Consider the following 56478-nt stretch of genomic DNA (forward strand, 5'->3'; position numbering starts at 1 on the left):
TTCACATCCCCGCCCGCCGCGCCTGTTGCCGAATTGCTCGCGGCGTGGCAGGCAGGCGCGCCGGACCTGCCGTTCGCGGCGGCAATGACGGCGCAGGCGCATGTGTGCGACCTGCACCTCGCGCCGCGTCAGCGCGCGATGCCCGACTATCAGGGCGCGGCGAATTACGCCTATCATCTCGATGCCGGAAAATTTGCGGCGCTGCTCGCGGCGCATGCGGTGCAGCGGCTTGGCGTGCGGCACATATCGGACCATGTCGTCGATGTGGCGCGCGACGATGATGGCGGCATCGCTTCGGTCGCGACGCGTCAGAACGGCGATATCGCTGGCGACCTGTTTATCGATTGCAGCGGGCATGCTGCGCTGCTGATCGGGGGGCATCTGGGCGTCGAGTGGATCGACCGCGGCGACACATTGTTCAACGATCGCGCGCTCGCGGCGCAGGTCCCGGTGGCCGCCGGCAGTCCGATCGCGTCGCAGACGGTTTCGACCGCCCATGCTGCAGGTTGGATCTGGGACATCGGTCTGCCGGGACGCCGCGGCGTAGGCTGCGTCTATTCCAGTCGCTTTATGACTGACGATGCGGCGGAGGCGACGTTGCGCGCCTATATCGCCCGCGTCCTGCCGGATGCGCCTGCGGTGCCGGCGCGGAGGCTAAGCTTTCCGACCGGGCATCGGGCGCGGTTCTGGGAGGGAAATTGCATTGCCGTCGGCCTGTCGGCGGGCTTTATCGAACCGCTCGAGGCATCCGCGATCGTGATGATCGAATTGTCGCTGAACGCGCTGATCGACAATTTCCCGGTACGCCGCGGCGCCATGCCGATTCACGCCGAACGCTTCAATGAATTATTCTGCTATCGCTGGGATCGCATCGTTGAATTCCTCAAGCTTCATTATGCGCTGAGCCGGCGCGAAGAACCCTATTGGCTCGCGCAGCGCGACCCGGCCCATATGCCGCCGAGCCTTTCCGCGATGCTGGAGCTGTGGCGCGACCAGCCACCGTCGCTATGGGATTTTCCGCGCGTTGACGAGATTTTCTCGGCCGAAAGTCACCAATATATTCTCTACGGCATGGGCTATCCGGTGCCGCCCGGTGTGCCCATGAGTGAGCGGGCGGTCGCCTTGCTTGCCGAAAATCGGCAGCGCGCGCGCGCGCTCGTCGCGGCGTTGCCCGCCAATCGCGATTATCTCGATGCCCTCGCGACGAGCGCACATAATGCCGCCGTGCGATAGGAAAGGAATTTGATGACCCGCCACGCCGTCCTCGACAACAAGACCCACCGCGACCTGCGCATCCGGACCGATGCGGGGGCGGAACTGGGCGACGACATCATGGCGACGCTGACGGTGCCGAGCGAATTCCGGCGCGTGCAGGCGCATTTCCCGATCCTGTTTCGCCGTGAAACCGGGCGCGAGGATTTCTCGGCGCTGGCGATGTTCGGCTTCCAGAATGGCGAAAATCTGTTCCTCGACGGCAAAGGGTGGGATGCGCGTTATCGCCCGCTGTCGGTCGCAATCCAGCCCTTTCTCATCGGGCGTCCAGCCAACGGCGACGGTCCGGCACAGGTGCATATAGACATGGGCCACCCGCGTATCGCTGCGGCGAGCGAGGGGGTTCGGCTGTTCGACGTCGATGGCAACGCGACGCCCTATCTCGACGAGGTCGTCGAGCGGCTCGGCGACCTCGACGAAGGCTATCGCGAGAGTGGCGCCTTCTATGACGCGCTGCTGGCGTATGACCTGCTCGAACCCTTCAGCCTTGAGGTGACCCTCGACGACGGATCGATCCATTCGCTCGTCGGCTTCCACATCATCGACGAGGCAAAGCTGCGCGCGCTCGATGGCGAGGCGCTCGGCAAGCTCCATGAGGCGGGGCACCTGATGCCGATGTTCATGGCGCTCGCGTCGCTGTCGCAGCTTTCGGAGCTCGTCGGACGCAAGAACCGCAGGCTGGCCGGTGGCTGAGCGCGACCGCGCCATTTACGACCGCCTCGCGCCCGTGCCCGAGCGCGAATGGAATAAGGGGGCGGGGCTCGACGCGTTGCTGGAAGGCGCGCGCGAGCCCTTTGTCCTTCGCGGGCTGGCGGTCGACTGGCCGCTGGTCGAAGCAGGCAAAAGGTCCGGTCGCGATGCCCGGCGCTATTTGCTGGAGCACGCGCGCGACCGTCCGTTCAAGGTGTCGATCGGCGCACCGGGGCACGACGGGCGGCTGTTCTACGACGCTGGGATGGAGATGAATTTCCGGATCGGGACGGGCAAGCTTGCCGACATCTTCGGCGGAATCGATACGGCCGAAGAGCGTGGCGAAAACCGCACAGTCTATCTCGCGTCCATCGACATACTCTCGCATTTCGACGGGCTCGATGAAGCGAATTCGGTCGATCTGGGTACGCGTGACCCGCTGAAGAGCATCTGGATCGGCACGCGCACCAAGATCGCCGCGCACAATGATTTTCCTGACAATCTTGCCTGCTGCGCGGTGGGCCGCCGCCGCTTTACGCTGTTCCCGCCGAGCGCCTTTCGCAACCTTTATCTGGGTCCCATCGACAATACGCCTGCGGGCCGCGTCGTCAGCATGGTCGATTTCGACGCCCCGGACCTGGCCGCGCACCCGCGCTTCGTCGATGCGATGGCCGAAGCGCAGACCGTCGAACTGGAACCCGGCGATGCGATCTTCATTCCATCGATGTGGTGGCACCATGTCGAGGGGCTCGCGGACTTCAACATCCTGGTCAATTATTGGTGGCGGCGTACGCCGGCCTGGCTCGGTCAACCGCAGGCCGCGCTCAATCACGCGATCCTCGCGATCCGCGACTTGCCGCCAGAGGACAAGGCGATCTGGCGCGAACAGTTCAACCATTATGTCTTCGACAATGACGCCAGCGTCACCGACCATATTCCCGAAACCGCGCGCAGCATCCTAGCCCCGCTCACGTCCGAGACGGCGGGCCGGCTGCGCGCCTTTTTGCTGAGGGCTTTGAGTAAATGAGCGACAAGAAACCTGTCCGCGTCGTCATCGCTGGCGGCGGCACCGCCGGCTGGATGATGGCGGCCGCGATCGCGCGCACGATGGGACAAACGGTCGACCTGACGCTCGTAGAATCCGAACAGATCGGGACGATCGGCGTGGGCGAGTCCACCATCCCGCCGCTCGTCAATTTCAACCGCATCCTTGGCATTCCCGAAACCGAATTCATGCGCGCGACGCAGGCGACCTTCAAACTGGGCATATTGTTCGACAATTGGAAGCATGACGGCGATAGTTATTTTCACAGCTTTGGTCTGTCGGGAAAGGATCATTGGTCGGCGGGCTTCCAGCATTTCTGGCTCAACGCGCGCGAGCGCGGGCATGAACAGCCCTACAGCGATTATTGCCTCGAACTCGTCGCAGGGATGGAAGGCAAGTTCGCACATCTGCCCGAAGAGCGGATGAACTATGCCTATCATGTCGACGCGACGCTTTACGGCCGCTTCCTGCGCAAGTTGGCCGAGACCGACGGTTGCAAGCGCGTCGAGGGCAAGATCGCGCGCGTCGAACTCGACGGCGAGAGCGGTGATATCGCGGCGCTGCATCTTGACGGCGACCGGCGCATCGAAGGCGACATGTTCGTCGATTGCACCGGCTTTCGCGGGCTGCTGATCGACGGCGCGCTGCATGCGGGGTTCGAGGATTGGAGCCACTGGCTGCCGAATGACAGCGCGATCGCCGTGCAGTCGAAGCATCTCGGCCCGCCGCAGCCCTATACGCAGGCGATCGCGCACGACGCCGGTTGGCAATGGCGCATTCCGCTGCAGCATCGCATGGGCGCGGGCATCGTTTATTCGAGCGGCTATCTGTCGCGTGACGAAGCCTATGACCGGCTGATGGGCAGCGTCGGCGAGCCGTTGATCGAACCGTTCGATATCAAGTTCAAGGGCGGCGTGCGGCGCAAGCAATGGTTCCGCAACTGCGTCGCCGTCGGGCTCGCGGGTGGCTTTGTCGAACCGCTGGAGGCGACGACGGTGCATCTGATCCAGCGCGCGGTGCTGCGCTTTATCCGCTTGATGCCGAACGGGCGCGTCAGCGAGCGCGACGCGCAGGAGTTCAACGATCAGCAGCGGCTCGATATCGAGCAGATCCGCGACTTCGTCGTGCTGCACTATAAGGCGACCAACCGTCGCGACAGCCCTTTCTGGCGCCACGTCGCGAATATGCCGATCCCGGATTCGCTGCAGCAAAAGATCGAGCTGTTCCGTGAAACCGGCCGCGTCTTCCGAAAATATGAGGAATTGTTCGCGGAGAATAGCTGGGTGCAGGTGATGATGGGGCAGGGGATCGAACCGCAAAGCTATCACCCGATCGCCGATAAGCTGCGTGACGATGAGGTCGAACGCCTGTTCCAGTCGATACGCGACAATATCGCCCAGACGGTGGCGACGCTGCCCGAGCATCACGCCTATGTCGCGCGCTATTGCGGCGCCGAGGAACCGAAGGCGGCATGAACGTCGCTCGCCGGGAATATCGGCAAATTATGGAAGCAGAATGGCTTCGCGGCTGGCATTGTGATGACGATGCGGTTAGCGGTTGCGACACGATAGGGGGCCGGGAAATATAATGGGGCGTCGGCGGCAGTCGGTTACGATCAAGCATGTTGCAGCCGATGCAGGGGTGTCGCTGCAGACGGTGAGCCGTGTTATCAACAACGAGCCCAACGTCCGGCCCGAGATGAAGGAACGCGTTCAGGCGTCGATCGACAAGCTTGGTTACGTCCCGTCGATCGCGGCGCAGCGGATGAGCGGGTCGCGGTCTTATCTGATCCTTGCGATCAACGATCGTGAACGCACGATCGCCGACTGGCAGGGGCGGCAGGGGGTCGACTGGGTCGACCAAATGCTGCTCGGCGGGATGCTGAAATGCGCCGAATATGGCTACCGCATGATCTTCGAGCTCGTCGACACGCACAATGATCATGTCGAACGCGAATTGCGCGCGGCAATCGCTGCGCTGCAGCCCGATGGAGTGATCCTGACCCCGCCGCATTCGGACAATCCGCTGATCGTCGGCCTGCTCGACCAGCAGAAAATCCCGTTCGCGCGCATCGGATCGCGCGGCGGCGTGGCGGGGATCGCGCTGACGATGGACGATGAAGGGTCAGCACGACGCGCGACGCGGCATCTGATCGATCTTGGTCATGAACGGATCGGCTTTATCGCTGGGTCGTCCGAATATAGCCTCAGCCGCTGGCGCATCGACGGCTGGCAGGGCGAAATGGCGGCCGCCGGCCTTGCTACCGACGGCCTGCTCGTCGAGGGCGACTTCACCTTTGCGTCGGGAAGCGTTGCAGCGCGGCAATTGCTTGGCGCGGCAAATCCGCCGACGGCAATCATCGCGAGCAGTGACCAGATGGCACTTGCGACGCTGGAGGTGGCGCGTGATCTGGGGTTCGATGTTCCCGGACAATTGTCGATCGTCAGTTTCGACAATACGCCGGTCGTGCGCTTTACCCAGCCCGCGCTGACCGCGGTAGACCAGCCGGTCGCCGAAACCGCGTCGCGCGCGGTCGAGCTGATTATCGCGGCGCAGCGAGGCGCTCCGCGCCCCACCGAACCGACGCGCGTGCAAGGCGGGCTTGTCCAGCGCGGGTCCACCGCAGCGCCGCCTGTCGTCGTCCATGGCTGACGCCGGGACCCCGCGCCGCCAGTCTCTCGTTTTCCTTCTGCTTTATGCGCTCGCGTCGGCGGGGGGCGCGATAGCCTATGTTCCCTTTCTGACCATCTGGCTGCCGGGGCGCATGACGCAATTGGCCGGGGCGGCCGATGTCCAGATGCTTGGATATGTCACCTTTTCTGGCGCGATCGCGGCGAGTGTGGGTGGTATCGGTTTTGGCTGGCTCAGTGACCGGACGGGCAATCGGCGCGGCTGGATTTTGACCGGGCTGGTGCTGACGATCGCCCTGCTGCTGGCCGTTCCACTGTCGCACGATATCTGGTCGCTGGTGGCGATGATCATTGCCTGGCAACTGACGCTCAACATGATGCTCGGGCCGCTTGCAGCGTGGGCAGGCGACTGTGTTCCCGACGAACAGAAGGGCCTGCTCGGCGGGCTGCTCGCCTTTTCGCCGGCGCTGGGCGGTTGGTCGGGATGGCTCGTCACCTGGCCGGGACTGGTGTCGGCGGAACAGCGGCTCATGGTCATTGCGTTGCTGGTGGCAGCCGCTGTCCTGCCGGTGCTGCTGCTCGGTCGTCCGCGTTCCTTCCCCGATCTTGTCGCGCCGCCGGTACGCGTTGCGCGCGAGAAGCGGCGGCGACTGAATGGCCCCGCGGTGCGGATGTGGCTTGCGCGCTTGCTCGTCCAGATCGCCGAGGCGGCGCTGTTCGCCTATCTTTATTTCTGGTTCCGTTCGATCGATCCCGGCATGCACGACAATGAAAAGGCGCGGCTGTTCGGCATGGCGCTGACGATCGCGATTCCGATCGCCTTGGCGAGCGGCCGATGGGCGGACCGTAATGATCGGCCGTTCGTGCCGCTGGTCGTTGCCGCAGCGGTGTCGAGCCTTGGCATGGTCGGTATGGCGCTGGCGACGGGGCTCGACGCGGCAAAGGCGAGCTATCTTGTCTTCGGCATCGCTACGACGGTGTTCCTGTCGCTCCATAGCAGCCAGACGCTGCGTATCCTGCCGCGTTCTGACCGGCGCGGCCGCGACCTTGGCATCTTCAATCTGACCAACACAGTACCGTCGCTGATCATGCCCTGGCTGACGATCTCGCTCGTCCCCGGTTTTGGTTTCGACGCGCTGTTCCTGTTGCTTGCGGCGCTCTCCGCGATCGCGGTGCTGCTGCTCGCGACGATGCCGCGTCTGCGCTGACAACTCCGAAAACAGAGCTCTTGCTTTCGTTCATCCACTATGCGAAGTGAACGTTGATAACGTTCACATACGAAGAATGGGAGAGACGATGCGCCGACAGGCAATGGTCATGGCGACCGCGCTGCTTCTGGCAGGAACGGCAGCCGCAACCGCACAAACCACGGACAAGGAAGCGGCCAAGGTCCATCCCGAACTATGGCCCGCCGCGAAAAGCCCTGCCGCGATCTCCGACGCCAAGACGGAAGCGCGGATCGACGCACTGATCAAAAAGATGACGGTCGAGCAGAAGGTCGGCCAATTGGTGCAGGCCGATATCAGCACGATCACACCCAAGGATCTTGAAACTTATCCCCTGGGCTCCATCCTTGCTGGCGGTAACAGCGGTCCTAATGGCAATGAACGTTCGACCGCGGCTGACTGGGCGAAGCTGGTCGGCGATTTTCGCGCGGTGTCGATGCGCCCGCAGGCGAATGGCGTCGCGATTCCGATCATCTTTGGCGTGGATGCGGTGCACGGGCACAACAATGTCCCCGGCGCGACGCTGTTTCCGCACAATATCGGCCTCGGCGCCGCGCGCGATCCCGAACTGATCCAGCGTATCGGCGCGGTCACCGCCGCCGAAATTGCGGGCAGCGGTATCGAATGGACCTTTGCTCCGACGCTTGCCGTGCCGCAGGATCTGCGCTGGGGCCGCAGCTATGAAGGCTATGCCTCCGACCCGAAGCTGATCGCCGAATATGCGAAGGCGATGGTGATTGGTCTGCAAGGACCACTGGTCGCGGGCAGGACGGTCGGTCCGCAACATGTTGCCGCGACCGCCAAACATTTCCTCGCCGACGGCGGGACGTTCGAGGGCAAGGATCAGGGCGACGCCAAGGTCGACGAAAAGGAACTGATCGCGAAACATGCGATGGGTTATCCTGCCGCGATCGATGCTGGCGCGCTGACCGTGATGGCCAGCTTCTCAAGCTGGCAGGGTGTCAAGCACCACGGCAACAAGGGGCTGCTCACTGACGCGCTAAAGGACAAGATGGGCTTTGCCGGTTTCGTCGTCGGCGACTGGAACGGGCATGGGCAGGTGGCCGGGTGCAGTGTCACCGATTGCGCGCAGTCGATCAACGCCGGGCTCGACATGTTCATGGCGCCGGACAGTTGGAAGGGGCTGTACGAAAGCACGCTGAAACATGCGAAGGATGGCACGATATCGGCGGCGCGGCTCGACGATGCGGTGCGCCGCATCCTGCGCGTCAAATATAAGCTTGGGCTGTTCCCCGAAGGCCATGTCGATCGCAGCGTAGTGAAAGCTGTCGGCACGCCGGAGCATCTGGCGGTCGCGCGCGAAGCGGTCGCCAAATCCCTCGTTTTGCTAAAGAATAATGGTAGCGTGCTGCCGATCAAGCCGGGCGCGCGCGTGCTCGTCACTGGTCCCGCGGCGGACAGCATGGCCATCCAGTCCGGCGGCTGGACCATCAGTTGGCAGGGGACCGATGTCACCCACGCCGACTTCCCCAATGGTCAGACGATCTGGGAAGCGCTGAACAAGTCGGTTCGTGATGCGGGCGGTGTCGCGACATTGTCCGAAGGTGGCGTGTACAAGGAAAAGCCCGACGTCGCGATCGTCGTGTTTGGCGAGGCGCCCTATGCCGAATTCCAGGGCGATGTCGCGACGCTCGACTATCAGCCGTCGGAAGCGACCGATCTCGCGACGCTCAAGAAGCTGAAGGCGGCGGGCATTCCAGTGGTCGCGCTGTTCCTGTCGGGACGGCCGATGTTCACCAACCCGGAAATCAACGCCGCCGATGCGTTCGTCGCAGGTTGGTTACCGGGATCGCAGGGCGCGGGCGTCGCCGACGTGCTTGTCGCCGGCAAAGACGGGAAGACGCCGCGCGCCTTCACCGGAACGCTGCCCTTTGCCTGGCCCGCCGATGCGCGATCGCCCGTCGAAAAGCCGCAATTCGCGGTTGGTTATGGTCTGAAATATGGCGCAAACACGACGGTTCCGCAGCTATCCGAAGAGTTGGGAGTGGACATCGCCGCGGCGCTTAACGTCGAGAATTTCTTCTCCGGCGGCCGCGCGCGCGCGCCTTGGGTGTTGACGGTCACCGACGCGGGCGGCGCTCGGCCGGTCGAGTCCGGGCCGGTTTCTAGCCCCGGCGGCCTGATCGCCGCGCGTTCGGTTGACGTTCGCGCGCAAGAGGATGGCAAATCCTTCGTCTGGACCGGCCCTGCCGCACTGCATCTCAGCGGACCATATGCCGACCTGTCGCGCCAGCTCAACAACAGCTTCGCGCTGCGCGTCGAATGGCGGATCGACGCAATCGGCAGTGCGCCGGTAAGTCTCGCGCTGGGTGGCAAAGCGTTCGACATTTCGGCCCTGGTCAAGGCAGCGCCCAAGGGGCAGGTGTCGACGATCAAGGTGCCGCTCCGCTGTTTCGCCGATGCGGGCGCCAATCTGCGGCAAGTCGATTATGCCGTGTCGATCCAGAGCGACAAGGGCTTCGCCGCGACGCTGCTGAATACGAATGTCGAGTCGGTTGGCGAGAATCTGCCTTGCCCGCCAGCGGTAAAGTGACAAGACCTGTAGCTGGGTTAGCCTGAGATAAGGTCGGGGAGAGAGAAATGGCACTAGCGCCAGATTTAACGCCGGGCGGTGATACGCGCGCCGGCGATGGGCAGGGCGCGCATGTCGATGCGCCCGAACTACGGCTGTTCGTCATGGGGCTGTTCTTCATTTTCGGTGGCATCACCAGCTTGAACGATGTGATCATTCCCAAACTCAAGGAACTGTTCACGCTCAATTACACGCAGGCGATGCTGGTGCAGTTCTGCTTCTTCACCGCCTATTTGGTGATCGGTATTCCGGGCGCGAAGCTGGTCAAGAAGATTGGCTATATGCGCGGCGCGGTGGCGGGCTTGCTGACGATGATGGTCGGCTGCCTGCTGTTCATTCCGGCGTCGCAAAATGCCGTTTACGGCCTATTCCTGTTTGCACTGTTCGTCCTCGCGAGCGGGGTGGTGATCGTGCAGGTCGTTGCCAATCCGCTGATTTCGCTGCTCGGAAAACCCGAGACTGCGCACAGCCGGCTGACTTTCGCACAGGCGTTCAACTCGCTCGGCACGACGATCTTTCCGATCGCGGGTTCGGTCCTGATCCTCGGCAGCCTTGCGACGATGAAGGCCGAAGATCTGTCGGGCGCCGAGCTCGACGCCTATCGCACCGCCGAGAGCCAGGCGATCGTCCACGGCTATCTCGGCATCGCGGTTGCGCTGCTGGTGGTTGCTGGCGCGGTGTGGATGTTCCGCAACCGGCTGCAGGGTGAGAAACATGAGGCGAGTGCTGGCCTCGCCGGGTTCGACCTACTGAAACGTCCGCGCTTCGGTTTCGGCGCGCTGTGCATCTTCCTCTATGTCGGCGCCGAAGTGTCGATCGGTTCGCTGATCGTCAACTATCTGATGCAGCCGGGCGTGATGGGACTCGCCGAACAAGCTGCGGGCAAGCTGATCGGCCTGTATTGGGGCGGCGCGATGATCGGCCGCTTCATCGGCTCGGGCCTGATGCGAGTGGTCAGTCCTGGCAAGCTTCTGGCGTGCGTCGCGGTTGGCGCGATTGCGCTGATCCTGATCTCGACCAACACGAATGGCGTCGTCTCGGGCTATAGCCTGCTCGCGATCGGCCTGATGAACGCGATCATGTTCCCGACGATCTTCAGCCTCGCGTCCGAAAAACTCGGCAGCCGCGCGGCCGACGGGTCGGGGATCATCAATGTCGCGATCTTCGGCGGCGCGGTCGTGCCGCTTGCGACCGGCGCGCTGGCCGATGTTACGGGCAGCCTCGCGACGGCGCTGCTGCTGCCGGCGCTCTGTTATGCGGTTATCGCGGGTTTCGGCGTCTATGCGCGTCGCCCTGCGGCCTGACATATGAAACCGCGGGCGATCGCGCTCTGGTGCGCGATCGCCCGCGACCTCCCGCCCCCCGCGGGAATAGGAATTCAGGCCGAACCGGCGACTTCGATCCGGTTTCGTCCGTTGGCCTTCGCTTGATAGAGCGCCGCATCGGCGGCCTTGAGCGCGGCGCGTGTGTCGCCATAGCCAAAGACATCCGCCACGCCGCCGGAGAAGGTGATCTGGCCAAATGGCTCGTCGGTCTTGCGGTTGATCAGACGCCGGTCGGCGAGAGCTTCGCGCGCGTCGTCGAGCTTTTCGGCCGCCTGTGTCGGCGTCAGGCCGCGGAACAGCATGACGAATTCCTCGCCGCCATGGCGGGCGACGTGGCAATGATCGTTTGAAATCCGCGCCAGCGTGTCGGCAATCGCCTTGATGACGCGGTCGCCGGCCTCGTGGCCGTGGATATCATTGACCTTCTTGAACTCGTCGATGTCGCAAAAGGCGATGCTCAGCGGTTCGACCGCGGCGCGTGCTTCCTTGTAATGCCGGTCGAGCAAGGCCTCAAACGCGCGACGGTTGGGCAGGCCGGTCAGATAGTCGAGTTCGGCGTCGCGCTTGGCGCGGTCGAGACTGCGCCGCAGCGCCTTTGCTTCGTCCTCGCTCTTGCGCATGTCGTCCTCGGCCTTGCGCGTACGTTCGAGCATGACCTTGGCAAGGTCGGCGAGGCTCGAGACAATGCGGCCCGTCTTCTGAAGTTGTTCGAGATCGACGACATGCTGTTCGAGCTCGGTGCCATAGTCGGTGGTGGCGCTTCGGGCTTCCTTCGTATTTGCCTGGAACGCCTCGATATTATTTTCGAGCCGGGTCATCAACTGGTCGAGCTCGACGCGATCGGGCTGGCTGCTTTCCTGTTCGTCGAGTTCGTTGAGCCATTTCTGGCTGATCCCATCGGGCGTCTGTGCCTGCGCGACGATCTGCCGTGCCAGTCGCGGGTTGCGACCCGAAAAGGCAGCATGGGCAAGCAGCAGGTTCGCCGGCGAGACATCGAGATCATTGTCGACGAGGAACGAAGTGATCGAAGCCGCGAGTTCGTAACGCGCCTCGCGCGCAAGATCGCGGGCGCCGCCGCCGGGTGGCGCCTGGCCTCCGTCGGGGGTGTCGCCGCGTGCATTGCGGAGCCCCAGCCAACCCAGGAGCCGTCCTACCGGCTCGTTCGATGCTGTCGCTTTAGTGGTCATGCGAGCTTTAACGAGCGAAATAGTGCAGGTTTAAGGCTGATTCACCTTGCCGCGGCAGGATTTTCGGGTCGAATTGTTGCCGTCTGTTAAAGCGGGACGCAATCGACGTGTCAAAACAGCGGCTTAACGTACAGGCGCGCGGGAACGATTGCGCGAGCGGCACATTTTCTGGCACTGAGCAGAGCCAATATCGAGGAGCAACCTTTGCTGGGCTGGATTTTCTTCGCGCGCGATCTCGATCCCGCTTTGCCGGAGGTCCCCGAAATCCTGCGCTTTCAGGAAGCTGCGGCCGCGCGCGGGGTCGAACTGCACGTCCTGAAACCGCATAATTTCGATATCGTCGCGGCTCCGGTCGAGGGTTGGTCGGTGCATTATGAAGGCCATTCGCTCGAGCGGCCCGATTTCATCCTGTGCAGGACGGGTGCCGAGACCGATTATTTTACGCTCGCGGTGCTCCGCCATTTTGAGCGTCGTGGCGTGCGCCTGATCAACGGTCCCGAGGCGATCGACCTTGTTGCCGACAAGCTCCACACGATGCAGCGGCTTGCGCGTGCCGGGCTGCCGATTCCCGCGACCATTCTGGGTAAATTCCCGATCGGGGTCGATGTCGTCGAGGAGGAGCTGGGCTTTCCGCTGATCGTCAAGACGCTGCGCGGGACGCGCGGCACCGGCGTACTTAAATGCGAGGATCGCAGCCAGTTCGAGGATCTCGCCGGGCTGCTCGAAAGCGCGGATGCCAAGGCGGATTTCCTGTTCCAGCACTATGTGCGGTCCAGCCACGGGCGTGATGTTCGCGTGCTCGTGATCGGTGGTCGCGTGATCGCCGCGATGGAGCGGCGCTCCCCCGCGGGCCATTTTAAATCGAACGTGTCGCTTGGCGGTGTCGGCATCGCGTATACGCCGACCGGCGAGATGGCGGATCTGGCGGCGCGCGCCGCTGATACGTTGGGGCTGGAAGTTGCCGGGATCGACATATTGTTCGACGAAGAAGGTTACCGGATCTGTGAAGCGAATAGCGCGCCTGGTTTCCAAGGCCTGGAGCGCGCGTGCAGCATCGATGTTCCGAACGCGATCTTCGACTGGATCGAGGCGAGCCACGCTGTCGAAGCACGCCCGATCAAAGCATTGACGGGCGATGCGCTGATCGACCTTGTTTTCGGCGGCCGGCTCAGTCTGCGATCGATCGGCGATCGCCTTGAGGAGCCGCGTGCCTTCGCGCGCGCGGTGGGTGTGCGGTTGGTCGGGGCAGGGCTCGGGTCGGTCATCTCTTCGTTGACGCCGGGGAGCCGTGCCGCGCCGCACAGCCCCGTCGCGCGGCGCCTTGAAGCGCTGCGCGCCGACGCGCGGGGCGTGCCGCTCGGCGTCGACACCGATATCGATCAGGAACAGACGCTGCTGACCGTGCTTGGCGTGTCGATCTGGGCGGCGGTGTTGCCCTGGCTGGCTGGAGGAGAGCCGATTTTTGCGGGCGCATTGTCGCTGATTGCTCTGGGCTTCCCCGCCGTGTTCCTGCTGACGCGCCGCAAGCCCAGACCGACCCACGCACGGAAAGCCGCGCAATGACGATATTCGAGGGGCTGACGCTCTGGGCGTTACTGCCGTTCATCCTGATCGGCTTTGCCGCGCAACTGATCGACAGCGCTCTTGGCATGGCGTTCGGCGTCATCGGGACTGCGTTGCTGCTCGTGCTCGGATTGCCGCCGGTGTCCGCGTCGGCAGCGGTGCATGTTGCCGAAAGCTTTACCGGCGGCGTGTCGGGGCTCGCGCATGCGATGCAGCGCAATGTCGACTGGCGGCTGTTCCGCCGGCTCGTCGTCCCAGGTATCGTTGGCGGGCTGATCGGCGTGTGGATATTGACCAATATCGACAACAGCATCGCGCGACCGGTCGTGCTCGCCTATCTCGGCGCCGTCGGCATCTATTTGCTCTGGCGCGGGGCGCGGCGACCGCAAACCTATCGCAGCTTGAAACTTGTCGGGCCGCTCGGGCTTGTCGGCGGGATTGCCGACGGGTCGGGCGGAGGCGGCTGGGGCCCGATCGTCAGCGCGAACTTGCTCGCGCAGGGCGCCGAGCCGCGAACCGTGATCGGCACGGTCAACGCATCTGAATTTTTCGTCACTGTCACGATCGCAGCCGGCTTTATCGGTACGATGGGCTGGCAAAGCTTCAGCACGGCGGCGATCGGTCTGCTAATCGGGGGCGTGATTGCCGCGCCGATTGGCGCCTGGCTCGTTCGCCGGCTGCGCGCCGACTGGCTGGTCGGCGGCGCGGGTGTGCTGCTGCTGCTCGCGAGCGCCTATGGCTTTATCGCGTTGATGTTTGCGCCGGTGCCGTCTTTTCGGGGCTTTTAGACGCAGCGTATGGCGAAGGCCCAGAACAGCGCCTTCTGTCCATATTCGCTGGCAAGGTCGGCGCTGCCCTGATGCCCGCTATCCATATCGGTGTGAAGCAGCGCAGGATTTCCGCTCGTCGAACGTCGCCGGACCTCGGCGACGAGCTTGGCGGGCTCCCAATAGGCGACGCGATCGTCTTTCAGGCCCGCGGTGCAGAGCAGCGGCGGATAGGCGGCCGCCTGGACATTCTCATAGGGTGAGATCGAGGCGATATAGTCATAGGCCTTTGGGTCGGCGAGCGGGTCGCCCCAGTCGGGACGGAACAGCGGAACGAGCGGATGAGCGCCATCGCTCATCGTGTTGAGCATGTCGACGAACGGCACTTGTGCGATCACGCCGCCCCACAGGGTCGGCGCGATATTCATGCTGGCGCCAACAAGCAGCCCGCCCGCCGACAGGCCATAGGCGACGACTTTGCCCTTTGCGGTATAGTTCTCGGCGGCAAGATATTCGGCGCAGGCGATGAAGTCGGTGAAGCTGTTGCGCTTAGTGAACTTTCGCCCGCCGAGAAACCATTGGCGCCCTTTTTCGGATCCACCGCGCACATGCGCGATCGCATAGCGCCAGCCGCGATCGACAAGCGCGAGTGCGGGGATCGAAAATTCGGGATCGCTCGGCACGCCATAGGAGCCATAGCCATATTGCAGCAGCGGTGCCTTGCCGTCCTTTGGTGCGCCGCGGCGCGAAACCAGCGTGATCGGCACCATTTCGCCATCGTGGGCAGGGGCGAACAGGCGCTCGACCTCATAATCGCCGGGGTCGAAGTTTGCCACCTTCTGTTGCTGCACGATGGTCTGTTTGCCGCTCGCAAGGTCGACGCGAATCCAGCGCCGAGGCGATTTGGGTGATTGGTGGACGATCATCACCGATGAGGCGGCATAGCTTTGCTCGGGAGGGAGCTCGATCGCATAGGCGGGATCGTCGAAGCCGATCGCCTGTTCGGAGCCGTCGGGGCGAAGGATCACAAGCCGGTGGAGGCCGTCGACACGTTCGAGCCGCACCAGCGCACGCTTGAAAGGCTGGATCTGCAGAATCGGTGTTCCCGCGCGGTGTGGCACGAGCGTCGCCGCGGTTTGGAAATCCCTCGGGTCCAATCGCACCAGCGTCATGTCGAACGCGCCGTCGATGTCGGTCAGCGCGATCAGACCGCCGTTCCACTCGTCGATGTCATAGAGTATCCCGGTCTTGCGGGGCCAGACTATGATCGGAGCGGCGGTTTCGTCGGTGGCGGATACCAGCCGGACTTCGGCGGTCTCGGGACCGGCGAGGGTCAACGCGACGAAGCCGTCGGCCGCCGTGCGCTTCACCTGCATGAAGATCGCAGGATCCTTTTCCTCATAGACAAGGTCGGTCACCTTGCCGTCGACCGAAGTGCGGTAGAGGCGCGTTGGACGGTTACGCGCGTCGCGCCATATCCAGAACAGCCAGCGCGACGAAGGAGCGAAGGAGAGTCCTCCATAGCCATAGGCATCCTTGTCGACGATCGTGCGCACCTCGCCGGTCTGATTGTCGCGGATACAGATGCGGTGGCGGTCGTTGCCGATGACATCCTCGGCCCAGGCGAAATAGCGATGGTCGGGGCTCGGCTGGTGCCCCGTACTGCGGAAATAGGGTTGGCCTTTCGCGCGCGCTGCCTCGTCGATCAGTTGCTCCGGTTTTCCGCCCTTCCGGCTGCGCGTGTAGATCGCATGGGCCGCCCCGGCGGGGCGCACCGATCCATAATCCCAGCCGTCGCGTTCGAGCGCCGGGGCCGCCATGTCACCCGACGCGCGTGCGAGCATCGCGTCGAGCAGTTTTGCGCGTTCGCCGGTTAGCGGCGCAAGGATCGCATCGGCATAGTCGTTCTCGGCCTTCAACATCGTGCCGACCGCTTCGGGTAGATTTGCGCGCGTGCGCTCTCCCGCAGCGGGAATGAATTTCATCCAGCTATAGGCGTCGTCGCGCGTGCGGCCGAGTTGCTCGATCACATGCGAGATACGCGGCGATCGCGGTGGCGCGATCTTTGGCCAGCGTGGGGTAGTCCCATTATCTGTCGCCCAGCTCGCGCGATTTCCAAGCAGGAGTGCCGCCAGCGCGACGCTGCTCATGAACATTCTCCGGCTCTTGTTCTCGATGTCTTGCATGCGACCCTCTCTCGCCCGGTGGGGATGTCGCGTCCAGTGTATGTCGCGGCGATTGGCTTACTGCGCCGATCAGGCCGCCCAATCCACCGATCGGGCAATTTGGTCTCAACTTCCCGCTAAACGGCGGTTTCTTGCGCGAACGCGCTGGCCCGATCCAACTGGAATATGGCCCGACCATCGCCGACACGCCAGCTTCGCATGATAGCTTGAGCATCGGATTTTCCTACCAATAGGCAATATCAAAATAGGGAGGCAAAAATGGGCTTTGCATCGATCAGGCGGGTCGCCGCATGTGGCATCTCGATCCTGGCGTTGGGTCAGGCATCGGGCGCGTTGGCGCAGGAGGTCGACGACAATGAAATCGTCGTCACCGCGGCGAAGCGCGAACAGTCGGTTCGCGATGTCAGCGGTTCGGTGTCGGCGGTTAGCGAAGCGACGCTGCAAAAGCTCAACGCCCAAAGCCTCTCCGACTATATCACCCGCGTCCCGGGCGTCGTGTTCAACGACTATCAGCCAGGCAATTCAGAAGTCGTGATCCGCGGCATCGCCTCGACCACCTATCATGAAGCGAACCAGGCGACGACGGGCTATTATCTCAACGAACTGCCGCTTGGCGAACCGGGCTTCCCGCTCGTCATTCCCGACATCGACGCATTCGACATCAGCCGCGTCGAGGTGCTGCGCGGACCGCAGGGTACATTGTTCGGATCCTCGTCGCTCGGCGGCGCGATCAATTATGTCGTGAATGAGGCCGACCCGTCGAAATTCGACGCGGGTTTCGAAGGCATGGTGTCGACCACCAAGCGCGCGGGCGAGGCGAGCTATGCGGTGAAGGGAATGGTCAATGCCCCGCTGGTGACGGACAAGCTCGCGGTGCGCCTCGTCGCGCTCCAGCGCGTCGACGCCGGCTATCTGAACAGCCCCGGCATCGGCGACAAGGGCAGCAACGATTTGCGGGTTCGAGGCCTGCGCGGGTCGATCGTCTTCACTCCGACCGAGACGACGCGCATTTCAGCGCTCAGCATGTATCAGGAATATGATCTCGACGATCAGACCTATGTCTTCATCATCCCGGGCACCCGCAACTATACGCGGCCGAATACCGAGCGCGAGTATCAGGACAGCGATTTCCAGATGCACAGCCTGCGCGTTGAGCAGGATCTGGGGTTTGCGACGCTGACCGCGGTCGGCAGCTACACGAAGAAAAAGGCTAGCTCGCTGTTCGATTATGGTCTCGGCGCCTTTGATCCGCGTACCGGGACGCCGCTTGTTGGCATCGGCTTCGGCAATTCGAACACTCGCTATGCCGAGGTCCGTCTCGCCTCGCCCGATGGCGGCCGTTTCCGCTGGCTCCTTGGCGCCAATTACACGCGCCTGAAGGGCTATGGCAACGATCGGCTGCGGTTGGAAGGCATCGCCGATTATGTCGATGCGAACCCCGGCGAGTTCGGCGGCCAGCCGAGCAGCGTGATCACGCCCGACGATTTCACCAGCCGCTCGACCTATCGCAACCATGTTACCGAAAAGGCGATTTTCGGCGAAATCAGCTATGACATCATCGACCAGCTGACGCTGACCCTCGGTGGCCGCCTGTTCGAATATCGCACGCGGGCGGAGGCGACGCTGGCGCCGAATATCGATCTTGTTCCGGCGTTCGATTATGCGCCGGCGGCGGACAAGCAGTCCGACTTCATTCCCAAGGCGTCGCTGACGTACAAGCCGAACGACGACTTCATGGTCTATGCGCTCTATTCGGAAGGCTTCCGTATCGGCGGGCTCAATGTCTTTGCGTTGCCCTATCCCGACTTACCGCAGTCGTTCGGCAGCGACACGACCAAAAACTATGAAGTCGGCACGCGCTTCGACCTGATCGACGGCACGCTGTCAGTCGATCTCACCGCATATCACATCGATTGGGGCAATATCCAGGCACGCCTCTTCACGCCCGATATCCGCGCCTACACCGTGAATGGCGCCGGGGCGAATATCGACGGGGTCGAACTCAGCCTGACAATGCGCCCGACGCGCGGCCTGACCTTCACTTCGAACGTCTCGTACAATGATGCGCGGCTGTCGTCGCTGTTGCCCGACAGCTTCGCGCCCGGCGGCGGTTATGCCAAGGGATCGCGGTTGCCCGGTGCATCTGAATGGATCCTGTCGAACTCGATCGATCTGACCCTCCCAGATTCGCCGCTGAAGCCGCGGATCGGCCTGTCGCACCGTTATATGTCGAGCGCCCCGGTGGCGTTCGGCGCGACGCTGGAAAAGGGCGATTTCCACGTCATCGACCTCAACGCCTCGGTGACGGTGAGCGACCGGATAGAACTCGGCCTGTTCGCGAAAAATCTGTTTAACCAGTACGGCATCTTGAACGCGCCTTTCTCGTTCGCGGGATCGGTCGCCCGTCCGCGCACGATCGGTGCGAGCGTAAGGTTTAGCCTGAACTGAGAATGAGAAAGGGCCGCCCCGGTCGGTCGAGCGGGGCGGCCCTTTTTGTCTTCAGAAACCTGAGAGGAAAGCTGCGACGTTCTTGCCGAGATCGCCGACGGCATAGCCGCCTTCCATCACGATCAGCGTCGGGACGCCAAGCGCCGCGATGCGCCCCGCCAACTCGACATAATCCTCACGCTCGAGTGCGAAGCTCGAAATCGGATCGCTGCTGTGCGTATCGGCTCCGAACGACAAGACGAGGAATTTCGCCCCCCAATTCGAAATCGCCGCCAGCGCGGTGTCGAGCGCGGGCGCATAGCTTTGCCCGTCGGTTCCTTGGGGGAGGGGGTGGTTTTGGGTGGTGCCATGGCCTTCGTTGTCGCCTATTTCGTCGGCGTGGCCCCAATAGAAGGGGTAGTCGGTGCGGGGGTCGGCGTGGATCGAGGCGAAGAAGATGCTGGGATCTTCGTAGAAGATGTCCTGCGTGCCATTGCCGTGATGATAGTCGATGTCGAGGATCGCGACCGGCCCCAGCCCCCGATTATGCGCCTCGCGCGCGGCGATCGCCGCGTTGTTGAGGTAGCAATAGCCGCCCATATAGTCGCGCCCGGCGTGATGGCCCGGCGGGCGGCACAGCGCAAAGGCATGAGCATCGCCGCTGGTCGCGAGATGATCGAGCGCGGTGAGCGCGCCCTGCGCCGACCAATAGGCCGATTCCCACGTGCCCGCCGCAATCGGCGTTCCGGCGTCATAGCTGTAGGCGCCGAGATCGGCGTCGATGCGCCCGAAGCCCAGTGGACGCCGGCGCCGGATCGGGAAGGTGTAGCCGATGGCGTCGCCATTGCGTCCGGCGGCGAGCCAGTCGCGATGCGCGCGTTCGAGGAAGGCGAGATAATCGGCGTCATGCACCGCAAGCAGCGGCGCCATGCCGAAATCGCGAACCGGGTTCCAGTCGTCGAATTGTTCGACGATCGAGCGCGGCCGTTCGACATTCTCGGCATAGGGCACCCAGTCGCCGTTGTGCAGTTCGCGCAGCGGTGCGTGGGCGGTCTGACGATCATCGAAGAAAAGCTTCACGTCCGGGCCTGTCCTTCCATCCATTCCACCAGCGTCCGGTCGGCGTGACCTGCGACGATTTCACCAAAGCCCTGCGGGCTTTCATCCTGACCCAGCTTGAAGCTGTGCTCCGCCGAACGGACGTGAGCGCGAAAGGCGATGATCTGGTCGAGCATCGTCTCATAGCGCCCGCCAAGGCTCGCTGTCGACCAGGCGCCATCTTCCAGCTTTTCGACGAGCCGCTCGATTGCATCGCTCGTTTCGCCCTCGACGAACTCGATGTCGACGGTGAAGCGCAGCACCGCATAATTCCAGGTCGGGGCCCAGTCGGGTTTCGAAAGCAAATTCGTCGGCACGTAGCCGGCGGGCCCGTTGAAGAGGATCAGCCCGCGCGGATCGGCGGTAAAATCGGCGACGAGCGGATTGCGGCGCGAGCAATGGCCGAAGAGCGCGACGACCGCGCCGCTGTCGTCAGTCTCGGCAATCAGCGGCAGCGGGCTCGCGTGGAAATCGCGCGAGACGAGCCAGGCGAGCGGGTAGTCGGCGACCAACTGCGCGATGTCGGCGGCGCCGCGCGGGGAGTAGAGGCTTGTCATGCCCCGACGATATCACGGATCCAGACGGCCTGCTCGTCGAGCGCGCGGCCCGCGAGCGGGGCGATCGATGCGGCTTCCAGAAAGCTGTGCGTGGCGCCGCGATAGGTGACGGCGCGCGTCGGCACGCCGGCGGCTTTAAGTTTGCTTGCGAAGGCGTCGTTGCAGTCGGCGAGGATGTCGCAGTCGGCAATGGCGAGGAAGGACGGAGGCATGCCCGACAGATCGGCGCGCAGCGGGGCGACGAGCGGATCGGCGAGCTGGTCGGGCGTGTCGATGTAGTTGGCCCAGAATATGTCCATCTCGTCGGCTTCCAACGAATAGTCCCCTGCGCCGAAGCGCGCGTAGCTGGGGGTATGTTCGGGGGCGAAGGCGCCATAGTTGAGCAGCATGGCGATCGGGAGCGGGCGCCCGCGCTGGCGCTGCAAAAGGCAGGTCGCGGCCGACAGGTTGGCGCCGGCAGAGTCGCCGCCGATCAGGACGCGTCCGGCATCGAGGTTCAGCGCGTCCGCCTGGACCGCGATCCAGTCGAGCGCCGCCGCGCATTCTTCGAGCGCGACCGGGAACTTGCTCTCGGGTGACAGGCTGTAATCGATGCCGAGCACTGCGATGCCCGCGCGCGCGGCATATTCGCGCATCAGCCGGTCGTGCGTGTCGATGCTGAACAATGTCCAGCCGCCGCCATGAATATAAAGCATGACGGGCAACTTCACGTCGGCGACCGGCCGGTGAAGCCGCAGGCGGACGCCGCCCATGTCGATTTCGCGACTCTCCGCCATTATCGGGCCACCCTCACGCCATGGTTTGCGGACGCGTTCGGCGACGGCGCGCCGCGAGGCCATGCTCGCGCCTTCGGGCGCGCCATGCTCTGCATAAGCGGCGTTGATCGCGTCGACAAAGCGCCGGATATCGGGGTCGGCCATGTCGTTCTGCATGGCATCCAGGCCCTTTGACATATTTCGCAAATCCTTCTCGAAACGATCCTTGATCGCCTGATAGCTGCTACGCACGCGCATCTATCGCACGTTCGGGCCAATCACCGCGCCGGACAGGCCAGTGGACGCATCGCCGCTGGTCAGGGGCACGCGCGGCCTATATTGTACATTTGACTAGGGCTTGCGAGAATTGGGCCATGAAGCACAGTGTCGATGTTCTGACGAACGACCGTCCGGTCATTGCGCTGCAGGATGAATATCCTGCGGGCTTCGTCGATCCAATGCACAGCCACGACCATATTCAGATCCTCTATGCCTCGGCCGGAGTCATGTCGGTCCGTACGCCCGAAACCAGCTTTGTGATCCCGCCGCAGCGCGCGGTATGGCTGCCCGCGGGAACAAGGCACGAAGTCGCGTGCCGCGGCCCGGTGTCGCTTCGCACGCTTTACCTGCCGTGTAGCGGCGAGACTGGGCACGAGTGCCGCGTCTTTGAAGTGTCCAACCTGGTGAAGTCGTTGATCCTCGAGGTTGTCGATTTCCCTGCACTCTATGACGTCGATGGGCGCGAGGGGCGGATTATCGGCCTGCTGCTCGACGAAATCGGCCGCATGCCGAACGCGCCCTATCAGGTTTCGATGCCGTCGAACCCGCGCCTTCTTCGCGTTTGCAACGCGATCATCGCCGACCCGTCGGACCCGCGCGACATCGACGATTGGGCCGCGCTCGCGGCGATGGGGCGGCGCACTTTCACGCGCAGTTTCAAGCAGGAAACGGGAATGGGGCTTGCCGTCTGGCGGCAGCAGGTCCGCCTGATGGAGGCCTTGTCGATGCTCGCCGCGGGCGCGTCGATCACGCAGGTCACCTATGACGTCGGCTATGACAGCCCCAGCGGGTTCGCCGCGATGTTCCGCCGCGCCTTTGGCGTGCCGCCGAGCCAGTATCTGAAACACTGACGCCGCTCCGGCGTCAGGAGGACAGGGGGGCACGCTTCTCGGTCGTTCGCGCCCACTCGGCAAGGTGCCCATGCCGTTTGATCGTCTTGAGGCAGACGACCGTCTTTAACCGCTGGACACCGGGAAGCTTCGACAGATTGTGACGCAGCAATTCGTCGAGATGGTCCGCCGAGCGCGCGAATATCTTGAGCAGATAGTCGCTCTCGCCCGCAGTCGTGTGGCATTCGACGACGGCAGGGTGCGCGAGTACCGCCGCTTCGAACTCGATGTGCGCGTCGAAGCGGATCTGCACCTCGACGAAACTTTGCACCGCGAGTCCAATCGCGATCGGATCGACCCGCGCGGCATAGCCCTCGATCACGCCGCTCTCTTCGAGATTCTTGACCCGCGACCAGCAGGGCGATTTTGACAGGCCGATCTGCTCGCCCAGGTCGGCGTAGGATTGCCGACCGTCGCGTTCGAGTTCAGCAATAATCTTCCAGTCCAGCTTGTCCATGCGTTCCGCCCTGAATCGGTTTTTGACGATAATCAGGATAGACCATCCTAATGTGAAGAACAATTTCCTGATATTTTTATGTTTTGAAGAACGATTGCCAATTTTCCGTGATCTCTTCGCGTGAAATCCGCACAATGTTCGCGCGGCGCCGCGCTATCTCTTCGATCCGAAGGTTTGGAGAGAGACCGATGGCCGCGACACATATTTTCGATGCACCGCCCGAAGGTGTCGCGGCCGATTGGACGATGCCACAAAACTGGCGTGGCTTTACCGCCGGGCAGCATAAAACCTGGCGGACCCTGTTCGACCAACAGTCGGCGGCGCTGGATGGCTATGCATGTCGGTCGTTCCTCGAAGGCCTTGAGATTCTGCGCAAGCTGAAACCGGGAGTTCCCGATTTCGCCGAGCTCAATGCTTTGCTGAAACCCGCATCGGGATGGGAGGTGGTCGCGGTGCCCGGCTGGATCCCGAACGAACCCTTTTTCGAGCATCTTGCCAACAAACGCTTTCCCGCCGCCAATTTCGTCCGCCCGCCCGAGCAGATCGCGTACAGCGAAGAACCCGATATGTTTCATGACATATTCGGGCATATTCCAATGCTGACCGATCCGGCGTTTTCAGATTTTCTGGTCGCTTATGGCCAAGCGGGGCTACGTGCCGAGAAGCTGGGGGCGGCGGATTATCTTGGGCGCTTGTGGCTCTATACGGTCGAGTTCGGCCTGGTCGTCGAAGACGGCGAGCTCCGTGCTTTTGGCGGCGGCCTGATGTCGAGCCTTGCCGAGACGGTGTCGGCGCTGACGTCGCCCGAACCGCAACGCATCTGGCTGGATATCGAACGCGTGATGCGTACGCGGTATAATTTCGATGAATTCCAGCAGACCTATTTCGTCGTCGAGGGTTTCGAGGCGTTGCTGCGCGCGACCGAGGAAACCGACTTCGCCGGCATCTATCGGAAAATTGCCGGCGAACCGGCGCTTGACCCTGGGGATGCCTGGCGCAGCGATGTCGCCTATGAAGGGGATCGGCCGGCCGCGCCGGCAAGCGGAGAGGCATCCCTATGATCAGGCAGACGAGCGACGGCGGCACCGATATTTTCGAAACCGAGATCGACGGCGAGACGATCCAGTGGGACAATGGCCTGACCTATGCGCGGCACCTGCAGACCGCGCAATTGCTGTCGGCGCAAGTGCCGGTGTCGGACAAGCCCGACGAGATGCTGTTCATCATCATGCACCAGACGATGGAGCTGTGGCTAAAGCTGGTACTGCACGAGGGGCGGCTGGTTTATGATGCGATCAAGGCCGACCGGCTGGAGATTGCGGGCAAGGGGCTCGACCGGATCGCGACGATCCAGCGGCATATGATCCATAGCTGGGAAGTGCTCGCGACGCTGACCCCGCACGATTTTCTGACCTTTCGCGGTTTCCTGCGCCGCGCCTCCGGGTTCCAGTCGCAGCAATATCGCGAGCTTGAATATCTGCTCGGCAACAAGCGCGAGGATATGATGATCGTCCACAAGGACGATCCGCAAGCGACCGCGCGGTTGCGCGCCGCATTCGAGGCGCCGTCGCTCTATGACGAGTTGCTGAAGCTGCTCGCGCGGCGCGGGTTTGCCATTCCCGCCGATCATCTGGAGCGCGACTGGACCAAGCCCTACGAAGCCTCTGAAGCGGTCGAGAAGGCGTGGCTTGCGATCTATACCGATCCCGAGCGACATTGGGATCTCTACACGCTCGCCGAGAAGATCACGGCGCTCGAATATTATTTCCAGGAATGGCGCTTCAAGCACATGAAGACCGTCGCGCGTGTGATCGGGCACAAGCCGGGGACGGGTGGCTCATCGGGAGTCAATTATCTCGTCAAGGCGCTGAGCCTCAGCTTCTTTCCCGAGCTCTGGTCGATGCGGACGGAGATGACCGCGCCGCGTGAGGGCGGTGATTATGCCGAAGGGAAGGGCGCATGAGCCGGATCTGGGATATTTCACAGCCGCTGCACGCCGCGGTGCCGGTGTGGCCGGGCGAGCCGGCCTTTGCGCTCCACAATCATGCGGTGATCGGCGACGGCTGTCCGGTCAATGTCGGCGGCATTTTCACGCCGCTGCACGCGGGCACGCACGGCGATGCGCCGCTGCATTATGCCAATGACGGTGCTTCGTCGGCCGATTGCGATCTTGATGCCTATATCGGCCCATGCGTGCTGCTCGACATGCGTCATGCGCGCGGACGGGTCGAGATTGCCGACGTGAACTGGGGTGCGATCGAGAGCGCCGAGCGCGTGTTGCTGCGGACCTATGAGCAATTCCCGCACGACCAATGGGATTCGGATTTCACCGCCATCGCCAGCGACGTGATTGCGCGGCTGGGTTCGATGGGGGTGCGGCTGATCGGCACCGACGCCGCCTCGCTCGACCCCGAACAGTCGAAGACGCTCGATGCGCATCAGGCGGTGAAGGCGGCCGATATGCGGATATTGGAGGGACTGGTGCTCGATGACGTGCCGCCCGGCCGGTACGAGCTCGTCGCGCTGCCGCTCCGCATCGTCGGCGCCGACGCCAGTCCGGTGCGCGCCATCCTGAGGGAAATCGCATGACCGACACGATGTTTGCCGCCGATGTATCGGCGCTCGACGCGGCCGATCCGCTTGCGCCGTTCCGTGAGCGCTTCCATTTGCGCGAAGGGTTGATCTATCTCGACGGCAATTCGCTGGGTGCATTGCCCAAGGCGACGGGCGACCGGCTGGCCGAGGTTGTCGGCAGCGAATGGGGCGAGGGGCTGATCACCTCTTGGCTCGGGGCCGAATGGTCGACAGCGCCGCGGCGCATCGGGGACAAGATCGGGCGACTGATCGGCGCGAAGCCGGGTGAGATCGTCGCGACCGATTCGACTTCGGTGAATATCTTCAAGGCATTGACGGCCGCTCTTTCGTTGCGGCGTGAGCGGACGGTGATCCTGTCCGAAGCCACGAACTTCCCGACCGACGTCTATATGATGCAGGGCATCGAGGCCTTTTCGGGCGGGCGCGTGAAGGCGGTGACCGTCGCGCCCGACGATATCGTCGAGGCGCTGAACGCGGATGTCGCGGTGCTGCTGCTCACGCAGGTCCACTATAAGTCGGGGCGCGTGCGCGACATGGCGGCGATCACGCGCGCTGCGCATGATGCGGGCGCGCTCGTCGTCTGGGATTTGAGCCACAGCGCGGGCGCGATCCCGGTCGACCTCAATGGCGCGAATGCGGATTTCGCGATCGGGTGCGGATATAAGTTTTTGAACGGCGGCCCCGGTGCGCCCGCCTATCTGTTCGCGGCGGCGCGGCACCATGCCGCCACCCCGGTGCTCTCAGGCTGGTTCGGCCACGCGCGGCCGTTCGCTTTCGAGGAGGATTATGACCCCGCCGCCGGGATCGAACGCTTTCAGTGCGGTACGCCGCCGGTGCTCGGGCTGTCGGCGTTGGAAGTCGGCGTCGACCTGATACTCGAAGCCGATATGGCTGAAATCCGCCGCAAGTCGCTCGCGCTGGGCGATCTTTTCATCGAGCGGATGCAGCCGCTTTGCGACGCCTATGGCTTTGAACTGGTCAGCACGCAGGGGCATGCGGAGCGCGGCAGCCAGGTCGCTTATGCGCATCCGCAGGGGTACCAGATCGTGCAGGCGCTCAAGGAGTATGACGTGATCGCCGACTTCCGCGCGCCCGATATCCTGCGTTTCGGTTTGACGCCGCTTTACCTGCGGTATCAGGACATTGTCGAAACCGTCCGGCGGCTCGAAAAGGTCTGTGCGACGCGGGCGTGGGACAAGCCGCAATATCATCAGCGGGCGGCGGTCACATGAGCGACGTGTCGGCACCTTTCCTGCCCAAATCGCGGGTGGCCGCGGTGCAGGCCGCGCCGGTCTTCCTCGACACCGCGCGCACGGTCGACAAGGCGTGCGCGCTGATTGCCGAGGCGGCGGGGAATGGCGCGCAGCTTGTGGCGTTCCCTGAGGTGTTCGTGTCGGCCTATCCCTATTGGAACTGGCTGATGACGCCGATCGAGGGCGCCGAATGGCATGAGCGCTTGTATCGCGCTTCGGTGCTTGTCGAGGGCCCCGAGGTCGCCGCGCTGTGCGCTGCGGCGCGCGATCATGGCTGCACCGTCGTTATCGGGATCAACGAGCGCGATCCGGTGAGCGTCGGGACGCTCTATAACACCAACCTCATCATCGGCGCCGACGGCAGCCTGCTGGGGCGCCACCGCAAGCTGGTGCCGACCTGGGCGGAGAAGCTGACCTGGGCGGGCGGCGACGGCAGCTCGATCCGCGTCTATGACACGCCGGTCGGGCCGCTCGGGACGCTGGCGTGCGGCGAGAACACCAACACGCTCGCGCGCTTTGCGCTGCTCTCGCAGGGCGAGCTGGTGCATGTTGCCAATTATATCGCGCTGCCCGTCGCGCCCGCGTCATACAATATGGCCGAGGCGATCAAGATCCGCGCGACCGCGCACAGTTTTGAGGGCAAGGTTTTCACGATCGTCGCTTGTTCGGCGGTGAGCGCCGAAATCATCGACGCGATGAGCGCCGACCGGCCGCAGAACCGTGACCTGCTATCGCGGCCGAACAGCGCCTTTTCGGGCATCATCGACCCTCACGGCAATCTGGTCGGCGAGGCACTGATCGATGACGAGGGCATTGTTTATGCCGATATCGATCTTGGCGAGTGCATCCGGCCCAAGCTGATGCACGACATCATCGGCGGCTATAACCGCTTCGACATCTTCAACCTGACGGTCGACCGGACCCCGCGCGCGTCGGCCCTGTTCGTCGACGAGCCGCGGCCCGTCGATCCCGACGAGGAGACGTCATGATGACAGGAAACAGCACGATCATCGACCCGCGCGACGATGTTCTTGGGCGAGCACGCGTCACCGACACGCCCGAACTAGAAGCTTTTTATCAGGAGCTTGCGGGACGTAATGCAGGCGCCTTCTGGAAGCGTGCCAATGCGATCGAGCCGTGGGAGCCCGAGACGCGCTATCGCCCGACGCTGTGGCGCTATGCCGAGATGCGCGACATGTGCCTGCGCGCGCTCGACTTGGTGAAACCCGAGGAGGCCGGGCGCCGCGTCGTGACCCTGCTCAACGACAGCGATGCAGGGCGCGAGAATGTTGCGGTGTGCGGCTGGCTGTTCAGCGGGATGCAGGCGATGCGGCCCGGCGAAATCACGCCCGCGCACCGCCATACCGCGTCGGCGCATCGCTTCATCATGGAGGGGAAGGGCGCCTATACCGTCGTCGATGGGCACCACATCACCTTGGGCGCCAACGACTATGTGCTGACCCCGAACGGTGCCTGGCACGACCATGGCGTCGTTTCCGACGGCGAGGTGTCGATCTGGCAGGACGGGCTCGACATCCCGCTGATGAACAGCCTCGAGACCAATTTCTACGCGGTCTATGACCAGCCTGCACAGACCGCCGCCTTTCCCGCCGACGACCTGCCGCTGAGCTATGGTGGCGCAGGGCTGCGGCCCGAAGGCCTGCCGGCGTGGGAGAAGCCCTATTCGCCGGTGATGGTCTATCGCTGGGAAGCGACGCGCGACGCGCTGTGGAATCTCGCGAAAGTGTCCGACGGTACGCCGTTCGACGGGCATATGGTGCGTTACTCGAACCCGCTGACCGGCGGCTGGGCGCTCCAGACGATGGGCGCGCATATGCAGATGCTGAAGCCCGGGTTCCGCGGCAAGGCGCACCGCCACACGGGGAATGTTGTCTATAATGTCGCGGGCGGACGCGGCTATTCGATCATCGGCGGCGAGCGCTTCGACTGGGGCACGCACGACATTTTCTGCGTGCCCGCGTGGGTTTGGCACGAACATGTCAATCTCGACGCGTCGGAGGAGGCCTTCCTTTTCTCGTTCAACGATTTCCCCGTGATGGAGGCGCTCGGCGTCCGGATCGACGAACCCTATTCCGAAAATGGCGGTCACCAGTCCGCCTGAACAGACAGGATTATCTATGCGCTTCGTGACTTATCGCACGGTCGAGACCGAACCGCGGCTCGGCCTTCTCCACGACGGGACGGTGATCGACGTCGAATATTTCGGCGATGCGATCGGCAATGATCTGCCTTCGACGATGCTCGATTTCATCGACCTGGGCCCGATCGCGCTTCGCTTCCTGAAGGAAGCGGTAGCAGCGGCGACCACCGCCGACCTGATCGGCACCTCGCTGCCTGTGGGCAATGTCAGCTTGCTCGCGCCGATCCCGCGCCCGCGCAAAAATATCTTTGGAATCGGTCTCAACTATACCGAGCATATCGCTGAATCGGCGCGCTCGCTCGATACGTCTAACGATCTGCCGCAGCAGCCGGTGATCTTCTCCAAGCCGCCTACCGCCGTCGTCGCGTGGAACGACCCGATCCGTCACAATGCGAAGGTGACGCAGCAGCTTGACTGGGAAACCGAACTGGCGGTGGTCATCGGCAGCACCGCGCGCCGCGTCGCCGAGGGTGACGCGCTGAACCATGTGTTCGGCTATACCGTGATCAACGACGTGTCGGCGCGCGATTGCCGCCGCGCGGGGCAGTGGATCGTGTCGAAGGGGCAGGATAGCTTCGCCCCCATGGGGCCGTGCATCGTGACACCCGACGAAATCGGCGATCCGCACAACCTCAACATCCTGACGCATGTGAATGGCGTCGAAAAGCAGAACAGCAACACGCGCTTCATGCTGTTCAACGTGCCCCAACTGATCGCCGACATTTCGAGCGTGATGACGCTTGAGCCGGGCGATATCATTGCGACGGGCACTCCGGCGGGCGTTGGTGCGGGGCGTGAGCCGCAAGAGTTCATGTGGCCGGGCGATGTCGTCGAATGCACCGTCGAGGGCATCGGCACCCTGCGCAACCCGATCATCGCGGTCTGAGGCGCGCGATATGACACGACCCATCCGCATCGGGCAGATCGTGCCCAGTTCGAACGTCACGATGGAAACCGAGATTCCAGCGCTGCTCCGCGCCCGCGAAACCATCGCGACCGAACGCTTCACGTTCCACTCGTCGCGCATGCGGATGAAAAAGGTAACGAAGGAAGAACTTGCGGCGATGGACGCCGATTCCGATCGCTGCGCGCTCGAACTGTCCGACGCCGCGGTCGACGTGCTCGGCTATGCCTGCCTGGTCGCGATCATGAGCATGGGAAAGGGGTATCATCGCGTATCGGAAGCGCGGCTGCACCAACGCACGGTCGATAATGGCCGCGCCGCGCCCGTCGTCACCAGCGCCGGCGCATTGATCGAGGGGCTGGCGGCACTGAAGGCGAAGCGCATCGCGCTCGTCGCGCCCTATATGAAGCCGCTGACGCAAATGGTCATTTCCTACATTCAGGATGAGGGTGTCGAGGTAAGCGACTGGCTTGCGCTGGAAATTCCTGACAATCTGGAAGTCGCGGCGCAGGATCCGGCCAACCTGCTCGATCATTACAAAAGGCTGGACCTGACCGGTATCGACGCGCTGGTGCTGTCGGCGTGCGTCCAAATGCCCTCGCTGCCGTCGGTGCAGAAGATCGAGGATGCAATCGGCTTGCCCGTCGTCTCCGCGGCGATCTGCACCGCGCACCAGATGCTCACACGGCTGGGGCTGTCGACACAGGTTCCGGGCGCCGGGGCGCTGCTGTCCGGCCGCTATTGATCCGCCGCGACGGGCGGCGCAATGGTTGCCGCGGCGGCGACATCATGCGTCACATTGGCGACCGTGCGGAACATGTCGGGGATGACGTCGATCGCGAGCAAAATCGGTAGCAGTTCGATCGGCGCGCCAATTGCGATGGCAGTCGGTGCGACCGACGCATAGAAGCTGATCTGGCCCGGCATGCCGAGGATCGCCAGCGACGACAGCACAGCGAGCGGCAAGGCGACCGCGAGTTGCAGCGGCGAGACTTCGACGCCCGCCATCCACGCGAGCGCCAGCGCCATCATCACCGTGTTCGACGGAGCCGTAATCTTGAACGTCGCGACCGCCATCGGCAGGATCGCCGCGGCGTTGCGCTCCTCGATGCCGACGCGATCGGCGCTGACCATCATCGCGGGCAGTGTCGCGATCGAGGATTGGGTGCTCGCGGCAATCGCCTGCGCCGGGGCCATGGCGCGCGCAAAGCGGCCGAGTGGAATGCCTCCGGCGAAGCGGGCGATAGCATAGCCGAGGACGATCAGCACCAGCGTCACCGATATCGAGATGGCGAGATATTGGGCGAGGATCGCGAGCACCGCGGTGCCGACGGTCGCGCCGATCGCCAGTGCGAGCGCGAAGATGCCGATGGGCGCGACGCGGAGCACCCAGCCGACGACGACGATCATCGCATCGGCAAGACCGCGGAGCGGCTGGATGACCGCCTCGGCGCGGTCGCGGTCGATCTTGCCGACCGCAAGGCCCAGCACGAGCGCGAAAATGACGAGCGGCAGGACCGCGCCTTCGGCCGCCGACGCCACGACATTGGTCGGGATCATTGCGCGTACCGTCTCGGCCGCTCCGGGAACCGCTGGCGCGGGCGGCGCCGGGAAGAGGGTGCGAAGCGCGGCGATATCGGCGGGTGCGATCGCGACGGCGCCGAGCAGCGGCGGGACCATCAGGGCGCCGATGACCGCCGAGACGATCAGCAGGCCGATCAGCACCAGCGGCAGGCGGCGCCCGAGCCGTGCGGCTTTATGATGGTCGCCCATGCCAAGGCTGGCGACGCCGGTCGCGACGAGCGCGAAGATCAGCGGGACGATCGTCATGCGCAGCCCGTCGAGCCAGATGCCGCCGACCAGTTGCGCCGCCTCTACCACCGGCGAAGATGTCGCAACGAAGGTGCCGATCGTGAAACCCGCGACGAGCGCGACGATCATCCAGCCCGATCCGGGCATGCGCGTGGCCCAGGCCCGCGCGCGCGAAATTACCATGAGTCGAAATCCCCCTGACCCCAGCATGCCGATGCATGCTGGGGCGGTCAAAGCCTTTGCTGTGTTCGGTAGCCGAGCGTCAGTGCGCCTGCGGCACGCCCAGTTCGGCGAGCAAAGTATCGCGCAGCGCATCGAACTCGTCGCCGCCCGCGCGGCGCGGATGCGGCAGGCGGACGCGCGTGTCAAAGCCGATCTGCCCTTCCTTTAGCACGAGGATGCGGTCGGCGAGCAGGATGGCTTCCTCGACATCGTGCGTGACGAGCAGCGTCGCGGGGCCGTGCGCCTGACATAGTTCGCCAATCAGCCGCTGCATCTTGAGCCGCGTCAGCGCATCGAGCGCCGCAAAGGGCTCGTCGAGCAGCAGCAGACGCGGTTCGCGCACCAGGGCCCGCGCCAGCGCGGCACGCTGCGCCTCGCCGCCCGACAGCGTCGCGGGCCAGGCATCGGTGCGATGGTCGAGCCCGACCTCGGCGAGCGCGGATTCGGCGCGTTCGCGCGACGCGTCGTTGCCCGACAGGCCGATCACGACATTCCTCCACACGCTCTTCGACTGGACGAGGCGCGGTTCCTGGAACACGACGGTGCGCGCCTCGGGAACCCAGGCTTCGCCGCCGTCGGGGGCATCGAGCCCGGCGAGAATGCGCAGCAAGGTCGTCTTGCCGCTGCCCGATGCACCGAGCAGCGCGACGAATTCGCCGCTGTGGATCGTCAGGTTCAGGCTATCTAGGACGTTGGCACCGGTGAAATTGCGGCTGACGTCGCTGACCTCGACCGCAACCGGGCGGTGCGAAAAGTCGGGAGCGGCGACACGCTCGGCGGCGGCGAAATCGATCGAGAGAACGGCGGACATCGATAAGTCTCCTATCGGATTGCGACACCCGCGCGCCACGGCATGAACAGCCGTTCGAGCGAGCGGACGATCAGGTCGGCGCTGAGGCCGAGCACTGCGTAGATGGCGATGCAGATCAGGATGACGTCGACCTGCTGGTACATTTGCGCACTGTTGAGCAGGTAGCCGAGGCCGGCCGAGGCATTGATCTGTTCGGCGGCGATCAGAACGAGCACCGAGACCCCGAGCGCAAAGCGCAGCCCGGTGAAAATCTGCGGCAGCGCGAGCGGCAGCACGACTTCGAAGATCAGGCGGCCGCCCCCGAGACCGAAGCTGCGCATCGCCTCGATCACCTTGCGGTCGACGTTGCGCACTCCGGCATAGGTGTTGAGATACATCGGGAACATCGTCGCGAGCGCGATGAGGAGCAGCTTGGGCGCCTCGCCGATCCCGAACCAGACGATGAACAGCGGGACGAGCGCGAGAAAGGGGATGGTGCGTAGCATCTGGAGCAGCGCGTCGAACAGTTCCTCGCCGAGCTTCGACAGGCCGGCGATCGTCCCGAGGATGAGCCCGAAGATGATGCCGACCGCGCCGCCGACGAGCGCGCGGGTGAGCGACGTCGCAATCTGTGAGGCAAGCGCTTGTTCGGTCCACAATTGCTGCCACCCCGCCACGAGCCCGGCGGGTGAGGGGAGGATCGACGGATCGATCCACCCTGCGCTGGTCGAGACTGCCCACAGCGCGACGATGATTAGCGGGCCCGTTGCGCGGCGCGCGAAGGAGAAGCGTTCCGAGCGGGTTCCGGCCTTGCGGACAACCGGCTGTACCAGCCTGCCGGGATCGCCGGCGAGGGCGATGGGCGTGGGCGCGTTCACTTCGCCGCCTCCTGCGCTATGACAATATCGTCGTAGCGCTTGTCGAAGATTTGCGAGGCGTCGAGCTTCTTGCGGATCAGCCCTTCCTTGAAGAACAGATCGGCCTCGTCCTGATGCGCCGCGATGATCGCGTCGCTGATCGGCGCATAGCTGGCGGGGGCGCGCGTGATGATCTTTTCCGCGATCTTTGCGTCGACATTGTAGCGTTTGGCGAGGGCGGGCGCCGCCTTGACGGGATTCTCACGCTGCCAGCGGGTCGCGCGCGCGGCGCGTGCGACAAGGTCGCCGATCGCCTTTGCCTTCACCGGATCGGCGAGCGCTGCGTCGGATGCAACGAGGTAGAAGAACCCCGGCGTGTTGGGCGGCGCGCCGCTGGCGAGCACGCGCACCTTACCGGCGTCGAGCGCCTGCGTCAGATAGGGCTCGCCGATCGTGATGGCGTCGGCCGAACCCTTGTCGAGCAGCCCGGTGCCGAAGCCGGTCGCCTGCACTGGCTTGATGTCTTTCAGCGACAGGCCTTGTTTATCGAGCAGCCGCGCGACGAAATAATGCAGCACCGTGCCCTTCATGAACGACACCGACTTGCCTTTGAGGTCGGCGATGCTGCGGATCGGCGAGTCCGGTTTTACCACCAAAGCATATGGCGATCCGCCGCCGTCGACGGTCTTGCTGACCGCGACGACCTTTACCGGGCTGCCCGCGGCCTGCGCAAAGATCAGCGGGGTTTCGGCCATCCAGCCCACATCGAGCGATCCGCCCGTCTGCGCCGCGATGATCGGCGGGCCGCCGACGAAATTGGCCCATTCGATCTTGTAATCGGTCGGCTGGCCTTCGCCCGAAACGTCGAGCGAGGATTTGAGCGCGTGGAGCTGGTCGCCGATCTTGATCGTCGTGCCGCCATCGGGCGCGCCGCCGCAGGCCGCGAGCGACAGGAAGGCGCCCGCGACTAGCGTGCGAAAGGGGGTGAGGGAGAGTTTCATCTGGGGCGCCGGATCAGGCCGCACTCGGGCCGACCGGGCGGTCGCCGACGATCGTCACACGCTCCATGTGGCGCGCTTCGCTATAGTCGGGGACGGCATAGTGCTGCGTTGCGCGATTGTCCCAGAAGGCGATCGATCCGGGCCGCCAGCTCCACCGCACCTGGAATTCGGGACGCTTGACCTGGTCGAACAGGCGCGTCAGCAGAGCCTTGCTCTCATCCTCGGGCAGTCCGACGATGTAGCGGGTGAACACCGAATTGACGTAGAGCACCTTCTCGCCCGTTTCGGGATGGATGCGCACGACGGGGTGTTCGACCGGCGGGAAGCTGTTGCGCAGGGCGTCCTTTTTCTCCTCGGTATCGAGAAACTGGATGAAGACGCTTGGATCATGGATCGCGGTGAGGCCGTCGATCCGTGCCTTCGTCTCCTCATCGAGCGTCTCGTAAGCCGCGACGGCATTGGCAAACACCGTATCGCCGCCGAGCGAGGGAGAGACGCGCTGGATCAGGATCGACGCCGCCGAGGGTTCGGTGCGGAAGGTCGTGTCGGCGTGCCAATTGCTGTCGGTCGACTGGCGGTACTTGCCCTTCAGTTCCTGCGAGATCAGCGGCAGGATTTGCGGATAGTCGGGCAGCGAAAAGACCGGATGTTCCTCAAGGTCGCCAAAGGCCGCGCCGAGCGCGATATGCTGTTCGCGCGTCAGATTCTGATCGCGGAAAAAGAGCACCTTATACTGGAGGAGCGCGGCGCGCAGCGCGTCATAGGTCGGGCGGTCGAGTAGCTCTGTGAGGTCGATTCCGCTGATTTGCGCGCCCAGGCTCGGCTGCAGCGGAGTGATGTCGAAGAGGGTGGTGGCGGTGTCATGCTCAAGCGTCTGGACTGTCATGGATTTATCCTCGTTGCGGGATGGCGCCGGCGGGGCGCGCGAAAGGGGCGGCGGTCGCGCGGCGGCGATGCCGGGAGAAGGCTGGGCTATGGCGAGCGCTCAGGGCGAGAGTGGCGCGCCTTTGTCGGCTCGCGGTCGCTATCGCGGCTGGAAATATTGCATCGTATCGCCTCATCGAATGAGGGGAACACGATACCTGGCGCTGTCGCCTGAGCATCGCGCGCTTTAGCCGTTGGTAACGCGGAGCAAGCTGCTTCCCGGTCAAAAGCCGCGGATCCCGGGAAAAATGCGCTGCCGGTCGGGATCAGAGCCGGCAACTCAACTTGATCGGTAGAGTTGTTGGCGTCAAGCGTAGTTTCGCTTTCATGGCGAAAAGCGCCGCTCGGTTCGACCGGCCTGTCGCGATGGGGGTGAAGGGCCTCGATCCCACCATCTGAAAGACGTCATTTTGGCACTTAATCCGGGCGGGATCGCACCGTAAATTGTGTAAATACGAAAACTTCGCTGTCTAACGACCACCGGGACCGCGGATGCTTTCGTATTTTTCTGACCGAGGTGGGGTTAACTATGATCCGCGCTATCATTGAATTATAAGTCTAATTCAAGTAATGCGGCGTGGTGGGGATTGTGTATTTCGCAGTATAGATAGGAAGTTTTGCTTCCGTTCGGTGCTGCTTCGATAAGGTATATGACATGAACCAACGTCGCTTCTCCGATCCGATTGAGGAGCAGCAGAGCGAGGCGGACGGCGATCGTCGTGGCGGCGATCGTTATCGTACCGTCTGGCGGATCGCCAAAGTGGTGCGCAACGGCGATGCAGGATTGTGGCGGGTGCGGAATATTTCCGACAAGGGCATGATGCTCGCCGCCGACGTTCCGATCAATATCGGCGAAAAGCTTGAGATATCGCTGTCGGATACGGTCGTGATACGCGGCGAAGTCGTCTGGTCCGATGCCGGCCGCTGCGGCGTTGCGTTCGACAAGGAAGTCGATGTCGCCGACGTGCTGAAGCAATTGGCGGCCGAACAGCGCGGGTCCGGCTATCGCCAGCCGCGTCTGCCGGTCAGCACAAGAGCGCAGGCGATCAACGACGAGGGCACGAGCCAGATCGAACTCGTCGATCTCTCGCAAAATGGTGCGGGCTTCATCCACGACGGCCATCTGGAGGTCGGCAAGGAGTTCGACCTGGTGCTCGCCGGCGGGGTCAAGCGCCGTGCGATCGTCCGCTGGTCACGCGCCGGGCGCGGTGGATTGTGGCTGACGCAGCCACTCGACCGCTCCGACTTGGAAAGTATCCACCGCTTCGACGGCTGATGCCTCAGGCGGCGCCCCGGACGATCTTCGCCCAGGGATTGAGATCGGGCTCGGCGACCTTCACCAGCATATTGCGGTCGCGATGCAGGAAAGGCTCGTCGCGGCCCTTCACCATCAATGTCGTATCCGACACATAGCTCCACGATCCGTCGTCGCGGAAATCGATCATCAGCTGATAGGCGTCGGTGCGAAAGGCGAGGTCGAGGAAACTCGTCGAGCAGATGCCATATTCGGTCTGGCCGCGCTCCGCCTTGACGACGAGCCGCTTCGCGTCGGGCTCGGCATGTCCCGACGCAATCGCGATCTGGCCGCGCGGGATCGCCAGCGTCTGCAAGATCAGCCCCGTCGATGCTTCATAGAGCCAATAGCCGACCTGGTCGTGGAAGCTGATGTCTTCTTCGCGCGTGTTGACGTGTTGATGGTAGCGCAGGCCATAGAATAGCTGGGGCCCGTTCGCCTGCGGGTCGATCGGCTGCATTTCGATCCGTTCGTAATATTTCCGCGTCTCCGGACCGTCCGCCTTGGGATTGATATCGACGCCGCGCTCGCCTTCCCAGATTCCCGCAAGCCGCGCGAGCGGACCGAGATTTGCCAGCGTCTCGGGATCGACGTCCTCGGGCTCGGTGAAGATGTCTTCCGGAATATCCATGTTGTTTCCCCGCTCTTGTCTCCATCCGCTATTGCCCGCGTCGGCGGCTAAAGCAAACCAAACCAAGGTGTGGGTTCGCAGGAAAGGTGCCGCCGTCTATCCCGTCCATATCGATCGTGCGTCGGGAGAGAGGCCATGATGAACCGCCGTGATTTTTCCGCTGCCGTCATCGCCGGTGCGGCTGCCCCGCTCCTGATGGGGGCCACGCGAGGGGCCACGCCGCCCGGGGTCAAGGCACTCAATATCGTGTTCGTTCATGGGCTCTTTGCCGACGGCTCCTGCTGGACCGACGTGATATCGCGGCTGCAGGCGCTGGGCTTCAACACGACCTCGGTGCAAAATCCGCTGACGACGCTCGACGAGTCGGTCGCTGCCGCCGAACGCGTTCTGGCGCGGCAGGACGGGCCCACGGTCCTCGTTGGCCATAGTTTCGGCGGCATGCTCGTGACGCAGGCCGGCGTGCATCCGAATGTCGCTTCGCTGGTCTATGTCGCGGCGCGGGCGCCTGACGCGAACGAGAATTATGCCGCGCTGGCGAAGGAATATCCGACGCCGCCGGCGACGGCAGGCATCGTCTATGACGGTGACGAAGGGCGGTTGAGTGAAGCGGCATTCCTGCGCGATTTTGCCGGCGATCTGCCGGAAGCGAAAGCGCGGCTGCTCTATGCGGTGCAGCAGCCTTTTCAGCGGGCGTTGCTGAGCGGGCAAGTCACGCAGGCGGCTTGGCGGTCGAAACCCAGCTTCTATGCCGTGTCGAGCGAGGACCGCACGATCAATCCCGATCTCGAACGCTTCATGGCGAAACGGATGGGTGCGAAGACGATCGAACTCAAGGCGAGCCACCTGTCGATGATTTCGCAGCCTGAGGCGATCATGAGGCTGATCGTCGAGGCCGCGAGCGCCGCCTGACGCCGCGGGTCAGATGTCCTCGACCAGCCGGCCGTAGAGCTGTGGTCGGCGGTCGCGGAAAAAGCCCATGCCTGCGCGATGCTTCGCTGCGCGGTCGAGGTCGATCGTCTGGGTCAGGACTCCGGTTTCGGCCGCACCGAACGCTTGCGTCATGTCGCCCCATTCGTCGGTGATGAAGCTGTGGCCATAGAAATTGGCGTCACCCTCTGGCCCGATGCGGTTTGCAGCAATCACCGGCATGCAGTTCGACACGCTATGCCCCTGCATCGCGCGGCGCCACATGCGGCTGGTGTCGAGGTCCGCGTCATAGGGCTCGCTTCCGATTGCGGTCGGATAGAACAGCAATTCGGCGCCCATCAGCGCCATCGCGCGCGCGCATTCTGGATACCATTGATCCCAGCAGACGCCGATGCCGATGCGCGTCCCGAAAACGTCCCACACCTTGAAGCCGGTATTGCCGGGGCGGAAATAATATTTTTCCTCATAGCCCGGACCGTCGGGGATGTGGCTTTTGCGATACGTCCCCATGATCGCCCCGTCGGGGCCGATCATCGCGAGCGTATTGTAATAATGCGGCCCGTCCTTTTCGAAATAGCTCGTCGGGATCGCGACCTTCAGCTTTGCCGCAAGCGCCTGCATCGCGAGGACGCTGGGGTGCTCGGCGGTCGGTCGGGCGTTGGCGAACAGCTCTTCTTCCTCGACCTGACAGAAATAGGGGCCTTCAAAGAGTTCGGGCGGCAGGATGACTTGTGCGCCCTTCGCGGCCGCTTCCTCGACGAGCGCGGTGACGGCCTCGATATTGGGCTCGACGGGGCCGGGCAGGGGAAGCTGCAACGCGGCGACGGTGATGGTGCGGGTCATGGGGCGGATATAAGCGAGCCTGCGCATCTTGCCAGAGCAAAAGCTGCGTTCGGGCGCCACCTTCTCCCGTCATCCCGGCCTTCGCCGGGATGACGATGAGAATGATATCAGCTTGGAAGCTGCTGGCTCGAGCAATGGAAGCTGCCGCCGCCGACGATGATCCCGCGCGCCGGCACACCGACAGCGCGGCGGTCGGGAAAGAGTGCCGCGAGCGTATCGACCGCGGTTTGGTCGCTCGAAACGCCATAGGTGGGCACGACCACGACGCTGTTGCCGATATAGAAATTCATATAGCTTGCCGCCGCGATCTCGCCGTCCACTTCGACGCGACCGGGCGAGGGCAGGTCGACGATTTCTACCCCGCCGAACGCCGCGGTCCGCGCGCGCGCATCGGCATAGATATGCACGTTGGGGTCGTCCGCTCCCGCCGCGACAGGCAGCGCGAGGCGACCCTCGCCGACAAAGCGCGCGAGATTGTCGACATGACCATCTGTGTGGTCACCGACAAGCCCGTTGCCGAGCCACAGCAGCCGGTCGATGCCGAGCGACTGGTGCAGCCGCACCGCGATATCCTCGCGCGTCAGCGTCGGGTTGCGGTTGGTGTTGAGCAGGCATTCCTCGGTGGTGACGCAGAGGCCGGTTCCGTCGACGTCGATGCCGCCGCCTTCGAGCACCCAGTCCTGATCGTCGACCGGCAGGCCCGATCCGGCCGCCAGCGCCGCGCCAACCTCCTGATCGCCCGGCATCACGAATTTTTCGCCCCACCAGTTGAATTCGAAATTGCGTGCGCGGCGTGCTGTGCCCGTCCCGGCGATGATCGGCCCGGTATCACGCAGCCAGATATCGCCCAAAGGCTGGATCAGGATGCGGACGCCCGGATCGACGAGCGCGGCGGCGATGTCCGCCTGCCGTGCGTTGTTGACGACCAGCCGCACCTCTTCGCCGCGGCCGCCGTCATGGACGGCGTTGGCAAAGGCGGCGACGTCGCGCCGCCCTTCTTCGATCGCGCCCGCCCATTCCTCGGCGAGGTGGGGGAACCCGATCCAGACGGCATCGTGCGGCGCCCATTCGGCAGGCATGCGTAGGCTCACGGCGCTTGTCCTTTCTCTCGTCATTGCGAGGACCCCGGCGAAAGCCGGGGGACGCGGCAATCCAGAGCGGCTCAGAACCGCTCTGGATTGCTTCGCTTCGCTCGCAATGACGAAACCTTATTTGGCCGCAGCGCGCGACTTGTCGCGGGCGGCGCGGAATTCGTCGCCCTCGACCCAGTTCGGCCATGCGTCGGTCATCGCAAGCATGCGGCCCGCAGCGTAATAGAGGCGAAGGTCGGACATCATGCCGCCCCAGTTGGTGATCGCCTCATATTCGTCGCCCGGCGCGTGGTAGCGGTTCTTTTCATAGTCTTCCGACGCCTTCTTGCCGGCTTCGACGCCACCCTCGACCAGATCGTCGCCACTGCCGAAGTTGAACATCGGCACGCCGAGCTTGGCGAAGCTGAAGTGATCCGAACGATAATAGAAGCCCTTTTCGGGCGTCGGCTCGTCCTTGATCACGCGCTTGTCCATCTGCGCGAGCTTGGCGACATAGGCATCGAGTTCGGACTTGCCGCGGCCAACGACCACGATGTCCTTCGTCGGGCCGATCGCGTTGAGTGCGTCCATGTTCACGCCGCCAACGGTCTGCGCGAGCGGGAAGATCGGGTTTTCGGCGTAATATTTCGAACCGAGCAAGCCCGATTCCTCGGCGGTGACGGCAAGGAACACGATGCTGCGATCCGGCGCGCCCGCTTTGTGGAACGCCTGCGCCAGCGTCACGAGGCCCGCGATGCCGCTCGCATTGTCGACCGCGCCGTTGCAGATGTCGTCGCCCGCGACGGGCGTGCAGCGGCCGAGGTGATCCCAGTGGCCGGTGTAGAGCACATATTCGTCGGGACGCTTGGCGCCCGGCAGAATGCCGACGACGTTACGCGACATCTTCTTCGCAATCTCGTTATCGAAGCCGAAGTTCGCCTTCACGCCGGTGAGCGCGACAGGCTTGAAACCCTTCTTGCCCGCAGCGGCGCGCAGCTTGTCGAAATCCTGTCCGGCGCTGGCGAAGAGTTCCTTTGCCTTGGGGAGTTGGATCCAGCCGTTCGCGACGGTCTGGTCGGCGCCGCCATTCTTGCTTTCGGCCAGATATTGCGTGCCGGTGTTGCTGCTTTCAACGACGTTCCAGCCATAGGCGGCGGGTTTGGTATCGTGGACGATCAGCACTGCCGCTGCGCCCTGCCGCGCGGCTTCCTCATATTTATACGACCAGCGGCCATAATAGGTCATCGCGCGGCCGTTGAATTCGCCCTTGGCTTCCTTCGTCTGCCAGTCGGGGTCGTTGACGAGGACGACGACGGTCTTCCCCTTCACATCGAGCCCGGCATAATCGTTCCAGCCCTTTTCGGGGGCATTGATGCCGTAACCGACGAAAACGACGTCGCTGTCCTTCACCTCGGTCTTCGGCTGGACGCGCCAGCTGAACGCGACATAGTCCTTCGCATATTGCGCGGTTACCGGGGCCTTGCCGCCGGTGAAGCTGATCGGCGTCGCGTTCTTCGCGGTGATCTCGACCAGCGGCACGTCCTGCGTCCACTTGCCGTTGTTGCCGGGCTTCAGCCCCGCTTCCTCATATTTCTTGATGATATAGGCGATGGTCTTTTCCTCGCCTGCCGTACCGGGCGCGCGGCCCTCGAAGGCGTCCGACGACAGTTCCTTCGTCACCTCCTGCAGCGTCGCGAGCGACAGTTCGGGAATCTGGACGTCGGGGATGGCGACCGGAGAAGTCGCCGCCTTGTCGGAGCTGTTGCATGCCGCAACGGTCAGGAGGACCGCAAGGGCTGCGGTCGAGCGGGGGAAACGAAGCATGGAATGTCCTTGGATATGGGAATTCGACGGACGGGTTTGTGCCAGTCCGCCGGGCCTACGGCAAGTATCGCGTTGCAACTGAAACCAATTTCGCTTGGCAACAGAAAAAGCGCAATTTAGCTATTGAAACCAGGCAATAATACGGGGGGACGGGATGAAGGGGCGATTGTTACTGCTTATTGGCGCTTGCGTGACCGCACCGGTTGCGCATGCGCAGAATGACGACGTCGCGCGGCGGTTCGGGACATTGGCGGGCGCGACGCAGGTCAGCCTGTCGCCCGATGGCGAGAAGCTGGCATTTCTAGCGCCCAGCAAGGGCCAGGGGAACGACCTGTATATCGTCGACATCGGCGAGGGGGCGGTGCCCCGGCGCATTTTGCGTTCGAGCGGCGATCCCGAAATCCTGTTCTGGTGCAAATGGGCGACCACCGCGCGTCTGGTCTGCGAAATCGGTGGCCGGGAAAATGTCGGCGGCGACATCATGGGCTTTACGTCGCTGCTGGGTGTCGACGCGTCCGGCGGCAATGTGAAAACGCTCAGCGCGCGACGCGGGGCGAACGCGATCGGATATGATTTCCGGGGCGGCGAGGTGATCGACTGGCAGCCGAGCGCTGAAGGGGATTTGCTTATAACGCGCAGCTACGTTCCGGAAGCCGGCTCCACGGTGATCCGGAAAGACGGCGAGGGACTCGGCGTCGATCTGGTGAAGGCTACCGACGGATCGGCCAAAACGGTCGAAAAACCGCGCCGGGATGCGATAGAATATGTATCGGACGGGAAGGGGCAGGTTCGGATCATGGGCCTCAATAGCCCGACCACATATCGCGGCTATGCAGACCCGCTGGTGCGCCACATGTTCAGGCGTAAAAATAGCCGGGATTGGGAACAATTGTCCTCGTACGACACCCTGTCAAGGAAGGGCTTTTATCCCTATGCTGTTGATATCACCACGGATCGTGCGATTGGATTCGCGAACGTCGACGGACGTAGAGCCATCGTTGCGCTAAGTCTGGATGGAACCGGAAAGACCGAGGCACTGTTCCGCCATTCCGAAGTGGATGTCGACGAACTGGTTCGCGTCGGCCGCGATCAACGCGTTGTCGGGGCGACTTATGTCACCGAGCGGCGCCACATGGAAATCACCGACCCGAAAGTGGCGGCAATGGCGAAGTCGTTGTCTGGTGCTCTTGGCGGAAAGGACGTATATTTCATCGATGCCTCGGCTGATGAGGCGCATTGGTTGGTTTGGGTCGGCTCCGACATCGATCCAGGCAGATATTATCGTTATACCCCATCGTCGAAGCAGCTTCGTCCGCTGCTTGACGAGCGGCCTTTGCTCGCGGACCAAGCCCTGTCGCCGGTGAAGCCTATCCGGTATCCCGCATCGGACGGCACGATGATCCCCGGCTATCTGACGCTGCCGCTTGGTAAGGTCGATGCCAAGGGGCTGCCAGCAATCGTCATGCCGCATGGCGGACTAGCTGCGCGCGACGAATGGGGATTCGATTGGCTTGCTCAGTATTTCGCCTGGCGCGGCTTCGCCGTGGTCCAGCCCAACTATCGGGGGGCGGCGGGTTATGGCGATCAATGGTATATGGATAATGGCTTCCAGTCGTGGCGAACGGCTATAGGCGACGTGAACGACGCGGGGCGCTGGTTGCTGACCGAGGGGGCGGACCCTGCGAAGCTGTCGATCGTCGGCTGGCACTATGGCGGCTATGCCGCGCTGCAGTCGGGAGCGACCGAGCCCGGCCTGTTCCGCTCGATCGTGGCGATCGCGCCGATTACCGATCTTGCGCAGTTTAAGAGCCGGGCGATGAAATTTGCATCAGGCGCCGTTCTTCGCGATTTTGTCGGTTCGGGGCCGCATATCCGCGAAGGGTCGCCGGCGCAGAATGCTGCTAACATCAAGGCGCCCGTGTTGATGTTCCACGGCACTTTCGACCAGCGCGCCAATATCGAGCAAGCGCGGATCATGCGCCGTGCGCTTGCCGACGCGGGTAAGTCGGTCGAACTGATCGAATATCCTGGACTGGCAACCAGCCTGAACGACAGCGAGGCACGCACCGCTATGCTGGCACGGATTACGCAGTTCCTGCCGCACTGACGCGCAAAGAAAAGGGGGCGGCCCGTTGCCGGACCGCCCCCTTTTGAATTCGATAGCGAACTCGATCAGCGCGAATAGAATTCGACGACCAGGTTCGGTTCCATCTTCACCGGATAGGGCACTTCGTCGAGCGTCGGGACGCGGACATAGGTTGACTTGGTGCCGTCGACGGCCAGATATTCGGGCAGGTCGCGCTCGGGCAGGCTCTGGGCTTCGGCGACCAGCGCCATTTCCTGTGCCTTCTTGCCGAGGGTGATTTCATCGCCCGGCTTCACGAGGCGGCTGGCGACGTTGCACTTCACGCCATTCACATAGACGTGGCCGTGGCTGACGAGCTGACGCGCCGAGAAGATCGTCGGGGTGAACTTCGAGCGATAGACGACGGCGTCGAGGCGGCGCTCGAGCAGGCCGATCAGGTTCTGGCCGGTGTCGCCCTTCATGCGCGATGCTTCGAAATAGTTCTTCTTGAACTGCTTTTCGGTGATGTCGCCGTAATAGCCCTTCAGCTTCTGCTTCGCGCGGAGCTGGATGCCGAAGTCCGACATCTTGCCCTTGCGGCGCTGACCATGCTGGCCGGGGCCGTATTCGCGGCGGTTGACGGGGCTCTTGGGGCGACCCCAGATGTTTTCACCCATCCGGCGGTCGAGTTTATACTTGGCGCTCTGGCGCTTCGACATATGTCGTCTCCAATATGCTGTGTGCCGAAGGATTTCGGCTTGTTCCCGGGTCGCACCATATGGAGATTTCCATATGCGACCGCCGCTTCACCGGGGTGCGGGGTCCATTGCGAAGGCGCGCGGTTAGACGGGCAGGGGCGTAAAGTCAAGCATCGAGCGGCCCGCTCGACAGCGGCGAAAAAGCCGCTAAAGGCAGCGCGCATGACGTCCGCCAAACTTCCCGAACAATGCGAAACGATGATCGATGTCCGCGCCGGCGTCGACGAGGTCGACCGCGCGCTCGTCGCGCTGCTCGTCCGCCGCTTTGGCTATATGGATGCCGCAGCGCGCATCAAGCCCGATCGCAGCGCCGTCCGCGACGAAGTGCGCAAGGCCGAGGTGCTCGACAATGTCGCGCGCGCGGCCGAGATTGCAGGGCTGGAGCCCGAGCGGCTCCGCGCGGTGTGGAACGAACTGGTCGAACAGTCGATCGCCTATGAGGCGGTCCGTTGGGAACAGCTTCGCGCCGATAGCTGATCTGTCCAGCTTAGTCGGTGTTGCTTGCCGCCGGCTTTTCGCTGCTTGCCTCTACAGCCTCTTCTTTCGGCTTCGCCGGTTCGACGACACGGCATACACGCTGCGAGAGGCGACTGCCTATGCCGCCTTCCACCTGCTCGCAGACCTTTCTGGGCTTTGCGGGCTTGGCAGGGGGTTTGTCGGTTCCGTTCGCTGAGGCCGATGCCATCGCCAGCGAAATTAATATGGAGAACATAGGGTTATTCGCTCCTTAAAGGATGCGACTTTCTATGCGCATTTTGGGGCGCGGCCAAGAGGCTGTTATCGCGCCCTTGGCGTGCGGCCCAGCGATGTAATGATCCCGTGCATCATCCGGATGTCGTTATACGACCAGCCGGTCTTGGTGAGCGCGGTGCGCAATGTGCGGAGCGTCATTTCCTTGCGCTCGGGCGGGAAAAAATAGCCGCTCTTGTCGAGGTCGCGCACCAGATGCCCGATCAGTTCTTCCATTTCGGCGTGCGGCGCGGGCGGGTCGAGCGGCACTTCGGGCGGGCTGGCTAGCGCGACGCCCTTCGACCATTCATAGGCGAGCAGGATCACCGCTTGTGCGAGGTTGAGCGAGGCGAATTCGGGATTGATCGGCACGGTCACGATCTTGTGCGCCAAGGTAACATCGTCGGTTTCGAGCCCCGAGCGTTCGGGGCCGAAGATATAGGCGGAGCGCCCCGCGCTGGCGTGCACCTCGCGCGCGGCGGCTTCGGGGGTCAGCACCGGCTTGGTCACGCCGCGCTTGCGCACTGTGGTCGCATAGATGGTCGTGCAGTCGGCGACCGCGTCGGCGAGGGTGTCGAAAACCTGCGCCTCGGCCAGTACGACATCGGCGCCCGACGCTGCCGGCCCCGCATCGGGATTGGGCCAGCCGTCGCGCGGGGCGACGAGGCGCAGTTCGGTCAGCCCGAAATTGAGCATCGCGCGCGCTGCTTTGCCGATATTCTCACCCAATTGCGGGCGAACGAGGACAATCAGGGGTTTTTGCATGGCGGGACTCAGGACAGCCGTCGGCCTGTCAGTGCGAATTGCGCGTTTGCGGTGCGCGTGTCCGTTCATAATCTTTGCGCGCTTCCTCTTTCTCCGCCTCCCATTGCGCGCGGGTCCGGCACACACGCTTCGAGCGGGCGGGTGAGCCCGTCACGACAGATTTGGTGCAGATCAGCTTTTCCTCTTTTGCAGGCGGCGTCTCGCCCGCTTCGGTCGGCGCGGCGGCTGGGGTGGTGGCCGCCGTCATCAGCGCCAGAAAATATATGATCATGAAAAATTCCCGCGCTCGAAAGCGAATGCAAAAAAGATGAGGCCCAATCCTGATGGGACGCCGTTTAACGCAATATGAGGCGTGATGAAATCGGCCAATCCGCAGGAAATAGCGTTCCTATGTCGGGCGCCCCCGCTTAACCGTTACCGAGATCGCCGACCTGACTTGCAAAATCCTCGAAATCCTTGGCTTCGGTAAAGTCCCGATAGACACTGGCAAAGCGGATATAGGCCACATTGTCGAAGCCTTTGAGGGCCTCCATCACCATCGCGCCGATCTGCTGCGCGTGCACTTCGCTCTCGCCCGATGTTTCGAGCTGGCGCTGGATGCCCGACACCAGTCGTTCGATGCGCGCGCCGTCGATCGGACGCTTGCGGCACGCGATCTGGACGCTGCGCATCAGTTTCTCGCGGTCGAAGGGCTCGCGCCCGCCGTCGGCTTTCAGCACCGCAACTTCGCGCAGTTGGATGCGCTCGAACGTCGTAAAGCGCGCGCCGCAATCCTCGCACTGGCGCCGCCGGCGAATCGCTGCGCCGTCCTCGGTCGGACGGCTGTCCTTCACCTGACTGTCTTCATGTCCGCAATAGGGGCAGCGCATAAGTTAGCGTTTCACCCGCATCAGCAATGCGATGAGCGCGCCGCCGAACAGGCCGACGGGCCAACTGAGCGCGTCGAGCAGCAAGCCGATTGCCGCGCCGACCGCACCGCCGATCAGCACCGGACGCGTCGAGGGATGGGCCATGCCTTGCTTGCCCATCGCCTTGATCTCTTCGATCGAAAGTTCGACCAGCGTCGGTTCCTCGGGGTGCTGCCGCGCCATCGCCCTATCCCTGATAAATGGGGAAGCGTTCGCAAAGTGCGCGAACGCGGCCGCGGACATTCGCCTCGACATCGGCGTCGCCATGTTCGCCCTTGTCGCGCAGCGCTTCGAGCACGTCGGCGACCATGTCGCCGATTGCTTCGAATTCGGCGATGCCGAAACCGCGCGTCGTGCCGGCGGGCGAACCGACGCGAATGCCGCTGGTCTTAACCGGCGGCAGCGGATCGAAGGGGATGCCGTTCTTGTTGCAGGTGATCGCGCTGCGTTCGAGCGCCTCGTCGGCGTCGCGGCCGGTGACGCCCAGCGGGCGCAGGTCGATCAGCGCGAGGTGCGTGTCGGTGCCGCCGGCGACGACATCGGCGCCGCGCGCCTTGAGCCGGTTTGCGAGCGCCTGCGCGTTGGCGATCGTCGCCTTGGCATAGTCCTTGAACTCCGGGCGCAGCGCTTCGCCGAACGCGACTGCCTTTGCCGCGATGACGTGCATCAGCGGACCGCCCTGCAGGCCAGGGAAGACCGCCGAATTGATGCGCTTCGCGATCGCTTCGTCATTGGTCAGGATCATGCCGCCGCGCGGACCGCGCAGCGTCTTGTGCGTCGTCGTGGTAACGACATGCGCATGCTCCATCGGCGAGGGATGCGCCCCGCCAGCGACGAGGCCGGCAAAATGGGCCATGTCGACCATCAACAGCGCACCGACATCGTCGGCAATCGCGCGGAAACGTGCAAAATCCAGCGTGCGCGGATAGGCGGAGCCGCCTGCGATGATCAGCGTCGGGCGATGTTCTTTCGCCAGCGCTTCGACCTGGTCGAAATCGACGAGATGGTCGTCGGCGCGCACGCCATATTGCACGGCATTATACCATTTGCCCGACATGGCGGGCGGCGCGCCATGGGTCAGGTGGCCGCCGGCGTCCAGGCTCATGCCCATGATCGTCGCGCCGGGCTTGGTCAGCGCCAGCATGACCGCGCCGTTCGCCTGCGCGCCCGAGTGCGGCTGAACATTGGCATAGCCGCAGTCGAAGAGCTGCTTTGCGCGGTCGATCGCGAGGGTTTCGACCTCGTCCGACGGCGCGCAGCCCTGATAATAGCGGCGGCCGGGATAGCCTTCGGCATATTTGTTGGTGAAAACGCTGCCCTGCGCCTCAAGCACCGCCTTGGAAACGATATTCTCCGACGCGATTAGTTCGATCTGATATTGCTCGCGTTCGAGTTCATGCTTCATCGCCGCAGCGACTGCGGGGTCGACAGTGCCGACGCCGTCGGTGAAATAACCGGCCGATTTGATGGGCTTGTCGAGCGTTTCGGTGGTCATCGGCTGGTCTCCAGTTGCGGCGGGTTGGAAAGTTTGTCGACGCGGCGCGCATGGCGGTCGTCGGCGAATTCGGTGGTAAGGAAGGCGTCGAGGCAGGCCTTGGCCATGTCGATGCCGGTCAGGCGCGCGCCCATCGCGATGACGTTCGCGTCATTATGCTCGCGCGACAATTTTGCCGACAGCGGCTCCGACACGAGCGCGCAGCGTGCGGCTGGGTTGCGGTTGACCGAGATCGAGATGCCGATACCCGATCCGCAAAGCGCGACGCCGCGTTCCGCGCGGCCGTCGGCGATCGCTTCACCGAGCTTGTAGCCATAATCGGGATAATCCACGCTTTCGGGGCCGTTGGTACCGAGATCTTCGACCTCATGCCCCTTTTCGCGCAGCCAGTCGGCAAGCACTGCTTTCAGCTCGTAAGCGGCGTGGTCGGAGGCGATGGCGATGCGCATGGTGCGGCTCCCGCGGGGTCTAAGGGAATCGATGTCGGCCCTTTAGGCGAAGCCGCACGGATTGGCCATAAGCGAGGTGGCAAATTTGTGACTGCGCCGATAAAGGCCGGCTATGTCCGACACGATCATCTCCATCCTGATGCTGACCGGCGTGCTTTTGACCGGCGGCGCTGTCATCGTTTTTCGCAAGGGCGACCGTCGCCGCGCGCTGCTGATGCTCGTCGCGGCGTTGGTGATGTTCGCGAATGTCGCGATCTGGCTGGTGCCGGTAAAATAGCAATGCCCGCCGCCCCCGCGAAGGCGGGGACGACGGGTTTGTCTCAGCGGATCGGCGAGTCGGGCGCGAGCCGCATATCCAGATAGTTATCGAGCGACTTCATCAACTGGTCGAGCTCATGCTCGAAAAAGTGATTGGCGCGCGGAATCTCGTCGTGATGGATCGTGATGCCCTTTTGCGTGCGCAGCTTGTCGACCAGCTTCTGCACCGCGCTGGGCGGCACGATCTCATCCTGCCCGCCCGCGACGATGATGCCCGACGAGGGGCAGGGCGCGAGGAAGCTGAAGTCATACATGTTCGCCGGCGGCGCGACCGACAGGAAGCCGCGGATTTCGGGGCGGCGCATCAAAAGCTGCATGCCGATCCACGCGCCGAAGCTGAAGCCCGCGATCCACGTTGTCTGCGCTTCGGGATGGATCGACTGGACCCAGTCGAGCGCCGATGCGGCATCGCTCAGTTCACCGATGCCGTTGTCGAACGTGCCCTGGCTGCGGCCGACGCCGCGGAAATTGAAGCGAAGCACCGCAAAACCGCGCGCGACGAAGCTCTTGTACATCGCCTGCGTGATGCGGTCGTTCATCGTGCCGCCGCCCTGCGGATGCGGGTGAAGGATCAGCGCAACTGGCGCGCGCGGACGCGGCGGCGGCGAGAATCGGCCTTCGATGCGGCCTTCGGGGCCGGGGAAAATGACGTCGGGCATGGGCGCACCTTTATGTTTTGAGGCTTGCCACCGATTCGCCGAAGGGCGGGGTGGCGGAGCGAAGTTGGCGCCTATACAGATAAAAGGTCGCAATATGCAACTTTTGCGAATGATTCGCAATAAGGCGTTCAATCCCTCCCTCTCAATCGTCACCCTGAGCTTGATCCGGGGTGACGATGATGTCGAGCGCCGCTCGACATCCGCGGCTTTAGCGGGCAGATGCGGCGGATGATTTATCTCGATTATCAGGCCACGACGCCGCTCGCTCCCGAGGCACGCGAGGCGATGCTGCGCTGGCTGGAGGAGCCGGGTGAGGGAGAGGGGTTCGCCAACCCATCAAGTACGCACAAGGCTGGCCGCGCCGCGGCCGCCGCGGTCGAGGTCGCACGCGATCAGGTTGCGGCGCTATTACCCAAAGGAGGCCGCGTTTTCTTCACTTCGGGTGCGACCGAAGCGCTTAACTGGGCGCTACTGCGCGGGGCGGATGCGATGCCGGGCGGTGTCGCGGGTCTCAGCATCGAACATGCCGCCTCGCTGCAATGTCTTGAACGGCTGAACGCCACCATCCTGCCCGTCGATGGCGCTGGGCTGGCGCTGCCGCCCGATGACGCGTTGATCCCCGAGGGCGGCATCGTCGCAACGATGCTCGTGAATAACGAGGTCGGGACGATCCAGCCGGTCGACGACTTCGCCGCTGCCGCGCATGCAAAGAACAGCCTGCTGCTCTGCGACGCGGTGCAGGGTTATGGCCGCGTCGCGATTCCCGAAGATGCCGACCTGATCGCCATCTCGGCGCACAAGATCCACGGGCCGAAGGGGATCGGCGCGCTGTGGATCAAGGATGGCGTCGACCTGCCGCCGCTGATGTTCGGGGGAGCGCAGGAGCAGGGGATGCGATCGGGAACCGTGTCGCCCGCTCTGTGCGCCGGTTTCGGCGCAGCCGCGGCGCTTGCGGCCGAACGCTTCGATGCCGATGCGGCGCATGTTGAGCGACTCTGGTCGCTTGCACTCGACATGCTCCCCGAATGGACGATCAACGGCGATGCGACCCGCCGTTATCACGGCAATCTCAACGTCCGGCGCAAAGGCGTGAACGGCCTGCGCCTTATGTCCGATGCGCGCGAAATCGCCTTCTCGCTTGGCAGCGCATGCGGCAGCGGGTCGGGCAAGGTGAGCCATGTGCTGCGCGCGATGGGGATCAGTGAAGCCGATGCCCGCGCCTCGATCCGTCTCGGCTGGGGGCGTTATACGAGCGAACAGGAATTGCGCGATGGTCTCACCGCGATCCGGGAAGCCGCACGGCTGCAGGGTGTGAACTGATGCGCGTCACCTTCATCCACGCCGACGGCAAGGCGCGCACGGAAGCCGAGGCCGAGCCCGGTTCAATCCTGCTCGACGTCGCGCAGGCGCATATGATGCCGCTTGAGGGGACCTGCGAGGGTCAGATGGCCTGCTCCACCTGTCATGTCATCGTCGCCAAGGAGGATTTCGACCGCCTACCGCCCGCAAGCGAGATGGAAGAAGATATGCTCGACCTCGCCGCCGGCGTGCGGCGCACGAGCCGCCTGTCGTGCCAGATATTGCTGACCGCCGACCTCGACGGCCTCACCGTGCACATTCCCCCCGAAAGCCGCAATATGCAGGGACCCCGATGATGCGGATGACGCTCGCGGCAATTGCGCTGCTCGGCTTATCCGGCTGCGCCACGGTGCCCGGCGAACCACTGGGCGATTCCGTGATCGCCGCCAAGGCGATCCGCGATGTCGAACGGCGGAGCGGCGGTCGGCTCGGGATCGCGGTCGTCGATGCTCGCGGAAAGCTTGTTTCGGCGGATCGCGGACACGAACGCTTCGCCATGTGTTCGACGTTCAAGCTGCTGCTGGCGGGGCAAGTGTTCGAGCGTGCGGCCGAGGGCGTATCGTTGCGCACACCGCTGCCCTTTGAGCGCGGCGAGCTTGTTTCCTATTCGCCGGGAACCGAAAAGCTGATCGGGCCGGACGGGAAGGGGGAGCAACGGCTCGGCTTTGCTGCGCGCGATGCCGTGGTTCTCAGCGACAATATGGCAGCGAACCTGATCCTGGAGCAGATCGGCGGTCCCGCCGCTTTCACGGCGGCGCTGCGCCGTTCAGGTGACGCGGTGACGCGGCTCGACCGGATCGAGCCCGATCTCAATGAAAATGCGCCGGGCGACGAGCGTGACACGACCAGCCCGATCGCGATGGCGACGAGCGCTGCGGCCTATATCTACGGCAGCCGGCTGAAACCCGACCATCGCACGCAATTGCGCGGATGGATGATCGAGAGCGCGACCGGGTTGAAGCGCATTCGTGCAGGATTGCCGCAGGGCTGGATCGCCGGTGACAAAACGGGCACATGCGGCACCGCTTACAATGACGTCGCCTTTGTCGAGACGCCCGGCGGGCGAAAATATGTCATTGCCATCTATCTCGATCGTCCGGCGGTCGAGGGCGATGTCGCCAGTGCGGTCATCGCCGAGGCGACGCGCATCGTTGCGGCCGATCTGCCCAACTGAGCAGGCCGCTTGCATTTCACGGCATCCGCCGCCATATGCGCCGCGGGAGTCGGGCGGACGCAGTCTTCGCCAACCCGGTCAGGTCCGGAAGGAAGCAGCCGCAACGAATTCGCTGCGGGTCGTTCCGGCTCCCACCCTAACCATATCATCGCGTTAATTCGCATCGTCACCCTGGACTTTATCCGGGGTCGCGCTTTTCCGACTTCGCTGAGCGGGACCCGGATCAAGTCCGGGGTGACGCGATATTGGAAGCTTTTGTATTCCCCTTCGACAAGCGCGCTGGTGCCTCCTAATACGGACAGCATGAGCGATTCCGCCGACGACGAAACCCCGATGCTGGGAATGGACCTGCCCGAGACGGCGCCGCAGCCGTCGAGTGGGCCATACCGCGTTCTTGCCCGCAAATATCGCCCGCAAACCTTTGCCGAACTGATCGGGCAGGATGCGATGGTGCGCACGCTTGGCAACGCGATCGCGCGCGACCGGCTGGCCCACGCATTTCTGATGACCGGGGTGCGTGGGGTCGGCAAGACATCGACCGCGCGCTTGATCGCCAAGGCATTGAACTGCATCGGTCCGGACGGGCAGGGTGGTCCGACAATTGACCCGTGCGGCGTGTGCGAGCCGTGCCGCGCGATTACCGAGGGGCGCCATATCGACGTGATCGAAATGGACGCCGCATCGAACACCGGCGTGGATGACGTGCGCGAGATTATCGAGGCGGTGCGCTATGCGGCGGTCTCGGCGCGCTACAAGATCTACATCATCGACGAAGTGCATATGTTGTCGCGTAACGCGTTCAATGCGCTTCTGAAAACGCTCGAAGAGCCGCCGCCGCACGTCAAATTCCTGTTCGCGACGACCGAAGTCAACAAGGTGCCAGTGACGGTGTTGTCGCGCTGTCAGCGCTTCGACCTACGCCGCATTACCCCCGACATGCTGTTCGCGCATTTCAGCGCGATTCTGCAGAAAGAGGGCGTCGAGGCAGAGGCGCCTGCGATCTGGCTGATCGCGAACGCCGCGGAGGGCTCGGTACGCGACGGGCTGTCGATCCTGGATCAGGCGATTGCCCACGCGGACCTCGATGGCGGCGGGATGATCGGCGCGGCGCAGGTGCGCGTGATGCTCGGACTGTCCGATCGCACGTCGATCGCGCAGTTGATGGCAACGATATTGGAAGGCGATGCGGGCGGCGCGATCGATCTGGCGCGTGCACAATATGCGCTGGGGATCGAGCCGGTTGCGATGGTGCGGGGACTGATGGACCTGACCCATGCGATCACTCTCGCCAAAGTCTCACGCCACGACGATCCAGCGCTTGCCGAGGCCGACCGCGAACGCATTGGCGACTGGGCGAAAAAACTAGGTTTCGCGCCGCTCAACCGGCTGTGGCAATTGCTGCTCAAGGGGCATGACGAAGTGCTCCGCGCGAATAATCCGCTCGAACATCTCGAAATGCTGTTGCTGCGCGTGATCTACGCCGCTGCGATGCCCGATCCCGGCGAGCTTGCAAAATTGCTCGAAAAGGGCGGGGTGCCGACGATGCCGCTCGCCGCGCCGGCGGCACCAGCGTCGCAGGAAAACATGGCGGCCGAACCCGTCGCTGCGGCCCCCATGCCGACGGCCGACACGGCCCAGGTGCCCGCCTCGGCACTGACCGTCGCGCAGATTCACCAGCTCCTCGAAAGCACCGGAAATCATCGTCTTGCGGTCGATGTCTATGATCATATGCGAATCATCAGCCTCGAACCCGGAAGCCTCATTTTTGCCCCCGTCGCGGCGCTCGGCGCGGCGTTCGCGCGCGATCTGGGTGAGGCGTTGCTTGCGGCGACGGGCAGCCGTTGGCAGGTTCGCGCAGGCGAAGGGGAAGGGCGGCCGAGCCTTGGCGACGTGCGCACCGCGAAACTGGCCGACAATGACGCGCGAATTCGCGAATTGCCTGTCGTAAAGGCCGCTTTGGCGGCTTTTCCCGACGCAAGGCTTGTCGAGGACGACGACAATCGGCATAGGTCGAACCCATGAAATCGATCGAAGAAATGATGAAGGCGGCGCAGGAAGCCGCAGCCACCGTGCAAGCGCAGATGCAGGAGGCGCAGGCGAAGCTCGACAGCGTCGAGGTCGAAGGCGTTTCGGGCGGCGGTCTTGTGAAAATCACCGCGACTGCGAAAGGCCGCATCAAGGCGATCCACATCGACGATAGTCTCATGGTTCCCTCGGACAAGCAGATGCTTGAAGACCTACTTGCCGCCGCGTTCAATGACGCGCGCGAAAAGGCCGATGCGGCGAGCAACGAGGAAATGGGCAAGATGACGAGCGGCTTGCCGCTCCCCCCGGGCTTCAAGCTGCCGTTTTGAGCCGGCCCCCGAATCCCTCTGGGCCCGCGCTGTTCAGCGCAGTGACATTGAATGCGTGCGAAGTTACGCCATATTAGCGATGAACCACCTATAAGAAGGGCGGTGCGCCCGGTCGCGGGGCCCGTCCAGGAGCCGTAATGACGCAATCTTATCCCCTTCTTCCGCTGCGTGACATCGTCGTTTTCCCGCACATGATTGTGCCGCTCTTTGTTGGACGCGACCGTTCGGTCGCCGCGCTTGAAGCCGCGATGGAATCCGACAAGGAAATCTTTCTCGTGGCGCAGCTCGATCCGGGCGAAGACGATCCGCAGCGCGACGATCTTTATGATGTCGGCGTGATCGCCACCGTGCTCCAGCTTTTGAAGCTGCCCGACGGCACCGTCCGCGTACTCGTCGAAGGCAAGGAGCGTGCGAAACTGCTCGGCCTCGCCAACGAAGACAAGGCCGTGATGGCAAGCGTCAAGCCGATCGGCGACACGGTTGACGACAGCGTCGACACCGCCGCACTGATGCGCTCGGTCGTCGACCAGTTCGAAAATTACGCCAAGCTCAACAAGAAGATGCCCGCCGAAACCGCGGTGCAATTGTCGCAGATTGAGGATGCCTCGCGTCTTGCCGACTCCGTTGCAGGCAATCTCAACATCAAGGTGTCCGACAAGCAGGCACTGCTCGTCGAGGATGCGCCGTCGAAGCGGCTCGAGATGGTCTTCGCGTTCATGGAGGGCGAGCTTGGCGTTCTGCAGGTCGAAAAGAAGATCCGCGGCCGCGTGAAGCGCCAGATGGAAAAGAGCCAGCGCGAATATTATCTCAACGAACAGTTGAAGGCGATCCAGCGCGAGCTCGGCAACGATAATGGCGAGGGCGGCGACGATCTGGCCGAGCTGCAGCTCAAGATCGACAGCCTCAAAATGTCGAAGGAAGCCAAGGCCAAGGCGAACGCCGAACTCAAGAAGTTGCGCGCGATGGCGCCGATGTCGGCCGAAGCGACCGTTGTCCGCAACTATCTCGACACGCTGATCGGCCTGCCGTGGGGCAAGAAGTCGAAGCTCAAGAAGGATATCGCGAAGGCGCAAGCCGTCCTCGACGACGACCATTATGCGCTCGAAAAGGTCAAGGACCGGATCGTCGAATATCTGGCGGTTCAGGCGCGTACGAACAAGCTGAAGGGGCCGATCCTGTGCCTCGTCGGCCCTCCGGGCGTCGGCAAAACCTCGCTCGGCCGGTCGATTGCGAAGGCGACGGGCCGCGAGTTCGTGCGCCAGTCGCTTGGCGGCGTGCGCGACGAGGCCGAGATTCGCGGCCATCGCCGCACCTATATCGGCTCGCTGCCGGGCAAGATCGTGACGAACCTCAAAAAGGCCGGCACGATGAACCCGCTGTTCCTGCTCGA

At 63.5% G+C, this 56478-nt stretch carries 54 protein-coding genes and 1 other RNA gene (2 of these 55 only partly in view); 32 read left to right on the forward strand and 23 right to left on the reverse strand.

Annotation, left to right across the window (positions count from 1 at the left end):
* From KEC45_RS05795 to KEC45_RS05830, 8 genes are all read left to right on the forward strand, one after another.
* Positions 1–1233, forward strand: the 3' portion of a protein-coding gene (locus KEC45_RS05795; protein ID WP_062181951.1) for a tryptophan halogenase family protein. It extends 297 nt beyond the left edge of the window; 1233 of the gene's 1530 nt are visible here — the last part of the coding sequence; the start codon falls outside the window, past its left edge; the stop codon is at positions 1231–1233.
* 12 nt (positions 1234–1245) lie between these two features.
* Complete coding sequence (locus KEC45_RS05800) at positions 1246–1965, forward strand: SapC family protein (RefSeq protein WP_062181948.1); 720 nt, start codon at positions 1246–1248, stop codon at positions 1963–1965.
* Positions 1958–2989, forward strand: a complete 1032-nt coding sequence (locus KEC45_RS05805) for a cupin-like domain-containing protein (RefSeq protein WP_062181945.1) — start codon at positions 1958–1960, stop codon at positions 2987–2989. Before KEC45_RS05800 ends, KEC45_RS05805 begins: the two co-directional genes overlap by 8 nt.
* Complete coding sequence (locus KEC45_RS05810) at positions 2986–4482, forward strand: tryptophan halogenase family protein (RefSeq protein WP_062181942.1); 1497 nt, start codon at positions 2986–2988, stop codon at positions 4480–4482. Before KEC45_RS05805 ends, KEC45_RS05810 begins: the two co-directional genes overlap by 4 nt.
* A gap of 112 nt (positions 4483–4594) precedes the next feature.
* The gene (locus KEC45_RS05815) at positions 4595–5659 is read left to right on the forward strand and encodes a LacI family DNA-binding transcriptional regulator (RefSeq protein WP_062181939.1); all 1065 of its coding nucleotides are present in this window, start codon (positions 4595–4597) and stop codon (positions 5657–5659) included.
* On the forward strand, positions 5652–6845 hold the full coding sequence (locus KEC45_RS05820) for an MFS transporter (RefSeq protein ID WP_062181936.1): 1194 nt from the start codon (positions 5652–5654) through the stop codon (positions 6843–6845). The genes KEC45_RS05815 and KEC45_RS05820 overlap by 8 nt, the downstream gene beginning before the upstream one ends.
* Positions 6846–6933: 88 nt before the next feature.
* Positions 6934–9417: a glycoside hydrolase family 3 protein gene (locus KEC45_RS05825; RefSeq protein WP_252171645.1), complete on the forward strand. Its 2484-nt coding sequence runs from the start codon at positions 6934–6936 to the stop codon at positions 9415–9417.
* A gap of 47 nt (positions 9418–9464) precedes the next feature.
* Positions 9465–10760, forward strand: a complete 1296-nt coding sequence (locus KEC45_RS05830; protein WP_252171646.1) for a sugar MFS transporter — start codon at positions 9465–9467, stop codon at positions 10758–10760.
* A 74-nt stretch (positions 10761–10834) separates the two neighbouring features.
* Here the strand turns inward: KEC45_RS05830 and KEC45_RS05835 are convergent, their stop codons facing one another.
* Complete coding sequence (locus KEC45_RS05835) at positions 10835–11968, reverse strand: diguanylate cyclase (RefSeq protein ID WP_083435816.1); 1134 nt, start codon at positions 11966–11968, stop codon at positions 10835–10837.
* 204 nt (positions 11969–12172) lie between these two features.
* Between KEC45_RS05835 and KEC45_RS05840 the strand changes: the two genes are divergently transcribed.
* Positions 12173–13531, forward strand: coding sequence for a RimK family alpha-L-glutamate ligase (locus KEC45_RS05840; RefSeq protein ID WP_062181933.1), 1359 nt, complete (start codon positions 12173–12175; stop codon positions 13529–13531).
* Positions 13528–14319 carry a sulfite exporter TauE/SafE family protein gene (locus KEC45_RS05845; protein WP_252171647.1) on the forward strand — a complete coding sequence of 264 codons (792 nt, stop codon included), beginning with the start codon at positions 13528–13530 and terminating at the stop codon, positions 14317–14319. Before KEC45_RS05840 ends, KEC45_RS05845 begins: the two co-directional genes overlap by 4 nt.
* On the opposite strand, the gene KEC45_RS05850 is transcribed toward KEC45_RS05845, so the two are convergent.
* Entirely contained in the window at positions 14316–16484 is a 2169-nt protein-coding gene (locus KEC45_RS05850; RefSeq protein ID WP_252171648.1) for a S9 family peptidase, read from the reverse strand. The two genes, KEC45_RS05845 and KEC45_RS05850, sit on opposite strands and share 4 nt — an antisense overlap.
* 258 nt (positions 16485–16742) lie before the next feature.
* On the opposite strand from KEC45_RS05850, the gene KEC45_RS05855 reads away from it, so the two are divergent.
* A complete protein-coding gene (locus KEC45_RS05855) occupies positions 16743–18932 on the forward strand; it encodes a TonB-dependent receptor (protein WP_252171649.1) in 2190 nt (729 codons plus the stop codon).
* A 51-nt stretch (positions 18933–18983) separates the two neighbouring features.
* Here the strand turns inward: KEC45_RS05855 and KEC45_RS05860 are convergent, their stop codons facing one another.
* From KEC45_RS05860 to KEC45_RS05870, 3 genes are read right to left on the reverse strand one after another with little or no spacing between them, the layout of a single operon-like run.
* A complete protein-coding gene (locus KEC45_RS05860) occupies positions 18984–19991 on the reverse strand; it encodes a histone deacetylase family protein (protein WP_252171650.1) in 1008 nt (335 codons plus the stop codon).
* Complete coding sequence (locus KEC45_RS05865) at positions 19988–20566, reverse strand: FMN-binding negative transcriptional regulator (RefSeq protein WP_252171651.1); 579 nt, start codon at positions 20564–20566, stop codon at positions 19988–19990. Before KEC45_RS05865 ends, KEC45_RS05860 begins: the two co-directional genes overlap by 4 nt.
* Positions 20563–21519 carry an alpha/beta hydrolase gene (locus tag KEC45_RS05870; protein WP_252171652.1) on the reverse strand — a complete coding sequence of 319 codons (957 nt, stop codon included), beginning with the start codon at positions 21517–21519 and terminating at the stop codon, positions 20563–20565. Before KEC45_RS05870 ends, KEC45_RS05865 begins: the two co-directional genes overlap by 4 nt.
* A 176-nt stretch (positions 21520–21695) precedes the next feature.
* Between KEC45_RS05870 and KEC45_RS05875 the strand changes: the two genes are divergently transcribed.
* The gene (locus KEC45_RS05875) at positions 21696–22451 is read left to right on the forward strand and encodes a helix-turn-helix domain-containing protein (RefSeq protein WP_062181919.1); all 756 of its coding nucleotides are present in this window, start codon (positions 21696–21698) and stop codon (positions 22449–22451) included.
* 13 nt (positions 22452–22464) lie between these two features.
* Here KEC45_RS05875 and KEC45_RS05880 read toward each other — a convergent pair whose 3' ends face one another.
* On the reverse strand, positions 22465–22947 hold the full coding sequence (locus KEC45_RS05880) for an Lrp/AsnC family transcriptional regulator (RefSeq protein WP_083435814.1): 483 nt from the start codon (positions 22945–22947) through the stop codon (positions 22465–22467).
* A 188-nt stretch (positions 22948–23135) separates the two neighbouring features.
* On the opposite strand from KEC45_RS05880, the gene phhA reads away from it, so the two are divergent.
* Genes phhA through KEC45_RS05920 form a run of 8 tightly spaced genes read left to right on the forward strand, consistent with a single transcriptional unit; the run spans position 23136 to position 30605 of the window.
* Complete coding sequence (gene phhA / locus KEC45_RS05885) at positions 23136–24008, forward strand: phenylalanine 4-monooxygenase (RefSeq protein WP_252171653.1); 873 nt, start codon at positions 23136–23138, stop codon at positions 24006–24008.
* Positions 24005–24910 carry a tryptophan 2,3-dioxygenase gene (locus tag KEC45_RS05890; RefSeq protein WP_252171654.1) on the forward strand — a complete coding sequence of 302 codons (906 nt, stop codon included), beginning with the start codon at positions 24005–24007 and terminating at the stop codon, positions 24908–24910. The genes phhA and KEC45_RS05890 overlap by 4 nt, the downstream gene beginning before the upstream one ends.
* Positions 24907–25536, forward strand: a complete 630-nt coding sequence (kynB, locus tag KEC45_RS05895; RefSeq protein WP_252171655.1) for an arylformamidase — start codon at positions 24907–24909, stop codon at positions 25534–25536. Before KEC45_RS05890 ends, kynB begins: the two co-directional genes overlap by 4 nt.
* Complete coding sequence (gene kynU / locus KEC45_RS05900) at positions 25533–26774, forward strand: kynureninase (RefSeq protein WP_252171656.1); 1242 nt, start codon at positions 25533–25535, stop codon at positions 26772–26774. The genes kynB and kynU overlap by 4 nt, the downstream gene beginning before the upstream one ends.
* Positions 26771–27784 carry a carbon-nitrogen hydrolase family protein gene (locus tag KEC45_RS05905; RefSeq protein WP_252171657.1) on the forward strand — a complete coding sequence of 338 codons (1014 nt, stop codon included), beginning with the start codon at positions 26771–26773 and terminating at the stop codon, positions 27782–27784. The genes kynU and KEC45_RS05905 overlap by 4 nt, the downstream gene beginning before the upstream one ends.
* Positions 27781–28917 (forward strand): cupin domain-containing protein, encoded by a 1137-nt coding sequence (locus tag KEC45_RS05910; protein ID WP_252171658.1) that lies wholly within the window; start codon positions 27781–27783, stop codon positions 28915–28917. Before KEC45_RS05905 ends, KEC45_RS05910 begins: the two co-directional genes overlap by 4 nt.
* Before the next feature lie 16 nt (positions 28918–28933).
* Positions 28934–29842 (forward strand): fumarylacetoacetate hydrolase family protein, encoded by a 909-nt coding sequence (locus KEC45_RS05915; protein WP_252171659.1) that lies wholly within the window; start codon positions 28934–28936, stop codon positions 29840–29842.
* A 10-nt stretch (positions 29843–29852) separates the two neighbouring features.
* Positions 29853–30605, forward strand: a complete 753-nt coding sequence (locus KEC45_RS05920; protein ID WP_062181894.1) for an Asp/Glu racemase — start codon at positions 29853–29855, stop codon at positions 30603–30605.
* On the opposite strand, the gene KEC45_RS05925 is transcribed toward KEC45_RS05920, so the two are convergent.
* From KEC45_RS05925 to KEC45_RS05945, 5 genes are all read right to left on the reverse strand, one after another.
* Positions 30599–31855, reverse strand: a complete 1257-nt coding sequence (locus KEC45_RS05925; RefSeq protein ID WP_062181891.1) for a dicarboxylate/amino acid:cation symporter — start codon at positions 31853–31855, stop codon at positions 30599–30601. The genes KEC45_RS05920 and KEC45_RS05925 overlap by 7 nt on opposite strands.
* 79 nt (positions 31856–31934) lie before the next feature.
* Positions 31935–32705: an ABC transporter ATP-binding protein gene (locus tag KEC45_RS05930; RefSeq protein ID WP_062181888.1), complete on the reverse strand. Its 771-nt coding sequence runs from the start codon at positions 32703–32705 to the stop codon at positions 31935–31937.
* Between the two features lie 11 nt (positions 32706–32716).
* Positions 32717–33562 (reverse strand): ABC transporter permease, encoded by an 846-nt coding sequence (locus KEC45_RS05935; protein WP_062181885.1) that lies wholly within the window; start codon positions 33560–33562, stop codon positions 32717–32719.
* Entirely contained in the window at positions 33559–34542 is a 984-nt protein-coding gene (locus tag KEC45_RS05940; RefSeq protein WP_062181882.1) for an ABC transporter substrate-binding protein, read from the reverse strand. The genes KEC45_RS05935 and KEC45_RS05940 overlap by 4 nt, the downstream gene beginning before the upstream one ends.
* 13 nt (positions 34543–34555) lie before the next feature.
* Positions 34556–35428 (reverse strand): TauD/TfdA family dioxygenase, encoded by an 873-nt coding sequence (locus KEC45_RS05945; RefSeq protein ID WP_062181880.1) that lies wholly within the window; start codon positions 35426–35428, stop codon positions 34556–34558.
* Positions 35429–36121: 693 nt separating this feature from the next.
* Between KEC45_RS05945 and KEC45_RS05950 the strand changes: the two genes are divergently transcribed.
* Positions 36122–36742, forward strand: a complete 621-nt coding sequence (locus KEC45_RS05950) for a PilZ domain-containing protein (protein ID WP_062181878.1) — start codon at positions 36122–36124, stop codon at positions 36740–36742.
* Positions 36743–36746: 4 nt separating this feature from the next.
* On the opposite strand, the gene KEC45_RS05955 is transcribed toward KEC45_RS05950, so the two are convergent.
* Positions 36747–37391: an FABP family protein gene (locus tag KEC45_RS05955; RefSeq protein WP_252171660.1), complete on the reverse strand. Its 645-nt coding sequence runs from the start codon at positions 37389–37391 to the stop codon at positions 36747–36749.
* Between the two features lie 135 nt (positions 37392–37526).
* On the opposite strand from KEC45_RS05955, the gene KEC45_RS05960 reads away from it, so the two are divergent.
* A complete protein-coding gene (locus tag KEC45_RS05960; RefSeq protein ID WP_062181872.1) occupies positions 37527–38300 on the forward strand; it encodes an alpha/beta fold hydrolase in 774 nt (257 codons plus the stop codon).
* A gap of 9 nt (positions 38301–38309) precedes the next feature.
* Here the strand turns inward: KEC45_RS05960 and aguB are convergent, their stop codons facing one another.
* From aguB to KEC45_RS05975, 3 genes are all read right to left on the reverse strand, one after another.
* Positions 38310–39161, reverse strand: a complete 852-nt coding sequence (aguB, locus tag KEC45_RS05965) for an N-carbamoylputrescine amidase (RefSeq protein ID WP_062184048.1) — start codon at positions 39159–39161, stop codon at positions 38310–38312.
* 107 nt (positions 39162–39268) lie between these two features.
* Entirely contained in the window at positions 39269–40252 is a 984-nt protein-coding gene (locus KEC45_RS05970) for an agmatine deiminase family protein (protein WP_062181869.1), read from the reverse strand.
* 117 nt (positions 40253–40369) lie between these two features.
* On the reverse strand, positions 40370–42055 hold the full coding sequence (locus tag KEC45_RS05975) for a M28 family metallopeptidase (RefSeq protein WP_062181867.1): 1686 nt from the start codon (positions 42053–42055) through the stop codon (positions 40370–40372).
* A 190-nt stretch (positions 42056–42245) separates the two neighbouring features.
* Between KEC45_RS05975 and KEC45_RS05980 the strand changes: the two genes are divergently transcribed.
* Positions 42246–44162 (forward strand): S9 family peptidase, encoded by a 1917-nt coding sequence (locus tag KEC45_RS05980; RefSeq protein ID WP_252171661.1) that lies wholly within the window; start codon positions 42246–42248, stop codon positions 44160–44162.
* A gap of 65 nt (positions 44163–44227) precedes the next feature.
* On the opposite strand, the gene rpsD is transcribed toward KEC45_RS05980, so the two are convergent.
* Positions 44228–44839, reverse strand: a complete 612-nt coding sequence (rpsD, locus tag KEC45_RS05985; protein ID WP_062181860.1) for a 30S ribosomal protein S4 — start codon at positions 44837–44839, stop codon at positions 44228–44230.
* Between the two features lie 201 nt (positions 44840–45040).
* On the opposite strand from rpsD, the gene KEC45_RS05990 reads away from it, so the two are divergent.
* Positions 45041–45355, forward strand: coding sequence for a chorismate mutase (locus KEC45_RS05990; protein ID WP_062181857.1), 315 nt, complete (start codon positions 45041–45043; stop codon positions 45353–45355).
* A gap of 300 nt (positions 45356–45655) precedes the next feature.
* Here KEC45_RS05990 and KEC45_RS05995 read toward each other — a convergent pair whose 3' ends face one another.
* The 6 genes from KEC45_RS05995 to rpiB form a co-directional block, all read right to left on the reverse strand.
* Positions 45656–46372: an RNA methyltransferase gene (locus KEC45_RS05995; RefSeq protein ID WP_062181849.1), complete on the reverse strand. Its 717-nt coding sequence runs from the start codon at positions 46370–46372 to the stop codon at positions 45656–45658.
* A gap of 28 nt (positions 46373–46400) precedes the next feature.
* Positions 46401–46643 (reverse strand): hypothetical protein, encoded by a 243-nt coding sequence (locus KEC45_RS06000; RefSeq protein ID WP_062181846.1) that lies wholly within the window; start codon positions 46641–46643, stop codon positions 46401–46403.
* A 136-nt stretch (positions 46644–46779) separates the two neighbouring features.
* Positions 46780–47241 carry a transcriptional regulator NrdR gene (gene nrdR, locus KEC45_RS06005; RefSeq protein ID WP_062181843.1) on the reverse strand — a complete coding sequence of 154 codons (462 nt, stop codon included), beginning with the start codon at positions 47239–47241 and terminating at the stop codon, positions 46780–46782.
* A gap of 3 nt (positions 47242–47244) precedes the next feature.
* Entirely contained in the window at positions 47245–47463 is a 219-nt protein-coding gene (locus tag KEC45_RS06010) for a hypothetical protein (protein WP_062181840.1), read from the reverse strand.
* Between the two features lie 4 nt (positions 47464–47467).
* Positions 47468–48775: a serine hydroxymethyltransferase gene (gene glyA / locus KEC45_RS06015; RefSeq protein ID WP_062181837.1), complete on the reverse strand. Its 1308-nt coding sequence runs from the start codon at positions 48773–48775 to the stop codon at positions 47468–47470.
* Positions 48772–49224, reverse strand: a complete 453-nt coding sequence (gene rpiB / locus KEC45_RS06020; RefSeq protein WP_062181834.1) for a ribose 5-phosphate isomerase B — start codon at positions 49222–49224, stop codon at positions 48772–48774. The genes glyA and rpiB overlap by 4 nt, the downstream gene beginning before the upstream one ends.
* Before the next feature lie 112 nt (positions 49225–49336).
* Here rpiB and KEC45_RS06025 point away from each other — a divergent pair, with 112 nt between their 5' ends.
* A complete protein-coding gene (locus tag KEC45_RS06025; protein ID WP_193749162.1) occupies positions 49337–49501 on the forward strand; it encodes a hypothetical protein in 165 nt (54 codons plus the stop codon).
* A 43-nt stretch (positions 49502–49544) separates the two neighbouring features.
* Here KEC45_RS06025 and KEC45_RS06030 read toward each other — a convergent pair whose 3' ends face one another.
* Entirely contained in the window at positions 49545–50201 is a 657-nt protein-coding gene (locus KEC45_RS06030; RefSeq protein ID WP_037510410.1) for an alpha/beta hydrolase, read from the reverse strand.
* Positions 50202–50429: 228 nt separating this feature from the next.
* On the opposite strand from KEC45_RS06030, the gene KEC45_RS06035 reads away from it, so the two are divergent.
* From KEC45_RS06035 to lon, 7 genes are all read left to right on the forward strand, one after another.
* Positions 50430–51521: a cysteine desulfurase family protein gene (locus KEC45_RS06035; RefSeq protein ID WP_062184045.1), complete on the forward strand. Its 1092-nt coding sequence runs from the start codon at positions 50430–50432 to the stop codon at positions 51519–51521.
* Positions 51518–51856, forward strand: a complete 339-nt coding sequence (locus KEC45_RS06040; RefSeq protein ID WP_152682382.1) for a 2Fe-2S iron-sulfur cluster-binding protein — start codon at positions 51518–51520, stop codon at positions 51854–51856. The genes KEC45_RS06035 and KEC45_RS06040 overlap by 4 nt, the downstream gene beginning before the upstream one ends.
* Positions 51853–52734 carry a class A beta-lactamase gene (gene bla, locus KEC45_RS06045; RefSeq protein ID WP_062181828.1) on the forward strand — a complete coding sequence of 294 codons (882 nt, stop codon included), beginning with the start codon at positions 51853–51855 and terminating at the stop codon, positions 52732–52734. Before KEC45_RS06040 ends, bla begins: the two co-directional genes overlap by 4 nt.
* A 41-nt stretch (positions 52735–52775) precedes the next feature.
* Positions 52776–52873, forward strand: an RNA gene (gene ffs, locus KEC45_RS06050) — signal recognition particle sRNA small type.
* A 194-nt stretch (positions 52874–53067) separates the two neighbouring features.
* Positions 53068–54756 carry a DNA polymerase III subunit gamma/tau gene (locus KEC45_RS06055; RefSeq protein WP_238586729.1) on the forward strand — a complete coding sequence of 563 codons (1689 nt, stop codon included), beginning with the start codon at positions 53068–53070 and terminating at the stop codon, positions 54754–54756.
* The gene (locus KEC45_RS06060; RefSeq protein WP_062181825.1) at positions 54753–55088 is read left to right on the forward strand and encodes a YbaB/EbfC family nucleoid-associated protein; all 336 of its coding nucleotides are present in this window, start codon (positions 54753–54755) and stop codon (positions 55086–55088) included. The genes KEC45_RS06055 and KEC45_RS06060 overlap by 4 nt, the downstream gene beginning before the upstream one ends.
* A gap of 137 nt (positions 55089–55225) precedes the next feature.
* Positions 55226–56478, forward strand: partial view of an endopeptidase La gene (lon, locus tag KEC45_RS06065; RefSeq protein WP_062181822.1) — the 5' portion only. 1144 nt of this gene lie beyond the right edge of the window; only the first 1253 of its 2397 coding nucleotides appear in the window; it begins with the start codon at positions 55226–55228; its stop codon lies beyond the right edge, outside the window.

It is taken from the genome of Sphingopyxis sp. USTB-05, from assembly GCF_023822045.1.
Lineage (GTDB): Bacteria > Pseudomonadota > Alphaproteobacteria > Sphingomonadales > Sphingomonadaceae > Sphingopyxis.

Excerpts from the sequence above, each read along its gene's own strand:
- KEC45_RS05950 (WP_062181878.1), top strand. The coding sequence starts at position 36,122 with ATGAACCAACGTCGCTTCTCCGATCCGATTGAGGAGCAGCAGAGCGAG.
- KEC45_RS06030 (WP_037510410.1), bottom strand. The coding sequence starts at position 50,201 with ATGCCCGACGTCATTTTCCCCGGCCCCGAAGGCCGCATCGAAGGCCGA.
- KEC45_RS05850 (WP_252171648.1), bottom strand. The coding sequence starts at position 16,484 with ATGCAAGACATCGAGAACAAGAGCCGGAGAATGTTCATGAGCAGCGTC.
- rpiB (WP_062181834.1), bottom strand. The coding sequence starts at position 49,224 with ATGCGCATCGCCATCGCCTCCGACCACGCCGCTTACGAGCTGAAAGCA.
- KEC45_RS05995 (WP_062181849.1), bottom strand. The coding sequence starts at position 46,372 with ATGCAAAAACCCCTGATTGTCCTCGTTCGCCCGCAATTGGGTGAGAAT.
- KEC45_RS05835 (WP_083435816.1), bottom strand. The coding sequence starts at position 11,968 with ATGACCACTAAAGCGACAGCATCGAACGAGCCGGTAGGACGGCTCCTG.
- aguB (WP_062184048.1), bottom strand. The coding sequence starts at position 39,161 with ATGACCCGCACCATCACCGTCGCCGCGTTGCAGCTTCCCCTGCCCGGC.
- KEC45_RS05855 (WP_252171649.1), top strand. The coding sequence starts at position 16,743 with ATGGGCTTTGCATCGATCAGGCGGGTCGCCGCATGTGGCATCTCGATC.
- KEC45_RS06010 (WP_062181840.1), bottom strand. The coding sequence starts at position 47,463 with ATGGCGCGGCAGCACCCCGAGGAACCGACGCTGGTCGAACTTTCGATC.
- KEC45_RS05940 (WP_062181882.1), bottom strand. The coding sequence starts at position 34,542 with ATGAAACTCTCCCTCACCCCCTTTCGCACGCTAGTCGCGGGCGCCTTC.
- KEC45_RS05825 (WP_252171645.1), top strand. The coding sequence starts at position 6,934 with ATGCGCCGACAGGCAATGGTCATGGCGACCGCGCTGCTTCTGGCAGGA.
- KEC45_RS05910 (WP_252171658.1), top strand. The coding sequence starts at position 27,781 with ATGATGACAGGAAACAGCACGATCATCGACCCGCGCGACGATGTTCTT.
- KEC45_RS05975 (WP_062181867.1), bottom strand. The coding sequence starts at position 42,055 with ATGCTTCGTTTCCCCCGCTCGACCGCAGCCCTTGCGGTCCTCCTGACC.
- kynB (WP_252171655.1), top strand. The coding sequence starts at position 24,907 with ATGAGCCGGATCTGGGATATTTCACAGCCGCTGCACGCCGCGGTGCCG.
- KEC45_RS05820 (WP_062181936.1), top strand. The coding sequence starts at position 5,652 with ATGGCTGACGCCGGGACCCCGCGCCGCCAGTCTCTCGTTTTCCTTCTG.
- glyA (WP_062181837.1), bottom strand. The coding sequence starts at position 48,775 with ATGACCACCGAAACGCTCGACAAGCCCATCAAATCGGCCGGTTATTTC.
- KEC45_RS05925 (WP_062181891.1), bottom strand. The coding sequence starts at position 31,855 with ATGGTAATTTCGCGCGCGCGGGCCTGGGCCACGCGCATGCCCGGATCG.
- KEC45_RS05930 (WP_062181888.1), bottom strand. The coding sequence starts at position 32,705 with ATGTCCGCCGTTCTCTCGATCGATTTCGCCGCCGCCGAGCGTGTCGCC.
- KEC45_RS05845 (WP_252171647.1), top strand. The coding sequence starts at position 13,528 with ATGACGATATTCGAGGGGCTGACGCTCTGGGCGTTACTGCCGTTCATC.
- KEC45_RS05955 (WP_252171660.1), bottom strand. The coding sequence starts at position 37,391 with ATGGATATTCCGGAAGACATCTTCACCGAGCCCGAGGACGTCGATCCC.
- KEC45_RS05945 (WP_062181880.1), bottom strand. The coding sequence starts at position 35,428 with ATGACAGTCCAGACGCTTGAGCATGACACCGCCACCACCCTCTTCGAC.
- KEC45_RS05875 (WP_062181919.1), top strand. The coding sequence starts at position 21,696 with ATGAAGCACAGTGTCGATGTTCTGACGAACGACCGTCCGGTCATTGCG.
- KEC45_RS05905 (WP_252171657.1), top strand. The coding sequence starts at position 26,771 with ATGAGCGACGTGTCGGCACCTTTCCTGCCCAAATCGCGGGTGGCCGCG.
- KEC45_RS06035 (WP_062184045.1), top strand. The coding sequence starts at position 50,430 with ATGATTTATCTCGATTATCAGGCCACGACGCCGCTCGCTCCCGAGGCA.
- bla (WP_062181828.1), top strand. The coding sequence starts at position 51,853 with ATGATGCGGATGACGCTCGCGGCAATTGCGCTGCTCGGCTTATCCGGC.
- KEC45_RS05870 (WP_252171652.1), bottom strand. The coding sequence starts at position 21,519 with ATGTCAAAGGGCCTGGATGCCATGCAGAACGACATGGCCGACCCCGAT.
- nrdR (WP_062181843.1), bottom strand. The coding sequence starts at position 47,241 with ATGCGCTGCCCCTATTGCGGACATGAAGACAGTCAGGTGAAGGACAGC.
- KEC45_RS05815 (WP_062181939.1), top strand. The coding sequence starts at position 4,595 with ATGGGGCGTCGGCGGCAGTCGGTTACGATCAAGCATGTTGCAGCCGAT.
- KEC45_RS05990 (WP_062181857.1), top strand. The coding sequence starts at position 45,041 with ATGACGTCCGCCAAACTTCCCGAACAATGCGAAACGATGATCGATGTC.
- KEC45_RS05800 (WP_062181948.1), top strand. The coding sequence starts at position 1,246 with ATGACCCGCCACGCCGTCCTCGACAACAAGACCCACCGCGACCTGCGC.
- kynU (WP_252171656.1), top strand. The coding sequence starts at position 25,533 with ATGACCGACACGATGTTTGCCGCCGATGTATCGGCGCTCGACGCGGCC.
- KEC45_RS06025 (WP_193749162.1), top strand. The coding sequence starts at position 49,337 with ATGTCCGACACGATCATCTCCATCCTGATGCTGACCGGCGTGCTTTTG.
- KEC45_RS05830 (WP_252171646.1), top strand. The coding sequence starts at position 9,465 with ATGGCACTAGCGCCAGATTTAACGCCGGGCGGTGATACGCGCGCCGGC.
- KEC45_RS05865 (WP_252171651.1), bottom strand. The coding sequence starts at position 20,566 with ATGACAAGCCTCTACTCCCCGCGCGGCGCCGCCGACATCGCGCAGTTG.
- KEC45_RS05880 (WP_083435814.1), bottom strand. The coding sequence starts at position 22,947 with ATGGACAAGCTGGACTGGAAGATTATTGCTGAACTCGAACGCGACGGT.
- KEC45_RS05890 (WP_252171654.1), top strand. The coding sequence starts at position 24,005 with ATGATCAGGCAGACGAGCGACGGCGGCACCGATATTTTCGAAACCGAG.
- KEC45_RS06000 (WP_062181846.1), bottom strand. The coding sequence starts at position 46,643 with ATGATCATATATTTTCTGGCGCTGATGACGGCGGCCACCACCCCAGCC.
- KEC45_RS05810 (WP_062181942.1), top strand. The coding sequence starts at position 2,986 with ATGAGCGACAAGAAACCTGTCCGCGTCGTCATCGCTGGCGGCGGCACC.
- phhA (WP_252171653.1), top strand. The coding sequence starts at position 23,136 with ATGGCCGCGACACATATTTTCGATGCACCGCCCGAAGGTGTCGCGGCC.
- KEC45_RS05915 (WP_252171659.1), top strand. The coding sequence starts at position 28,934 with ATGCGCTTCGTGACTTATCGCACGGTCGAGACCGAACCGCGGCTCGGC.
- KEC45_RS06060 (WP_062181825.1), top strand. The coding sequence starts at position 54,753 with ATGAAATCGATCGAAGAAATGATGAAGGCGGCGCAGGAAGCCGCAGCC.
- KEC45_RS05960 (WP_062181872.1), top strand. The coding sequence starts at position 37,527 with ATGATGAACCGCCGTGATTTTTCCGCTGCCGTCATCGCCGGTGCGGCT.
- KEC45_RS06055 (WP_238586729.1), top strand. The coding sequence starts at position 53,068 with ATGCTGGGAATGGACCTGCCCGAGACGGCGCCGCAGCCGTCGAGTGGG.
- KEC45_RS05920 (WP_062181894.1), top strand. The coding sequence starts at position 29,853 with ATGACACGACCCATCCGCATCGGGCAGATCGTGCCCAGTTCGAACGTC.
- rpsD (WP_062181860.1), bottom strand. The coding sequence starts at position 44,839 with ATGTCGAAGCGCCAGAGCGCCAAGTATAAACTCGACCGCCGGATGGGT.